Annotated in this window: 46 protein-coding genes and 1 pseudogene (1 of these 47 running past the window's edge); 18 read left to right on the plus strand and 29 right to left on the minus strand. The window is 45.8% G+C overall.

Translation table 11 applies throughout. From position 1 onward, the window contains the following. The 9 genes and pseudogenes from tuf to rpoC form a co-directional block, all read left to right on the plus strand. A pseudogene (gene tuf / locus AB6D58_RS07425) lies at positions 1-369 on the plus strand (elongation factor Tu); the annotation flags it as partial. Positions 370-592: 223 nt separating this feature from the next. Beyond that, the gene (gene secE / locus AB6D58_RS07430) at positions 593-970 is read left to right on the plus strand and encodes a preprotein translocase subunit SecE (protein WP_010435558.1); all 378 of its coding nucleotides are present in this window, start codon (positions 593-595) and stop codon (positions 968-970) included. 13 nt (positions 971-983) lie between these two features. Next, a complete protein-coding gene (nusG, locus tag AB6D58_RS07435) occupies positions 984-1,532 on the plus strand; it encodes a transcription termination/antitermination protein NusG (RefSeq protein ID WP_010435556.1) in 549 nt (182 codons plus the stop codon). Between the two features lie 213 nt (positions 1,533-1,745). Continuing rightward, positions 1,746-2,174, plus strand: a complete 429-nt coding sequence (gene rplK, locus AB6D58_RS07440; protein ID WP_010435555.1) for a 50S ribosomal protein L11 — start codon at positions 1,746-1,748, stop codon at positions 2,172-2,174. A 4-nt stretch (positions 2,175-2,178) separates the two neighbouring features. Next, positions 2,179-2,883, plus strand: a complete 705-nt coding sequence (gene rplA / locus AB6D58_RS07445) for a 50S ribosomal protein L1 (RefSeq protein WP_017060523.1) — start codon at positions 2,179-2,181, stop codon at positions 2,881-2,883. Between the two features lie 250 nt (positions 2,884-3,133). Then, the gene (rplJ, locus tag AB6D58_RS07450) at positions 3,134-3,628 is read left to right on the plus strand and encodes a 50S ribosomal protein L10 (protein ID WP_017060524.1); all 495 of its coding nucleotides are present in this window, start codon (positions 3,134-3,136) and stop codon (positions 3,626-3,628) included. 57 nt (positions 3,629-3,685) lie between these two features. Further along, the gene (gene rplL / locus AB6D58_RS07455) at positions 3,686-4,054 is read left to right on the plus strand and encodes a 50S ribosomal protein L7/L12 (RefSeq protein ID WP_017060525.1); all 369 of its coding nucleotides are present in this window, start codon (positions 3,686-3,688) and stop codon (positions 4,052-4,054) included. Between the two features lie 235 nt (positions 4,055-4,289). Next, positions 4,290-8,318, plus strand: coding sequence for a DNA-directed RNA polymerase subunit beta (gene rpoB / locus AB6D58_RS07460; RefSeq protein ID WP_017060526.1), 4,029 nt, complete (start codon positions 4,290-4,292; stop codon positions 8,316-8,318). Between the two features lie 92 nt (positions 8,319-8,410). Beyond that, complete coding sequence (gene rpoC / locus AB6D58_RS07465) at positions 8,411-12,613, plus strand: DNA-directed RNA polymerase subunit beta' (protein WP_017060527.1); 4,203 nt, start codon at positions 8,411-8,413, stop codon at positions 12,611-12,613. A gap of 330 nt (positions 12,614-12,943) precedes the next feature. Here the strand turns inward: rpoC and AB6D58_RS07470 are convergent, their stop codons facing one another. Beyond that, positions 12,944-13,441: an Rsd/AlgQ family anti-sigma factor gene (locus AB6D58_RS07470; RefSeq protein WP_032546263.1), complete on the minus strand. Its 498-nt coding sequence runs from the start codon at positions 13,439-13,441 to the stop codon at positions 12,944-12,946. Between the two features lie 165 nt (positions 13,442-13,606). Here AB6D58_RS07470 and nudC point away from each other — a divergent pair, with 165 nt between their 5' ends. Together nudC and hemE are read left to right on the plus strand one after the other, a co-directional pair. Beyond that, complete coding sequence (nudC, locus tag AB6D58_RS07475; protein ID WP_372156895.1) at positions 13,607-14,416, plus strand: NAD(+) diphosphatase; 810 nt, start codon at positions 13,607-13,609, stop codon at positions 14,414-14,416. Positions 14,417-14,715: 299 nt separating this feature from the next. Next, positions 14,716-15,783, plus strand: a complete 1,068-nt coding sequence (gene hemE, locus AB6D58_RS07480; RefSeq protein WP_017060530.1) for a uroporphyrinogen decarboxylase — start codon at positions 14,716-14,718, stop codon at positions 15,781-15,783. A gap of 103 nt (positions 15,784-15,886) precedes the next feature. Here the strand turns inward: hemE and AB6D58_RS07485 are convergent, their stop codons facing one another. Continuing rightward, positions 15,887-16,480: a uracil-DNA glycosylase family protein gene (locus tag AB6D58_RS07485; RefSeq protein WP_372103960.1), complete on the minus strand. Its 594-nt coding sequence runs from the start codon at positions 16,478-16,480 to the stop codon at positions 15,887-15,889. Beyond that, positions 16,480-17,406, minus strand: coding sequence for a D-2-hydroxyacid dehydrogenase (locus tag AB6D58_RS07490; RefSeq protein ID WP_372156897.1), 927 nt, complete (start codon positions 17,404-17,406; stop codon positions 16,480-16,482). The genes AB6D58_RS07485 and AB6D58_RS07490 overlap by 1 nt, the downstream gene beginning before the upstream one ends. A 71-nt stretch (positions 17,407-17,477) precedes the next feature. Here AB6D58_RS07490 and AB6D58_RS07495 point away from each other — a divergent pair, with 71 nt between their 5' ends. After that, positions 17,478-18,065, plus strand: coding sequence for a YjaG family protein (locus tag AB6D58_RS07495; protein WP_017062699.1), 588 nt, complete (start codon positions 17,478-17,480; stop codon positions 18,063-18,065). An 80-nt stretch (positions 18,066-18,145) separates the two neighbouring features. On the opposite strand, the gene AB6D58_RS07500 is transcribed toward AB6D58_RS07495, so the two are convergent. After that, entirely contained in the window at positions 18,146-19,312 is a 1,167-nt protein-coding gene (locus tag AB6D58_RS07500) for a CNNM domain-containing protein (protein WP_017068860.1), read from the minus strand. 270 nt (positions 19,313-19,582) lie between these two features. Here AB6D58_RS07500 and hupA point away from each other — a divergent pair, with 270 nt between their 5' ends. Both hupA and AB6D58_RS07510 read left to right on the plus strand, forming a co-directional pair. After that, positions 19,583-19,855: a nucleoid-associated protein HU-alpha gene (hupA, locus tag AB6D58_RS07505; protein WP_004729753.1), complete on the plus strand. Its 273-nt coding sequence runs from the start codon at positions 19,583-19,585 to the stop codon at positions 19,853-19,855. A 47-nt stretch (positions 19,856-19,902) separates the two neighbouring features. After that, positions 19,903-20,601 carry a DUF1481 domain-containing protein gene (locus tag AB6D58_RS07510; RefSeq protein ID WP_372156900.1) on the plus strand — a complete coding sequence of 233 codons (699 nt, stop codon included), beginning with the start codon at positions 19,903-19,905 and terminating at the stop codon, positions 20,599-20,601. Between the two features lie 182 nt (positions 20,602-20,783). Here AB6D58_RS07510 and purD read toward each other — a convergent pair whose 3' ends face one another. Beyond that, on the minus strand, positions 20,784-22,073 hold the full coding sequence (gene purD, locus AB6D58_RS07515; protein WP_372156902.1) for a phosphoribosylamine--glycine ligase: 1,290 nt from the start codon (positions 22,071-22,073) through the stop codon (positions 20,784-20,786). Between the two features lie 133 nt (positions 22,074-22,206). Then, entirely contained in the window at positions 22,207-23,799 is a 1,593-nt protein-coding gene (purH, locus tag AB6D58_RS07520) for a bifunctional phosphoribosylaminoimidazolecarboxamide formyltransferase/IMP cyclohydrolase (protein ID WP_372156904.1), read from the minus strand. Positions 23,800-24,124: 325 nt separating this feature from the next. On the opposite strand from purH, the gene zntR reads away from it, so the two are divergent. Continuing rightward, complete coding sequence (gene zntR, locus AB6D58_RS07525; RefSeq protein WP_017062704.1) at positions 24,125-24,565, plus strand: Zn(2+)-responsive transcriptional regulator; 441 nt, start codon at positions 24,125-24,127, stop codon at positions 24,563-24,565. Between the two features lie 88 nt (positions 24,566-24,653). Here the strand turns inward: zntR and fis are convergent, their stop codons facing one another. The 9 genes from fis to AB6D58_RS07570 form a co-directional block, all read right to left on the minus strand. Continuing rightward, positions 24,654-24,950 carry a DNA-binding transcriptional regulator Fis gene (gene fis / locus AB6D58_RS07530; RefSeq protein WP_004729744.1) on the minus strand — a complete coding sequence of 99 codons (297 nt, stop codon included), beginning with the start codon at positions 24,948-24,950 and terminating at the stop codon, positions 24,654-24,656. A 23-nt stretch (positions 24,951-24,973) separates the two neighbouring features. Continuing rightward, positions 24,974-25,942, minus strand: a complete 969-nt coding sequence (dusB, locus tag AB6D58_RS07535) for a tRNA dihydrouridine synthase DusB (RefSeq protein ID WP_032546269.1) — start codon at positions 25,940-25,942, stop codon at positions 24,974-24,976. A 140-nt stretch (positions 25,943-26,082) separates the two neighbouring features. Continuing rightward, positions 26,083-26,970 carry a 50S ribosomal protein L11 methyltransferase gene (prmA, locus tag AB6D58_RS07540; protein WP_009844690.1) on the minus strand — a complete coding sequence of 296 codons (888 nt, stop codon included), beginning with the start codon at positions 26,968-26,970 and terminating at the stop codon, positions 26,083-26,085. 170 nt (positions 26,971-27,140) lie between these two features. Then, positions 27,141-28,484 carry an acetyl-CoA carboxylase biotin carboxylase subunit gene (gene accC, locus AB6D58_RS07545; RefSeq protein ID WP_017062706.1) on the minus strand — a complete coding sequence of 448 codons (1,344 nt, stop codon included), beginning with the start codon at positions 28,482-28,484 and terminating at the stop codon, positions 27,141-27,143. Between the two features lie 15 nt (positions 28,485-28,499). Beyond that, positions 28,500-28,952, minus strand: a complete 453-nt coding sequence (accB, locus tag AB6D58_RS07550; protein WP_372156906.1) for an acetyl-CoA carboxylase biotin carboxyl carrier protein — start codon at positions 28,950-28,952, stop codon at positions 28,500-28,502. A gap of 74 nt (positions 28,953-29,026) precedes the next feature. Beyond that, positions 29,027-29,476, minus strand: a complete 450-nt coding sequence (aroQ, locus tag AB6D58_RS07555) for a type II 3-dehydroquinate dehydratase (protein WP_010435475.1) — start codon at positions 29,474-29,476, stop codon at positions 29,027-29,029. A gap of 322 nt (positions 29,477-29,798) precedes the next feature. Further along, positions 29,799-31,748, minus strand: coding sequence for an acetate--CoA ligase (acs, locus tag AB6D58_RS07560; protein ID WP_009844693.1), 1,950 nt, complete (start codon positions 31,746-31,748; stop codon positions 29,799-29,801). Between the two features lie 218 nt (positions 31,749-31,966). Then, entirely contained in the window at positions 31,967-32,599 is a 633-nt protein-coding gene (locus AB6D58_RS07565; protein ID WP_017062708.1) for a 3'-5' exonuclease, read from the minus strand. A 10-nt stretch (positions 32,600-32,609) separates the two neighbouring features. After that, on the minus strand, positions 32,610-34,442 hold the full coding sequence (locus AB6D58_RS07570) for a DUF294 nucleotidyltransferase-like domain-containing protein (RefSeq protein ID WP_372156933.1): 1,833 nt from the start codon (positions 34,440-34,442) through the stop codon (positions 32,610-32,612). Between the two features lie 232 nt (positions 34,443-34,674). Between AB6D58_RS07570 and AB6D58_RS07575 the strand changes: the two genes are divergently transcribed. Together AB6D58_RS07575 and AB6D58_RS07580 are read left to right on the plus strand one after the other, a co-directional pair. Continuing rightward, positions 34,675-35,871 carry a 3-phenylpropionate MFS transporter gene (locus AB6D58_RS07575; protein WP_017062710.1) on the plus strand — a complete coding sequence of 399 codons (1,197 nt, stop codon included), beginning with the start codon at positions 34,675-34,677 and terminating at the stop codon, positions 35,869-35,871. Positions 35,872-35,989: 118 nt separating this feature from the next. After that, positions 35,990-39,421 carry a PAS-domain containing protein gene (locus AB6D58_RS07580; protein ID WP_372156908.1) on the plus strand — a complete coding sequence of 1,144 codons (3,432 nt, stop codon included), beginning with the start codon at positions 35,990-35,992 and terminating at the stop codon, positions 39,419-39,421. A 118-nt stretch (positions 39,422-39,539) separates the two neighbouring features. On the opposite strand, the gene AB6D58_RS07585 is transcribed toward AB6D58_RS07580, so the two are convergent. The 4 genes from AB6D58_RS07585 to AB6D58_RS07600 form a co-directional block, all read right to left on the minus strand. Next, entirely contained in the window at positions 39,540-40,925 is a 1,386-nt protein-coding gene (locus AB6D58_RS07585) for a lyase family protein (RefSeq protein WP_017062713.1), read from the minus strand. A gap of 12 nt (positions 40,926-40,937) precedes the next feature. Further along, positions 40,938-41,324 carry a hypothetical protein gene (locus AB6D58_RS07590; protein ID WP_017068852.1) on the minus strand — a complete coding sequence of 129 codons (387 nt, stop codon included), beginning with the start codon at positions 41,322-41,324 and terminating at the stop codon, positions 40,938-40,940. A 200-nt stretch (positions 41,325-41,524) separates the two neighbouring features. After that, complete coding sequence (locus AB6D58_RS07595; protein WP_017062715.1) at positions 41,525-43,228, minus strand: sodium:solute symporter family protein; 1,704 nt, start codon at positions 43,226-43,228, stop codon at positions 41,525-41,527. A 10-nt stretch (positions 43,229-43,238) separates the two neighbouring features. After that, positions 43,239-43,505: a DUF4212 domain-containing protein gene (locus AB6D58_RS07600; RefSeq protein WP_010435433.1), complete on the minus strand. Its 267-nt coding sequence runs from the start codon at positions 43,503-43,505 to the stop codon at positions 43,239-43,241. A 448-nt stretch (positions 43,506-43,953) separates the two neighbouring features. Here AB6D58_RS07600 and AB6D58_RS07605 point away from each other — a divergent pair, with 448 nt between their 5' ends. Continuing rightward, entirely contained in the window at positions 43,954-45,705 is a 1,752-nt protein-coding gene (locus AB6D58_RS07605) for a potassium/proton antiporter (RefSeq protein WP_372156910.1), read from the plus strand. On the opposite strand, the gene AB6D58_RS07610 is transcribed toward AB6D58_RS07605, so the two are convergent. The 10 genes from AB6D58_RS07610 to AB6D58_RS07655 all read right to left on the minus strand — a co-directional run. Further along, a complete protein-coding gene (locus AB6D58_RS07610; RefSeq protein WP_017062717.1) occupies positions 45,702-46,331 on the minus strand; it encodes a response regulator transcription factor in 630 nt (209 codons plus the stop codon). The genes AB6D58_RS07605 and AB6D58_RS07610 overlap by 4 nt on opposite strands. A 212-nt stretch (positions 46,332-46,543) precedes the next feature. After that, positions 46,544-48,394, minus strand: coding sequence for a protein-disulfide reductase DsbD (locus tag AB6D58_RS07615; protein ID WP_017066562.1), 1,851 nt, complete (start codon positions 48,392-48,394; stop codon positions 46,544-46,546). Between the two features lie 175 nt (positions 48,395-48,569). Continuing rightward, complete coding sequence (locus tag AB6D58_RS07620) at positions 48,570-49,058, minus strand: arginine repressor (RefSeq protein WP_017063664.1); 489 nt, start codon at positions 49,056-49,058, stop codon at positions 48,570-48,572. A gap of 327 nt (positions 49,059-49,385) precedes the next feature. Then, positions 49,386-49,850: an aspartate carbamoyltransferase regulatory subunit gene (pyrI, locus tag AB6D58_RS07625; RefSeq protein ID WP_017062720.1), complete on the minus strand. Its 465-nt coding sequence runs from the start codon at positions 49,848-49,850 to the stop codon at positions 49,386-49,388. A 15-nt stretch (positions 49,851-49,865) separates the two neighbouring features. Beyond that, complete coding sequence (gene pyrB / locus AB6D58_RS07630) at positions 49,866-50,795, minus strand: aspartate carbamoyltransferase (RefSeq protein ID WP_372156912.1); 930 nt, start codon at positions 50,793-50,795, stop codon at positions 49,866-49,868. A 489-nt stretch (positions 50,796-51,284) separates the two neighbouring features. Then, positions 51,285-52,295: an ornithine carbamoyltransferase gene (locus AB6D58_RS07635; RefSeq protein WP_004729719.1), complete on the minus strand. Its 1,011-nt coding sequence runs from the start codon at positions 52,293-52,295 to the stop codon at positions 51,285-51,287. Between the two features lie 141 nt (positions 52,296-52,436). Then, positions 52,437-53,348, minus strand: a complete 912-nt coding sequence (arcC, locus tag AB6D58_RS07640) for a carbamate kinase (protein WP_019821541.1) — start codon at positions 53,346-53,348, stop codon at positions 52,437-52,439. A 73-nt stretch (positions 53,349-53,421) separates the two neighbouring features. Next, positions 53,422-54,645: an arginine deiminase gene (gene arcA, locus AB6D58_RS07645; RefSeq protein ID WP_017062724.1), complete on the minus strand. Its 1,224-nt coding sequence runs from the start codon at positions 54,643-54,645 to the stop codon at positions 53,422-53,424. A gap of 805 nt (positions 54,646-55,450) precedes the next feature. Further along, positions 55,451-56,899 carry a YfcC family protein gene (locus AB6D58_RS07650; RefSeq protein ID WP_017068849.1) on the minus strand — a complete coding sequence of 483 codons (1,449 nt, stop codon included), beginning with the start codon at positions 56,897-56,899 and terminating at the stop codon, positions 55,451-55,453. Positions 56,900-57,409: 510 nt separating this feature from the next. Further along, positions 57,410-57,671, minus strand: the final stretch of a protein-coding gene (locus tag AB6D58_RS07655) for an anaerobic C4-dicarboxylate transporter (RefSeq protein ID WP_017061168.1). The gene runs 1,046 nt beyond the window's last position; only the last 262 of its 1,308 coding nucleotides appear in the window; its start codon lies beyond the right edge, outside the window — the gene reads right to left on this strand; it ends in the stop codon at positions 57,410-57,412.

Raw genomic sequence — 57,671 nt, forward strand, 5'->3', positions numbered from 1 at the left:
GAGAACGTTGGTGCACTTCTACGTGGTACTAAGCGTGATGACGTTGAACGTGGTCAAGTACTTTCTGCGAAAGGTTCTATCAACCCACACACTAAGTTTGAGTCTGAAGTATACGTACTTTCTAAAGACGAAGGCGGCCGTCACACTCCTTTCTTCAAAGGTTACCGTCCACAGTTCTACTTCCGTACAACTGACGTAACAGGCGATATCACTCTACCAGAAGGCGTAGAAATGGTAATGCCAGGTGACAACGTTCAAATGACTGTTGAGCTAATCGCTCCAATCGCAATGGACGAAGGTCTACGTTTCGCAATCCGCGAAGGTGGCCGTACAGTTGGTGCTGGTGTTGTAGCTAAAATCTTTGCATAAGATTTGACGAACCACTAGTAAAAAGGGCATCATTTGATGCCCTTTTTCTGCGCTAAAAAAAGAGTTGGATGTTTTGACATCGATTTTTGCTCTTAGCAAAGAATTAAACGGTCTTTTTGACTAAAATGACTGTTAGATGTGTTGTTTTGCAACGCAAAGGAATGTGCCCTGCAACAGCGGGGTTATTGTCGTCTATATTTAAGACTTATCACAGGTTGGTTTTATGAAAGCAAACGCTGAAACTCCTGATAGCTCAGGTGCAGCAGATACAATGAAGTGGATTGTCGCTTTTGTTCTGTTGGCTGCTGCTGTTGTGGGTAATTACCTGTATGGTGAATTGTCTGTTGTAATTCGCGCTGCAGGTGTAGTTGTGCTGATTGCTGCCGCACTAGGCGTTGCAGCAACAACAACTAAAGGTAAAGCTGCGATCGATTTTGCAAAAGAATCTCGTATGGAGATTCGTAAAGTTGTTTGGCCTACTCGCCAAGAAACTATGCAAACTACATTGATCGTTTTAGCTGTATGTATTGTTATGTCTCTAGTGCTTTGGGGAATTGACGGCATTATGGTCCGTCTAGTTTCTCTAGCAACTGGGGTGTAGAGGGTTCTGATTCATGAGTGAAGCTCCAAAAAAACGTTGGTATGTAGTTCAAGCCTTTTCTGGCTTTGAAGGTCGTGTTGCACAGTCGCTACGCGAGCATATTAAAATGCACAACATGGAAGAACTATTTGGCGATGTGCTAGTACCTACTGAAGAAGTAGTGGAAATGCGTGCAGGCCAACGCCGTAAAAGTGAACGTAAATTCTTCCCTGGCTACGTATTAGTTCAAATGATCATGAATGATGAATCATGGCACTTAGTACGCAGCATTCCGCGTGTTATGGGCTTCATTGGTGGTACCTCTGATCGTCCTGCACCAATCACTGATAAAGAAGCTGATGCTATCTTGAACCGTCTAGAGAAAGCGAGCGAGTCTCCACGTCCTAAGACAATGTTCGAAGCGGGTGAAGTGGTTCGTGTGAACGATGGTCCATTTGCTGACTTCAACGGTACTGTTGAAGAAGTAGATTACGAGAAAAGCCGCATTAAGGTATCTGTATCGATCTTTGGTCGTGCAACACCGGTTGAGCTTGAATTTGGTCAGGTTGAAAAACTGGACTAAAACTCTAAGTTTTGAACAAGCTGTGGATAAATACTTCATAAGTTGTTCAAAATAAAAGAGTATAAAAAATCACCTTTTTAGGGTTGTTAAAGGCGCGAATTATGATTATAATTTCGCGCCTTTTTGCTTCTGTGGAAGTGAAAAAGAGTTAATTGAATTTATGGGGAGCTCGCCTTGCGGCTAGCGCATGTACCCAAAATATTAGGAAATATCATGGCTAAGAAAGTTGAAGCTTATATCAAACTGCAAGTTGCAGCTGGTATGGCAAACCCAAGTCCACCGGTTGGTCCTGCTCTAGGTCAACATGGCGTGAACATCATGGAATTCTGTAAAGCGTTCAACGCAAAAACAGAATCTGTTGAGAAAGGTCTACCTACTCCAGTAGTTATTACTGTTTACAACGACCGTTCTTTCACGTTCGTAACTAAGACTCCACCTGCTGCTGTTCTTCTTAAGAAAGCTGCTGGCGTTAAGTCTGGTTCAGGTCGTCCAAACACTGAGAAAGTTGGTACTGTTACTGACGCTCAAGTTCAGGAAATCGCAGAAACTAAAGCTGCTGATATGACTGGTGCTGACATCGAAGCAATGAAACGTTCTATTGCTGGTACTGCTCGTTCAATGGGCCTAGTGGTAGAGGGATAAGATCATGGCTAAACTTACTAAGCGTATGCGCGTAATCCGCGACAAAGTTGACTCAACTAAAGAATACGAAATCAGCGAAGCTGTTGCTCTTCTTAAAGAACTAGCGACTGCTAAATTCGTTGAGTCTGTAGATGTTGCTGTTAACCTAGGCATCGATGCTCGTAAATCTGACCAAAACGTTCGTGGCGCAACAGTGCTACCTCACGGTACTGGCCGTGACATCCGCGTTGCTGTTTTCACTCAAGGTGCAAACGCAGAAGCTGCTAAAGCTGCTGGCGCAGATATCGTTGGTATGGAAGATCTTGCTGAGCAAGTGAAAAAAGGCGAAATGAACTTCGACGTAGTTGTTGCTTCTCCAGATGCAATGCGTGTTGTTGGTCAACTAGGTACAATCCTAGGTCCACGCGGCCTTATGCCAAACCCTAAAGTTGGTACTGTAACTCCTAACGTTGCTGAAGCGGTTAAGAACGCTAAAGCTGGTCAGGTTCGTTACCGTAACGACAAGAACGGCATCATCCACACTACTATCGGTAAAGCATCTTTCGAAGCTAGCCAGCTTCAAGAGAACCTAGAAGCTCTTCTAGTTGCTCTTAAGAAAGCTAAGCCTTCTTCAGCTAAGGGTTCTTACCTGAAGAAAGTAAGCATCTCTACTACGATGGGTGCTGGTGTTGCTGTTGATCAAGCTAGTCTTGACACTCAAGCAAACTAATTTGCTTAGGCGCAGATTTAGTGTATACTTCTGCGCCTAATATTTGTGGTTGGGTGGTTTTAAAGCAATTTGAAATCATCTATCCCAAGACCGTAGGCGCTGTCGATTTTCATTAGATTATTGATAGCTTAATAAAACCTACGTAGGCGATGTTGTGGTTTGAAATGAATTTATTCATTTTTAAATAACATCGTAAACGCTCATTACATTTTGTATTGAGTGCTGTAATCACAACCAGAGGTTAATCCAAATGGCTTTAAATCTTCAAGACAAAAAAGCAATTGTTGCTGAAGTCAACGAAGCTGCCAGTGGTGCACTTTCTGCAGTTGTAGCTGATTCTCGTGGCGTTGAAGTTGGCGCAATGACTTCTCTACGTAAACAAGCTCGCGAAGCGGGTGTTTACATGAAAGTTGTTCGTAACACACTAGCACGCCGTGCGGTTCAGGGTACAGACTACGAGTGTCTAGTAGACACTTTCACTGGTCCAACTCTGATCGCGTTCTCTAACGAGCACCCAGGTGCTGCAGCGCGTCTTTTCAAAGACTTCGCTAAAGAGAACAAAGATTTCGAGATCAAAGCTGCTGCATTTGAAGGCGCAGTTACTGATGCTGAAGTACTAGCGACACTACCAACTTACGACGAAGCTATCGCACGCCTAATGATGTGCATGAAAGAAGCTTCTGCTGGCAAGCTGGTTCGTACTATCGCTGCACTACGTGACCAAAAAGAAGAAGCAGCGGCTTAAGCCTTGCTTTTCACTGGTTGCAAATTAAACTTATTGTTGACTTAAAAGAGAATTGTTATGTCTATTACTAACGAGCAAATCCTAGACGCAGTTGCAGAAATGTCTGTAATGCAAGTTGTTGAGCTTATCGAAGCTATGGAAGAGAAATTCGGCGTTTCAGCTGCAGCTGCAGTTGTAGCTGGTGGCGCAGCTGGCGGCGACGCTGCTGCTGAGCAAACTGAATTCGACGTAATCCTAACTGCTGCTGGCGCTAACAAAGTACAAGTTATCAAAGCTGTACGTGGCGCAACTGGCCTAGGTCTTAAAGAAGCTAAAGGTCTTGTAGACTCAGCTCCTGCAGCGCTTAAAGAAGGCGTTGACAAAGCTGAAGCTGAAGCTCTTAAAGCACAGCTAGAAGAAGCTGGCGCTTCTGTTGAAATCAAGTAATTATTACTTAATTTCATAGCCGCAAGGCTAATGGCTGGTGGTTTATTAACCACCGGCCTTTTTGCGCTGTAGGGCTATGACGAAATTTCCGCTGTTTAACCGTCATAATCCGAGCAAAAAAACAGTCATTTTTTCGAAATGATTGTTCACTACCACTAAACAGCTGTTTGTCACCACCCCCTCTGAAGAGTGTTTTGGGTGGTTTGGGTCACTTATCAGCGAGCTGAGGAACCCCATGGTTTACTCTTATACCGAGAAAAAGCGCATCCGTAAGGATTTTGGTACTCGTCCACAAGTTTTGGACATTCCATACCTGTTATCGATCCAGCTTGATTCTTTCGACAAATTCATCGAACAGGATCCAGAAGGTCAATACGGTCTTGAAGCTGCTTTCCGTTCTGTATTTCCAATTCAGAGCTACAACGGCAATTCTGAGCTGCAATACGTTAGCTACCGTCTTGGTGAGCCAGTTTTTGACGTTAAAGAATGTCAAATCCGCGGTGTTACTTACTCAAAGCCACTACGCGTAAAACTACGTCTAGTTATCTTTGATCGAGATGCACCAGCAGGTACTGTAAAAGACATTAAAGAACAAGAAGTCTACATGGGCGAAATTCCGCTTATGACAGACAATGGTACTTTCGTAATTAATGGTACCGAGAGGGTTATCGTATCCCAGCTGCACCGAAGCCCAGGCGTGTTCTTCGACAGTGATAAGGGTAAGACCCACTCATCAGGTAAAGTTCTTTATAACGCACGTGTAATTCCTTACCGTGGCTCATGGTTAGACTTTGAGTTCGATCCTAAGGATAACTTATTCGTACGTATCGACCGTCGTCGTAAGCTACCAGCATCGATTATTCTTCGTGCACTTGGTAAATCGACTGAAGAGATCCTAGATCTGTTCTTCGACAAGGTGAACTTCGAAGTTAAAGACCAAACTCTTCTTATGGAGTTGGTTCCTGATCGTCTACGTGGTGAAACTGCGTCATTCGACATCGAAGCAAACGGAAAAACTTACGTTGAGACTGGTCGTCGTGTTACTGCTCGTCATATCCGTCAACTTGAAAAAGATGGCGTTGAGCACATCGAAGTACCAGTAGAGTACATCGTTGGTAAAGTTGCATCTAAAGATTACATCAATGAAGCAACTGGCGAGATCATCGTTGGCGCGAACCAAGAGATTAGCCTAGAAGCACTTGCTAACCTGTCTCAAGCAGGTCACAAGGCTCTACAAACTCTGTTCACGAATGACCTAGACCACGGTCCATTCATGTCAGACACTCTACGCGCTGATAGCACAGTAGATCGCATCTCTGCATTGGTAGAAATCTACCGCATGATGCGTCCTGGCGAGCCACCAACAAAAGAAGCTGCAGAGTCTCTATTCGAAAGCCTATTCTTCTCTGAAGAACGTTACGACCTATCAACTGTAGGCCGTATGAAGTTCAACAGCTCTATCGAGCGTGAAGAAGAAGAAGAGCGCGGTACTCTGGATGAATCAGACATCATCGAAGTGATGAAGAAACTGATTGGTATCCGTAACGGTATTGGTGAAGTGGACGATATCGACCACCTTGGCAACCGTCGTATCCGTTCTGTAGGTGAAATGGCAGAAAACCAATTCCGTGTTGGTCTAGTTCGTGTAGAACGTGCCGTTAAAGAGCGCCTAAGCCTTGGTGACCTTGATGCAATCATGCCTCAAGATCTTATCAACGCTAAGCCGATCTCTGCTGCAGTTAAAGAATTCTTTGGCTCTTCACAGCTTTCACAGTTCATGGACCAAAACAACCCATTGTCAGAAGTTACGCACAAACGTCGTATCTCTGCTTTAGGTCCTGGTGGTCTTACTCGTGAGCGCGCAGGCTTCGAAGTACGTGACGTTCACGTAACTCACTACGGTCGTCTATGTCCGATCGAAACGCCTGAAGGTCCAAACATCGGTCTAATTAACTCACTATCTGCGTTTGCACGTTGTAACGATTACGGTTTCCTAGAAACTCCGTACCGTCGTGTAGTAGATGGTGTAGTAACAGAAGAAGTTGATTACCTGTCTGCAATCCAGGAAGGTCAATTCGTAATCGCGCAAGCAAACACCATTCTTACTGAAGAAGGTACGTTTGCAGATGAGCTAATCACAGCTCGTCAAAAAGGTGAATCTGGTCTTCACCCACGCGATCACGTTGACTACATGGACGTTGCGACAAACCAAGTAGTATCTATCGCTGCTTCGCTTATCCCGTTCCTAGAACACGATGATGCGAACCGTGCATTGATGGGTGCCAACATGCAACGTCAAGCTGTACCAACACTTAAGGCTGATAAGCCTCTAGTAGGTACTGGTATCGAACGTAACATCGCAGTTGACTCTGGTGTTACAGCGGTTGCTAAACGTGGTGGTCAAGTTCAGTCTGTAGACGCTTCTCGTATCGTAGTTAAGGTTAACGAAGATGAATTGGTACCTGGCGAAGCTGGTATCGATATCTACAACCTAACTAAGTACACGCGTTCGAACCAAAACACATGTATTAACCAACGTCCAACTGTACTTCCTGGTGAACCAGTTGCACGTGGCGATGTTCTTGCTGATGGTCCTTCAACAGACCTTGGTGAACTAGCTCTTGGCCAAAACATGCGTATCGCATTCATGCCTTGGAACGGTTACAACTTCGAAGACTCGATCTTAGTATCTGAGCGCGTAGTTCAAGAAGACCGTTTCACGACAATCCACATCCAAGAACTATCTTGTGTGGCTCGTGATACTAAGCTGGGTTCTGAAGAGATCACAGCTGATATTCCAAACGTAGGTGAGTCTGCTCTGTCTAAACTAGACGAGTCAGGTATCGTTTACATTGGTGCTGAAGTTAAGGGTGGCGACATCCTAGTTGGTAAAGTAACCCCTAAAGGTGAAACTCAACTGACTCCTGAAGAGAAGCTGCTACGTGCTATCTTCGGTGAGAAAGCATCTGATGTTAAAGATACTTCTCTACGTGTACCAAACTCTGTTTCGGGTACTATCATCGATGTACAAGTCTTCACTCGCGATGGCGTAGAGAAAGACAAGCGTGCACTTGAAATCGAACAGATGCAGCTTAAAGAAGCTAAGAAAGACCTAACTGAAGAGTTCCAAATTCTTGAGGGTGGCCTTCTTAACCGTGTTAAAGCTGTACTTCTGTCTGGTGGTTACTCTGAAGCTAAGCTTGATACTATCGGTCGTAAGCAATGGCTAGAGCAAGTTCTAGAAGACGATGCGCTACAAACACAGCTTGAGCAACTTGCTGAGCAGTGGGATGAGCTAAAAGCAGACTTCGATAAGAAGTTTGAAACTAAGCGTCGTAAAATCACTCAAGGTGATGATCTAGCGCCTGGCGTTCTTAAGATTGTTAAAGTTTACCTAGCGGTTAAACGTCGTATCCAGCCTGGTGATAAGATGGCCGGTCGTCACGGTAACAAAGGTGTAATCTCTAAGATTAACCCTGTTGAAGACATGCCATACGATGAGAAAGGTCAGCCTGTAGACATCGTACTTAACCCGCTGGGTGTACCATCGCGTATGAACATCGGTCAGATCCTAGAAGTTCACTTAGGTTTGGCTGCGAAAGGTATCGGTGACAAGATCAACCAAATGGTTAAGGAACAACAAGAACTGCATAAGTTCCGTGAGTTCCTACAGAAGGTTTACGATCTTGGTGATACTCGTCAGAAAGTTGATATTGCTGAACTGTCTGATGATCAAGTTCGTACACTGATCAAGAACCTACGTGGCGGTCTACCGATTGCTACTCCTGTGTTCGACGGTGCTTCTGAGTCTCTAATCAAAGAACTACTTAAACTGGGTGATCTGCCAGAATCTGGTCAGCTTAAACTGTTTGATGGTCGTACTGGTGATTCGTTTGAGCGTCCTGTAACTGTTGGTTACATGTACATGCTGAAACTGAACCACTTGGTTGATGACAAGATGCATGCTCGTTCAACTGGTTCTTACAGCCTAGTAACTCAGCAACCACTTGGTGGTAAAGCTCAGTTCGGTGGTCAGCGTTTCGGTGAGATGGAAGTATGGGCACTAGAAGCATACGGTGCTGCATATACTCTACAAGAAATGCTAACAGTTAAGTCAGATGACGTTAACGGCCGTACTAAGATGTATAAGAACATCGTAGACGGTAACCATAGCATGGAACCTGGTATGCCTGAGTCGTTCAACGTACTGTTGAAAGAGATTCGCTCGCTAGGTATCAACATCGAGCTAGAAGACGAAGAGTAATCCCTCCTTCTTTTTAAAAGAAGATAGGATTATTTGGTAAAAGGGAGCTTGCTACAGCAGTGAGCTCCTTTAACTCCTTACAGGAGCTGAATGTGAAAGACTTATTAAACTTTCTAAAAGCACAGCATAAGACCGAAGAATTTGATGCAATCAAAATCGGTCTATCTTCACCAGACATGATCCGTTCATGGTCTTTTGGTGAAGTTAAAAAGCCGGAAACAATTAACTATCGTACGTTCAAACCTGAACGTGATGGTCTGTTCTGTGCACGTATTTTTGGTCCAGTTAAAGACTACGAATGTCTTTGTGGCAAATACAAGCGCCTGAAGCACCGTGGTGTTATCTGTGAGAAGTGTGGCGTTGAAGTTACACAAACTAAAGTTCGTCGTGACCGCATGGGCCACATCGAGCTAGCTTCACCAGTTGCTCACATCTGGTTCCTAAAATCACTGCCGTCTCGTATCGGTCTACTAATGGATATCCCTCTACGTGATATCGAACGTGTTCTTTACTTCGAGATGTACGTAGTAACTGAACCAGGTATGACTGATCTAGAAAAATCTCAGATGCTTACTGAAGAAGAGTATCTGGATCGTCTAGAAGAGTGGGGTGACGAATTTACTGCTAAGATGGGTGCTGAAGCGATCAAAGATCTGCTTGCAACAATGGACCTTCATCAAGAAGTGGAAGAAATGCGCGAAGAGTTAGAAACGACTAACTCAGAAACTAAGCGTAAAAAAGTTACTAAGCGCCTGAAGCTAGTTGAAGCGTTCATTGCATCGGGTAACGATCCGCAATGGATGATTCTGACTGTACTTCCGGTTCTGCCGCCAGATCTACGTCCTCTAGTACCACTAGATGGCGGTCGTTTTGCGACTTCAGATCTGAACGACCTTTACCGTCGTGTGATCAACCGTAACAACCGTTTGAAGCGCCTTCTAGAGCTAGCTGCTCCGGACATCATCGTACGTAACGAAAAGCGTATGCTGCAAGAGTCTGTTGATGCACTTCTAGATAACGGTCGTCGTGGTCGTGCTATCACTGGTTCTAACAAGCGTCCTCTGAAATCTCTTGCTGATATGATCAAGGGTAAACAAGGTCGTTTCCGTCAGAACCTTCTAGGTAAACGTGTAGACTACTCTGGCCGTTCTGTAATCACAGTAGGTCCATACCTTCGCCTACATCAGTGTGGTCTTCCTAAGAAGATGGCACTTGAGCTATTTAAGCCGTTCATCTACAGCAAGCTAGAAACTCGTGGCATGGCTACGACAATCAAAGCTGCTAAGAAGATGGTAGAGCGCGAAGAAGCTATCGTTTGGGATATCCTGGACGAAGTAATCCGCGAACACCCAGTACTGCTTAACCGTGCACCTACACTTCACCGTCTAGGTATCCAAGCGTTTGAACCAGTACTAATCGAAGGTAAAGCGATTCAGCTTCACCCACTAGTGTGTGCGGCATACAACGCCGACTTCGATGGTGACCAAATGGCGGTACACGTGCCTCTAACTCTAGAAGCACAGCTTGAAGCACGTACACTGATGATGTCGACGAATAACATTCTGTCGCCAGCGTCAGGTGATCCGATCATCGTACCTTCTCAGGACGTTGTATTGGGTCTTTACTACATGACACGTGACAAGATCAACGTGAAAGGCGAAGGTATGTACCTTGCTGGCCCTGCTGAGGCTGAAAAGGCATACCGTACTAAGACTGCTGAGCTACACGCTCGCGTTAAAGTACGTATCACCGAAACTGTAGTAGACGAAGATGGTAACAGCACTACTGAAACGAAGATGGTTGATACAACTGTCGGCCGTGCAATGCTATGGCAAATCGTTCCAGCTGGCCTACCGTACAGCATCGTTAACCAAAAGTTAGGTAAGAAGCAGATCTCTACTCTTCTTAACGAGTGTTACCGTAAGCTTGGTCTAAAAGATACAGTAGTATTTGCTGACCAAATCATGTACGCAGGTTTTGCATACGCTGCACTTTCTGGTGTTTCTGTAGGTATCGACGATATGGTTGTACCTCAAGCGAAATACGATGAAATTGAATCTGCTGAAGAAGAAGTTCGCGAAATCCAAGAGCAATTCCAATCTGGTCTTGTTACTGCGGGTGAGCGTTACAACAAAGTTATCGATATCTGGGCATCTACGAATGACCGCGTTGCGAAAGCAATGATGGATAACCTATCTTCTGAAACAGTTATCAACCGTGACGGCGAAGAAGAACAGCAAGAATCGTTCAACAGCATCTACATGATGGCCGACTCGGGCGCACGTGGTTCTGCAGCTCAGATTCGTCAGCTAGCAGGTATGCGTGGTCTGATGGCGCGTCCAGATGGTTCAATCATCGAAACGCCGATCACAGCGAACTTTAAAGAAGGTCTAAACGTCCTTCAGTACTTTATCTCAACGCACGGTGCTCGTAAGGGTCTTGCGGATACAGCACTGAAAACAGCAAACTCGGGTTACCTAACTCGTCGTCTAGTAGACGTTGCTCAAGACGTTGTAGTACACGAACATGACTGTGGCACGCATGAAGGTATCGACATGATGCCTCACATCGAAGGTGGTGACGTTAAAGTTGCACTTTCTGAGCTTGCTCTAGGTCGTGTAGTAGCTGAAGACGTTCTTAAGCCTGGTACTGAAGATGTACTGATTCCACGTAATACTCTGATTGATGAGAAGTGGTGTCAAATCATGGAAGACAACTCAGTAGATAGCATGAAAGTGCGCTCTGTTGTTACCTGTGATGCAGACTTCGGTTGTTGTGCACAGTGTTACGGTCGTGACCTAGCACGTGGTCACCTAGTGAACCAAGGTGAAGCAGTTGGTGTTATCGCTGCACAATCTATCGGTGAACCGGGTACACAGCTAACGATGCGTACGTTCCACATCGGTGGTGCGGCATCTACTGCAGCAGCAGAGAACAGCATCCAAGCTAAGACAACTGGTACTGTGAAACTTCACAATGCTAAGTTCGTAGTTAACAAAGATAAGAAACTGGTTATCACTTCTCGTGCATCTGAGATGACGATTATTGATGAATTCGGCCGTACTAAAGAGAAGCACAAACTTCCTTACGGTTCGATGCTAACCAAAGGCGACAACGCAGCAGTTACTGCTGGTGAAGTTGTAGCTAACTGGGAAGCGCATACCATGCCAATCATCACTGAAGTGGCAGGTCGTATCCAATTCGTAGATATGATCGATGGTATTACAGTTTCTCGTCAAACTGACGATCTAACGGGTCTTTCTTCAAGTGAAGTTACAGACGCAGCAGCTCGCCCAGCAGCAGGTAAAGATATGCGTCCAGCTATCAAACTTGTTGATGAGCAAGGTAACGACGTAATGATCCCTGGTACTGATATGCCAGCTCACTACTTCCTACCTGGCAAAGCGATTGTAAACATCGAAGATGGCGCTGAAGTTGGCATCGGTGACACACTATCTCGTATCCCTCAAAAATCGAGCGGAAACAAAGATATCACCGGTGGTCTACCACGCGTAGCTGACCTATTCGAAGCTCGTAAGCCTAAAGAGCCTGCGATCCTTGCTGAGCACACAGGTACTGTGTCTTTCGGTAAAGAAACGAAAGGTAAGCGTCGTCTAGTAATCACTCGTGAAGGCGGTGACGCTTACGAAGAGATGATTCCTAAGCATCGTCAATTGAACGTGTTCGAAGGTGAGAAGATTGAACGTGGTGATGTAATCGCCGACGGTCCTGAAACTCCACACGATATCCTGCGTCTACGTGGTATCCACGCAGTAACTCAGTACATCGCGAACGAAGTTCAAGAAGTTTACCGCTTACAAGGCGTAAAGATTAACGATAAGCACATCGAGACTATCGTTCGTCAAATGCTACGTAAGTGTACAATCACTCATTCTGGTGACTCTCCGTTCCTACCTGGCGAACAAGTTGAGTACCACAATGTTAAGATTGCTAACCGTAAGCTAGAAGCTGAAGGTAAAGAACTAGTACGTTTCGAACGTGATCTACTAGGTATTACTAAAGCATCTCTTGCAACTGAGTCATTCATCTCAGCTGCATCGTTCCAAGAAACGACTCGCGTACTAACAGAAGCTGCGGTTTCTGGTAAGCGTGATGACCTTCGCGGTCTGAAAGAGAACGTAATTGTTGGTCGTCTGATCCCAGCTGGTACTGGTTTCGCATACCACCAAGAGCGTCAAAAACAACGTGAAGAAGAGCAAGAAGGTCCTTCAGCTGAACAAGCTACTGACAATCTAGCAGCACTTCTAAACGCTGGTTTCTCTTCAGAAGAGTAAGCTCTACGAGTAGTCTCTAAGAGATAAGAAAAAGGCACCTTCGGGTGCCTTTTTTGTATCTGGCGTATTGGTATTTAGCTATGACTTATAAAGTGATAGGTGTGCTTATCTAGCTGGTGAGGTTGGATTTATGTCCTGAAGAGTGCTCTTTGAGGCCAGTAAGATAAAGGGTAGAGATGACTAGGCTGATTAGGGCTGTAACCATATGCTTATGGCTAAAGGTCAGGGCGAGCGAGTAAGCTCTGTCTGAAAGGTTCTGGGTAGTTTGGATAACCTTACAGACAAAACAAAAAGCTTGCACAGAGGCAAGCTTATTAAGGATTCGGCTAACTAAGCGCCTGGTGGAATAGCTAAACTGTCTGCAATAAGCTGGATAAGATTATCTTCTACTTCAAAACGTAGTTCGAGTAGTTCACCTACTTTGGACATATCTCCTTCGAAGTTAGGCAACTCATCGTCTGCATTTACTTTAACGTACTTATCATTGAATTCTAGAAGCGGCTCGGTTGTAAGTACGATCTTCGCGTAAGTTGTATCAATCTCGTCATTGGTTTTAAAGCCTGTTGCTTGCCATTTTTTCATGACCATATCGTAGATCTTAAAATGACCCTCTGAGATATAATCGACAACATGATCACAGAATGAGCTTATTTCTTTAGGGGAAGGGAGTTCAACAACGTTTGATTGCCCGTTGCTAGCTGGCTGCAAGGCACCTAGCTTACAATACTCAACGATTAGAGACTGTCGAGTTTCGAGCCAATGATCGATGACCTCATTAGAGCCACCCCATTGTTCTTGTATTTGTTTGAATTTATTTAGCATGACCATGTCCTCATGATCTGATCACAACCTTGTGATCAAGTAATTGCCTAAGCAGGGTCCGTTTTATTGGTAGCTACTAAAAGTAATAGCTTGAAATATTCTCTGCTACAACTCTAGTATGAAATTAGATTGCCAGTAAAATGAACGAACTGCAAGCAATGAGGCATAGGGATGTTAAAAAAAAGTGATAACAAAATGACAGAGCAAGCTTATTGGTGCGTCGTTTCTGGTAGTGATATTTGGGTTAATAATGATCAGTTTCCGTTTGGCTCTGCTGAAGAGCTTGGGCTGAGTGTGGAGCATGCAATCTGTATTGGTCAGCATCAAGGTCGCAAGGTGTATTGGCTCAACGATTGTGATGTGGAGAATGAGCTGAGCATGGTCAGCCTAAGAGAGTTACTGCACTGGCCTGAAGTGAGTTTCTTGACTGCAAGCAAAGCCATCCAATATGGGCATATGACTCAAAGTATGCGTTTTTGCCCTCAGTGTGGTGGTCGAAATCATCTCAACCATAACCAGGTGGCGATGCAGTGTGGAGATTGCCGCACACTTCATTATCCTCGTATCTTCCCGTGCATCATTGTCGCTGTACGAAACGACAACAAGATATTGCTTGCGCAGCACCCAAGACATAAGACAGGTATGTATACCGTGATAGCGGGCTTCCTAGAGGTCGGAGAGACCTTAGAGCAGTGTGTGGCAAGAGAAGTCAAAGAAGAAACGGGTATCGATGTCGATAATATTCGTTATTTTGGCAGCCAGCCATGGGCGTTTCCATCGAGTATGATGATGGGCTTTCTCGCAGATTATGCTGGTGGTACGCTCAAGCCTGACTACAGCGAGCTATCGGATGCTCAATGGTTTGACGTAACAAGCCTGCCTGATGTTGCTCCTGTTGGAACCATTGCGAGACAGTTGATTGAGAAAACCGTTGATGACGTGATTAAAGATGGTGTGACTGAGCAGATACTAGAGCACTAATTTGCCTGTGATAGTATTTGGCCTATGGGTGATCAAAAGCTAAAAAAAACCCTCCACAAGTGGAGGGGGTAAGTAAGATGTCGTTATGAGATGCTGAGTAGTGACTACTCAGATGTTATAATTGTAATTTTCGCTAGCGAACAAATTTTTAACATGCTCCCGTAATTGGGTGCAAATTAAGCATTGATTTAAAAGTTAATAACTTGATCTAGGTTGCAAAGCACAAAGCTTTTACCCTTCAATCAGTGTTAGAATACTTGCCATCAAAACTAGACAAGATTGAATTGGAATTTAACGGAATGACCGAATTAAAAAACGATCGCTATTTACGCGCACTTTTAAAACAGCCTGTTGATTACACACCGGTATGGATGATGCGCCAAGCTGGCCGCTATCTTCCTGAATACAAAGCAACGCGCGCTGAAGCGGGCGATTTCATGTCTTTGTGCAAAAACGCGGAACTGGCATCAGAAGTAACACTTCAACCTTTACGTCGTTTCCCGCTTGATGCGGCAATCTTGTTCTCAGACATCCTAACTATCCCTGATGCAATGGGCTTAGGTTTGTACTTTGAAACAGGTGAAGGCCCTAAATTTGAGCGTCCTATCACGTGTAAAGCTGACGTAGAGAAGATTGGCCTACCAGATCCAGAAGGTGAGCTTCAATACGTAATGAATGCCGTTCGTCAGATCCGTAAAGACCTGAAAGGCGAAGTGCCACTGATTGGTTTCTCTGGTAGCCCATGGACTCTAGCGACATACATGGTTGAAGGTGGAAGCTCTAAAGCATTCACTAAGATCAAGAAGATGATGTACGCAGAACCACAAACGCTGCACCTGCTTCTAGACAAGCTGGCTGACAGTGTTATCGAATACTTGAACGCGCAAATTAAAGCGGGTGCTCAATCGGTAATGGTATTTGATACATGGGGTGGTGTACTGACTCCTCGTGACTACAACCTATTCTCACTGCAATACATGCACAAAATCGTTGATGGCCTAATCCGTGAAAACGAAGGTCGCCGTGTACCGGTTACTCTGTTCACTAAGAACGGCGGCATGTGGCTTGAGTCTATCGCAGCAACAGGTTGTGATGCGGTTGGTCTAGACTGGACAATCAACATCGCAGATGCAAAAGCTCGCATCGGCGACAAAGTTGCTCTGCAAGGTAACATGGATCCTTCAATGCTTTACGCTCAACCTGAACGTATTCGCGAAGAAGTGGGCAGCATCCTTGAAGGCTTCGGTGACGGTGGTACAGGTCATGTATTTAACCTAGGCCACGGTATCCACTTAGATGTACCGCCAGAGAATGCTGGTGTATTCGTTGACGCTGTTCACGAATTGTCTAAGCCTTACCACAAGTAATTCTGAGTAAGATTATTGAAAGCGCTGTTGGGAAACCAACAGCGCTTTTTTATTGTCTGAAATTGGCATTTGATGGCGGTTTAATCTTATTGTGTGCAGTTAATCAGGCATTTGGATCATGGTAGGCCAAATGCTCTGAGATGTGTTTCCTGATATAAGGAATGACTTCATTTTCAAACCAAGGGTTCTTCTTGAGCCAGATATTATTGCGTGGCGAAGGGTGGGGTAATGGCAAAAACTCAGGCGCCCACCTTTGCCAATCACGCACGGTTTCGGTCAATGTGCTGGTGGTTTTGTTTGTTAGGTAATGGTTTTGTGCGTACTGGCCAATCAGCAGTGTCATTTGAACATTGGGTAGAGATTGCAGCACTTTGTTGTGCCAAAGCTCCGCGCACTCTTTGCGTGGTGGGAGATCACCACTTTTCCCTTTCCCCGGATAACAAAACCCCATAGGCACAATCGCGACTTTTTGCTCGTCGTAAAAAGTATCGCTATCTATCCCTAACCATCCTCTTAATCGTTCGCCACTGGCGTCATTCCAAGGGATGGACGACTCATGCACCTTGATACCCGGCGCTTGACCTATGATCAGCAAGCGCGCGTTTGGATGCGCTTGAATCACCGGGTTGGCACCGTGTGATAGGTGAGGCTCACAAGCTCGGCATTGTCGAATCTCTTTAAGTAACGAAGAGGACATCAGTAACCTTTATCAAAATCGATGACATGATTAAGTGTAAAGCCATCTCGCCACTGTTTGTAATTCTCTGCGAAGATCTCGACTACTTGTCTTGGCTCACTGAGTGCAGCGATGTGTGGAGTGATGGTGACTTGCGGTAGTTTCCAGAAAGGATGTTCCTGAGAGAGGGGTTCACTTTCAAACACATCTAAAAATGCGTGTTCTACCCATCTGTTTTTTATGGCGAGCAACAAGGCTTTATTGTCGATACTTTCCCCTCGACCGACATTAAACAGCAACACATTAGAGCAGTAACCTAACGTGGTTTGGTTCAACAGCTGATAGGTTTCAGCGGTTGATGGCAAGGTGTTGACCACAATATCGGCCTGCTTAAGGGCAGCCTCTATCTCATTGATGTGGAAAGTCTCTTTAAAGGTTTCTTGTTTGGATGGGATACCCGTACGGTTGACACCTATGGTATGAATACCAAAAGCCGCCGCGGTTTTTGCCAAATGACTGCCGATTGAACCTGTTCCTAAAATCACCATAGTTTTGTCAGTTAGGCTAGTATAAAGCTGTGGCTGCCAGTTTCGTTGTTGTTGATGCTGGTGGTAATGAGGGAAGTGTCTACAGTGACTGATTGTGTAACCCAATACGTATTCTGCGATAGCCGGGCCAAAGATGCCTTTGACGTTGGTTAGCGTATAGTCCTGACGCAGATCTGGCTGAGTGAGTTTATTGATTCCAGTATAGGTACTCTGTACCCAGTCTAGCTCTTTAAACTCGCTGAGGCGTTCTGCGATTAGAGGTGGTGACGCCAAGACAATCTGTGCTGATTCGGGGTTTTGAGTGATTTCTAGGTCGGGTAAATCCTGGTTTAGAATCAGTTGCGTATAGGTATCGTCATGCTCAGTAAGAATATAGAGCTTATTCGTAAAATTGTTCATCGGCTTACCTTTTCCCCCCAGGGTTTATCAAGTACACTTTCGCTGTCTTTTTCTGCAATTATTGAGTGACTATGCTTCAGAATCCACTGCAGGTTCGTCTTGAAAAGTTAGAACCTTGGCAACAAATTACCTTTATGGCGTGTCTATGTGAGCGTATGTACCCTAACTATGCCATGTTTTGTGAGAATACAGAATTTGCGGAAGCTCGAATCTATCGTGATGTTTTGGATAGCATTTGGGAAATCCTGACGGTTAAAACAGCAAAGGTGAACTTTGAGCGTCAACTTGAGAAGGTTGAAGAGCTATTCCCTAGCGGTGATGATTTTGATTTTTATGGTGTTTACCCAGCAATGGACGCATGCCAAGGCCTAGCAACGCTAATTCATGGTCTGCTTGACCGTGAACATATGTTGGAAGCGGTAATTAAAGTGAGTCAACAATCGGTGAAGACGGTTGCTGAGCTTGAGTTTGCTCAAGGCGCTGAAGAAGTGACGAACGAAAACCAGAAAGAAAACGAAGCGGTATGTGAAGAGTGGGACGTTCAGTGGGCCATTTTCCGACCTTTACGTGAAACGACTGAGCGTGACTTAGAGTTGATCAAAGACCTACGCCACGAACTGCGTGAAGACCCAGTCAGTAACATTGGTGTTGCGCTATAATTCGCAATTGCACCAAGGTACGAATAAAAACAAAGGCTCCCTAGGGAGCCTTTGTGGTATCTGACGGTATCAAATTGAGATTAAGCGTCTTTTTTGTCTTCGTTCTGCACTTTGTCTTTTGATGCGTCGTCGTCATTCGTTGATTTTGCATCTGAAGAGTCGTTGTCTGCTGGAGTTTCTTCCTCTAGCTCGTCCTCGTCATCGCGGTTTTCGATAACACCGTGTGTCTCTTTCCACTTCTCCCAGCGTTGGAACGCCAGTTCTTGCATATCAGTCGTCTTATCCGCTTCATCGACAATCTCTTCGCCCACTAGGTGCTCAAAGATGTCTTCTAGGGTGATGATGCCCTGAATAGTGCCGTATTCGTCCACAACTAAAGACAGTTGCAGGCGGTTTGCCATCATCTGGTCAAAGGCTTTAGCCAAGCCCATGTTGTTCAGCAACACGTGGATAGGGCGCATTACTTCACCCAGAGCTTTCTCACCACAACCGGCTTGCTGCAATCTAAACAGCTCTAAGCGGTGAACAAAACCGATGATGTTGTCACTCTGCTCGCTGTAAACCAGCGGGCGTGAGAATGGCGTGTCTTTATGTTGTTCTAGGAAGGTATTGACACTCATTTCCGCATCAACACGGAATACCACTGGGCGCGGCGTCATTATTTGAGTCACGGGTACATCTTGAATACCCAGTAGGTTGCTCAGGATTTTTGATTCGCCTTCTGCAAACTCGCCGCTCTCTTTTGCCAAAATCGCCATTGCAGATAGCTCATCACGCATTTTTGGTGCTTGGTGGCCACGAGCAAGACGTTTGGTGATCTGTTCTGAGAACCAGACAAACGGTGTTAGGAAGAACACCATCCAGCGCAGCACGCTTGCCGAAGCAGGGGCAAGTTGACGCCAGTAGGTTGCACCAATGGTCTTTGGAACAATCTCAGATAATACCAAGATACCTAGCGTTAGCACGGCAGAGAAGACACCTAACCATTGGCTACCAAAAACGACAGCCGCTTGTGCACCTGCTGTCGCAGCACCGATAGTATGGGCGATGGTGTTGAGCGTTAAAATTGACGCAAGCGGGCGGTCAATATCTGTTTTCAGTTTGTCTAAAGACTCTGCTGCAGGGTGCCCATTTTGTTTTAGTTGAGCAATGTAGCTCGGACTAATACTCAAAAGTACAGCTTCCAAAACAGAACAAATGAAAGAAACTCCAATAGCAATGGAGACGTAAATAGATAGCAGCAGCATGTTTGCCCTTAAATTAAATTGTACGCTTTAGCAGCGATTCAGAGTGGATTATAGTGAAAAAGTAGTGGCTAGGTCATCATTAATTTTGCTCTCAGCCCCTTTTAAACAAGGGCTTGCTTAATAAAATCAGTAACAAATTGTGAGTTATTACTCATATTATGGCTAAAACTACGGCATTAGAGCTAAAGATCGACGACAAACCTTTGCCACATGGGGCATTTATGTTTTAGAGTGAATTGAATTCAAAAATACAAAGAAGGGAAACCTAAAATGAACAAGACTCAATTAATCGACTTTATTGCTGAAAAAGCGGACCTTTCTAAAGCACAAGCTAAAGCTGCTCTAGAAGCGACTCTTGGCGGTGTTACAGATGCTCTTAAAGATGGCGATCAAGTTCAGCTAATTGGTTTTGGTACTTTTAAAGTAAACCACCGTGCAGCTCGCACTGGTCGTAACCCAAAAACTGGTGATGAGATCCAAATCGCTGCTGCAAATGTTCCAGCATTTGTTGCAGGTAAAGCGCTGAAAGATTCAGTGAAATAATCTAAACTGTACCGAGGTAGTCGTATTCCACCTCGGTACAGGTTTTTATGAAAAAAGCATTTCTTCTCGTTTCACTATTATCTACATTTCTTATTGGCTGTTCTTCAACAAGCCCTCGCAAAAACCTAGAGCAATTTGAAACTCATACCGGCGGCCAAGTCATGGGCGACGCGACAAGTTTCTACTGGGTTACAAACAAGCTAACACAACCTCATACTTCAGCTGACTACGTCACTGTCGGCGATTACGGCTGGTACCAAACTGATTATGCTTGGTCAGAAGGCGTGCTTCGAGAATTCATTCGTGAAGGCGAGCAGCGTAACTCTTCGAATGAGCTGGTTCCTTATCGTGTCCATGTGCGTTTCAATAAGTCAGGCGAAGCTGTGTATCAACAGTATCGTATTGATAGCAAAATCTTACCTATCCAAGCTAAGCAACTCGAAAACTACCAGAAAGAAGCTAAGTCGGTTCTAGAGACTACGATGAAGCAGAATGACGAAGGGCTCAGACTGGTTCAGGGTTACTGGGATGGCAGCTCTTTTAAGGCGTGCGCTGGTGGTGAATTTGATCGCATTGAATTTAACCAGACCTTACCAAGCTTCGTGATCGACCGATTGGCATCAGTGGAAAGCTATGCGGCGTTTCTTGGCAGTGACTTACTCGGTAAGATGAGCGTAGAAGAGTTACTGATGCTGGCTGAAGACAGTCATGATTGTGTCGTGAGGCCATCGTTGCTGAAAGAATAGAAAGCAATCAAAGAATTAAGAGTATTTGGCCTACTGTAGGCTAAGTGCCTATTTGTCTGTACAAATACAGATTCTTGTGTAAATGAGATAATAAAAAGGCGCCTATTGAGGCGCCTTTTTCTGTTATTCACTTGCTGTCATTTGCTTACTGTTATTGGAAAGTAAGCGAGCAACAAGATTGTTTACTGCTCTTGTTCGCGCGCAATCGCACGGTAACCAATATCATTGCGGTGGAACATACCATTCCAGCTAACTTGCTTCGTCAACGCGTAAGCGCGCTCTTGAGCCTCAGAAACCGTATTGCCCAGTGCTGTTGCACAAAGTACACGACCGCCGTTTGTCACAACGTCGCCAGCTTCATTATTTGTCGTACCCGCGTGGAAAACCTTTTGGCCTTCAACTTCGCTTGTTGGTAGTGAAATAACGTCACCTTTTGCGTAGTCAGCAGGGTAACCGCCAGCCGCAAGAACAACACCGATAGAAGCGCGTGGATCCCACTTCGATTCTGCTTCGTCGAGCTTCTCGTCGATAGCCATTAGGCAAAGTTCAACAAGGTCTGACTCCATACGCATCATGATAGGTTGCGTTTCAGGGTCGCCAAAGCGGCAGTTGTATTCGATAACTTTAGGTGTGCCGTCAGCATCGATCATTAGGCCAGCGTAAAGGAAACCTGTGTAAGGTGCGCCTTCTGCGTCCATACCACGTACCGTTGGGTAGATAACTTCCTCAAGGATACGGTTGTGGATTTCTGGAGTTACAACCGGCGCAGGAGAGTAAGCACCCATGCCGCCCGTGTTCGGCCCAGTGTCTTTGTCGCCAACACGTTTGTGATCTTGGCTGGTGGCCATAGGAAGAACGCTAGAACCGTCAACCATTACGATGAAGCTTGCTTCTTCGCCTTCAAGGAACTCTTCGATAACCACGCGGCTGCCAGCTTCGCCAAATGCGTTGCCCGCTAGCATATCTTTGATTGCGTCTTCAGCTTCTTCAAGGGTCATCGCAACGATAACGCCTTTACCCGCCGCAAGACCGTCAGCTTTTACTACGATTGGAGCACCTTGCTCACGTACGTAAGCGATAGCTGGCTCAATCTCAGTGAAGTTTGCGTAGTAACCCGTCGGGATGTCATGACGAGCTAGGAAGTCTTTAGTGAATGCTTTTGAACCTTCAAGCTGTGCTGCTGCTTGAGTTGGACCAAAGATAGGAAGACCTACTTCGCGGAATGCGTCAACCACACCAATAACTAATGGTGCTTCAGGGCCAACGATAGTCAGTTCGATTTTTTTCTCTTGAGCAAACGAGACTAAACCAGCGATGTCTTCAACGCCGATGTTTACGTTCTCAAGTTTCGGCTCAAGTGCAGTACCTGCGTTACCTGGAGCAATGAATACTGTTTCAACGTTTGGGTTCTGTGCTGCTTTCCAACCTAGTGCGTGCTCACGACCGCCGGCACCAATAATTAATACATTCATGTTTTAAACCTTCAATCAAAATTGATAGTAGTAGAACTAGAAAATATCTGAGCAACACTAAATGATAGTGTTGCTCATCTCGGAGCGCAGCGTTCTCGTTTCCCGTAGCGAAGCGCTCTCGTATCTTTTCTTTCTAGTGGCGGAAGTGACGCATGCCCGTAAAGATCATCGCCATGCCGTGTTCGTCTGCTGCTGCGATAACTTCGTTATCACGCATAGAGCCGCCCGGTTGGATAACACACTTGATGCCAGCCTCTGCAGCCGCGTCGATACCGTCACGGAATGGGAAGAATGCGTCAGATGCCATTACACAACCTTCAACCTGTAGACCTTCGTCTGCAGCTTTGATGCCTGCGATTTTCGCAGAGTAAACGCGGCTCATTTGGCCAGCGCCTACACCAATAGTCATGTCGCCTTTCGAGTAAACGATAGCGTTAGATTTAACGTATTTCGCTACTTTCCAGCAGAATAGGGCGTCTTTTAGCTCTTCAGCTGTAGGTTGGCGCTTAGAAACCACTTTAAGGTCATCTTCAGATACCATGCCTTGGTCGCGGTCTTGAACTAGCAAACCACCGTTAACGCGTTTCACGTCAAAGCCAGTTGTCTTCGTTGTCCACTCACCACACTCAAGTAGGCGAAGGTTTTTCTTAGCCGCTACGATTTCTACTGCTTCAGCAGAAACTGATGGTGCAATGATAACTTCAACGAATTGACGCTCAGTGATAGCCGTTGCTGTTGCAGCGTCTAGCTCACGGTTGAAAGCAATGATGCCGCCAAATGCAGACGTTGGGTCTGTTTTGAATGCACGGTCGTAAGCTTCTAGGATGTCTTCACCTAGTGCAACACCACATGGGTTAGCGTGCTTAACAATCACACATGCTGGCTGGTCGAACTCTTTCACACACTCAAGTGCTGCGTCAGTGTCAGCGATGTTGTTGTAAGAAAGGGCTTTACCTTGAATCTGGCGAGCAGTAGACACTGACGCTTCTTCAGGGTTTGCTTCAACGTAGAATGCGGCTGCTTGGTGGCTGTTCTCACCGTAGCGCATGTCTTGCTTCTTCTCGAACTGTTGGTTGAACGTGCGAGGGAATTTACTCTCTTCATCGCCTTCCTTGTTCGCGCCGTAGCTAGGAACCATAGTGCCGAAGTAGTTAGCGATCATGCCGTCGTAAGAAGCCGTGTGCTCAAATGCCGCGATAGCGAGATCGAAGCGAGTCTCTAGTGTTAGAGATTGCTCGTTCGCGTCCATTTCAGCGACAACGCGCTCGTAGTCGTGTGCGTTAACAACGATCGTTACGTCTTTGTGGTTTTTCGCTGCAGAGCGAACCATTGTTGGACCACCGATGTCGATGTTCTCAACAGCGTCAGCAAGGGTACAACCTTCTTTAGCAACGGTTTCTGCGAATGGGTATAGGTTTACAACAACCATATCGATAGGGTTGATACCGTGAGTTTCCATCACGTCATCATCTTGACCACGACGGCCTAGAACACCACCATGAACTTTTGGGTGCAGAGTCTTAACACGGCCATCCATCATTTCTGGGAAACCAGTGTAGTCAGATACTTCTGTAACAGAGATGCCTTTTTCAGCAAGCAGGCGAGCAGTGCCACCGGTAGATAGGATATCTACACCACGGTTAGCAAGAGCTTGTGCAAATTCAACGATACCAGTTTTGTCTGATACGCTGATTAGAGCGCGGCGAATTGGACGAGCGTTATTCATGCTTCCATCTTCCTCAAATTCATGGGGTTAAAATAAAGATATTTGCCAAAAAAGAACTTGTTTCTATCTTCTTAGCGTGGATTATCTTAGATACCAGTAAGAGATAAAATATTGGCCAGTTTTGGTAAAGACCTTTTGGGTTAGTCTTATGATTAAGCTATAAGATAACCAACTCCAAATTTGATGGCGCAGATTCTAACTAATTTATTACAAAAAAGCTCGCGCAATCGTTTGGCATCTCAAAATTAATTATGAAAAGTGCCATTTCAGCCTGAAAAGTAACGATAAGGTTAATTGTGGAATGGACGAAACAGTAGGAAAAAACATGTTTCAGATCGGTGAATTAGCGAAGCGATGCGGTGTGACAGCCGATACCTTGCGATTTTATGAAAAGAATAACCTGATCGCGCCAGCCAGTCGCAGTGACTCGGGTTATCGCCTGTATGATGAAAATAACCAGAAACAGGTGACGTTTATTCTCAAATCTAAAGCGTTGGGGCTGAGTTTGGACGAGATTAAAGAATTGCTTGAGATTCGCCTCGAGGCCACACAGCACAGTTGCGCTGAAGTGAAGTCGATTACCTCAGCAAAGCTAGAGATGATTGATGAGAAGATTACCGAGTTAACTAAGATTCGCACCGCACTTAAAAAGATTAATGATGCGTGTTGTGGTCACGTAGACGATGATGCAAGCCATTGTTCGATTCTAGCAGCCTTGGACTCAGCAAACGTCGACAAAGGTCGCTGCTGTCGCACTGGAGAGTAATCAGCGACTATCACGGATCGACAAGCCAAAAAAAAGCCAAACTCAACAATGAGCTTGGCTTTCAATTCAATAAATTACGAAAGAACGATTAGTTCATGCCGTATTTTTTAAGTTTCTTGCGAAGAGTACCGCGGTTAATACCCATCATGGTTGCTGCGCGAGTTTGGTTACCGCGAGTGTACTGCATGATAGTGTCTAGTAGTGGCTGTTCAACTTCAGCTAATACTAATTCGTATAACTCGCTGACTTCTTGACCGTTTAATTGAGCAAGGTAATTTTTCAATGATGCTTTAACTGAGTCACGTAGTGGCTTCTGCGTGATTTGGTCTTGTGATGTAACTGTAGTTACTGTCAATGCTTCTGAAGTCAGATTTTGTTCGAACATATTCGGTCTAGCTCTTCTCGTAATTATGGTGCAACGTTATCAAAAAAACCTTCTAGCGCTTCAAGCTGCAGATCACCTGCTTCGAATGCGTTGAAGGTACGGCGAAACTCACTCGCTTGTTCATGTTCTTTTAGATACCAACCCACATGCTTACGAGCGATGCGAGGGCCTAAAAACTCTCCATAAAATTCATGTAGAGCGTGGACATGACCAAGCATGATGTCTTTCACTTCCGAAATCGGGAGTGGGTCCATCGTGGTGCCGTTTTCCAAATAGTGTAGGATTTCGTTAAAAATCCAAGGACGTCCTTGGGCAGGTCGACCTATCATTAAAGCATCAGCGCCGGTGTACTCCAGCACAAACTTCGCTTTTTCCGGACTATCGATATCACCGTTAGCGATAACCGGAATAGATACTGCTTGTTTCGCTGCTTTAATGTGTTTGTATTCTGCCTCACCTTTGTACATACAAGCGCGAGTTCTTCCATGGAGCGCAAGAGCTTGTATGCCGCAGTCTTCGGCTATTTTCGCGATTTGGACACAGTTTCTATTGTCTGTATCCCAGCCTGTGCGCGTTTTCAACGTTACTGGAACGTCGACAGCATTTACCACTGCTTTCAGAATGTCTTCAATGAGTTCTGGATGCTGCAGTAAAGCTGAGCCCGCAAGCTTCTTATTCACTTTTTTGGCTGGACAACCCATGTTGATATCGATGATTTGCGCACCGTTATCGACATTAAATTGAGCAGCCTCGGCCATAAGCTGTGGATCTGCACCAGCGATTTGTACTGAACGAATGCCCGATTCGCCTTCATGTACCATACGCTGCTGAGACTTTGACGTTTTCCAAACTTTCGGATTGGAGGACATCATTTCACTGACTGCCATCCCCGCACCGTAGCGAAGACACAACTCACGGAATGGTCTATCCGTTACGCCAGCCATAGGAGCGACGATTAGATTGTTCTTAAGTTGATAATTTCCGATTTTCAAAAATGTCATCACAGTTCTGTACCAGCAAGGGCGCGCATTTTACGCATTTTTTCGCTGCGTGAAAAGACTAATATTTGAGCATTTACAATTTGTTTTTGTAATTTGTTTAAATTTCAGTCAATTAGCGCCCAAAGTCTTGTCTAGCCTTGCTTGCGACCTGAGATTCGACACCATTCTTGTTGCTCAATGATCGGATCAATGTGAAGCTCATCACGATAATAAGTCGCAACATCTTCTGCTTGTGTATCTAAAACACCCGACATCGCAAGTACACCATTTGGCTTAACTAGGCCTTTGATGATGCCAGAAAGGTCGCGTAATGGACCCGCAAGAATGTTGGCAACAACAACGTCTGCTAGCAAACCTTCCGGTTGATCTTGTGGTAAGAACACCTCTAGTTGCTCAGCAACGCCATTGCGTTGTGCGTTGTCTTTTGATGCAAGCAGAGCTTGAGGATCAATATCGATCCCGATAACTTTTGCCGCGCCTAGTTTGATCGCAGCGATCGCTAGGATGCCTGAGCCACAACCGAAGTCGATCACGGTTTTGCCTGTCAGGTCTAAGCCCTCAAGCCACTCGAGACACAATGCCGTTGTCGGGTGAGTACCTGTACCAAATGCAAGGCCTGGGTCTAGCATTACGTTAACAGCGTCAGGTTCAGGGATATCGCGCCAGCTAGGGCAGATCCATAAACGCTCACCAAACTTCATTGGGTGGAAGTTATCCATCCATTCACGTTCCCAATCCTTGTCTTCAATTTGCTCTACTTTATGAGCAAAGTCTGCAGGGAACATGTTGCTTGCTTTAATCTGCGCTAGAACGACACCAGTATCAGTCTCAGCGTCGTAAAGCGCGAGAATGTCAGTATCACCCCAAAGGCGAGTTTCACCCGGCAGAGGCTCAAATACAGGGGTATCTTGTGCATCCAGGAAAGTTACAGAAAGAGCACCAGTCTCTTCCATTAACATGTCGCCGATTTGTTCGGCATTTTCATTGGTAGCATTAAGCTTGATTTGAATCCAAGGCATGGCTGCATCTTCTATATGAGAAAAATTGGATGGCGAGTCTAGCAGAAAATATGAGCAAATTCACCAAAACCCCACGTAATATAATGGGGATTAAAGATTGATTTTTTAGGCGGCCCAAAAACAAAAATGCTCACCGAAGTGAGCATTTTGATTGTTCTTAAACGAACGGATTATGACAAACCAAGTTTCTTCTCAAGGTAGTGGATGTTTGCACCACCGTGTTGGAAGTTTTCGTCGTTCATAATAGACAGTTGAAGCTCAGTATTAACGTTAATACCTTCAACAATCATTTCACCCAATGCGTTCTTCATACGAGCGATAGCAACATCACGGTTCTCACCGTAAGTGATCAGCTTACCAATCATTGAATCGTAGTGTGGTGGTACTGTGTAACCCGTGTAGATGTGAGATTCCCAACGTACGCCCATGCCGCCCGGTGCGTGGAAACGTTCAATCTTACCTGGTGAAGGTAGGAAACGAACTGGATCTTCAGCATTGATACGACATTCGATTGAGTGGCCGCGCAGCTTAATATCATCCTGAGTGAATGATAGAGGCTGACCAGCTGCGATACGTAGCTGTTCTTTCACTAGGTCGATACCCGTTACCATTTCAGTAATCGTGTGTTCAACCTGGATACGAGTGTTCATTTCGATGAAGTAGAACTCACCGTTCTCGTATAGGAATTCAAATGTACCTGCACCGCGGTAACCGATCTCAATACATGCACGAGTACAACGTTCGCCAATGTACTTACGCATCTCTTCAGTGATACCTGGAGCTGGCGCTTCTTCCACAACTTTCTGGTGACGACGTTGCATTGAACAGTCACGCTCACCTAGGTGGATAGCATTACCTTGGCCATCTGCAAGCACTTGTACTTCAATGTGACGTGGGTTTTCTAGGAATTTCTCCATGTAAACCATGTCGTTGTTGAAACATGCTTTTGCTTCAGCACGAGTCATCGCGATAGCTTCTGTTAGTTCTGCTTCAGAACGAACAACACGCATACCACGACCGCCGCCGCCGCCAGATGCCTTGATGATAACTGGGAAGCCAATGCGCTTAGCGTGCGCTTTGTTTTTTGCTTCGTCGTCGTCAAGAGGGCCGTCAGAACCTGGTACACAAGGTACGCCAGCTTTTTTCATTGACGTGATAGCTGACACTTTGTCACCCATCATGCGAATGGTTTCAGCTTTAGGGCCAACAAAGATAAAGCCACTGCGCTCTACCTGTTCTGCAAAGTCTGCATTTTCAGATAGGAAGCCGTAGCCAGGGTGAACAGCTACTGCACCTGTCACTTCAGCTGCGCTGATGATACGAGGGATGTTTAGGTAGCTATCGATACCACGAGCTGGACCGATACAAATGGTTTCGTCTGCAAGCAGTACGTGCTTAAGGTCACGGTCAGCAGTTGAGTGAACCGCTACCGTTTTAATGCCAAGCTCTTTACATGCACGCAGAATACGTAGTGCAATCTCACCACGGTTCGCGATTACTAATTTATCTAACATAATGAGTGCTCTCTATTATTCGATAATTACTAGAGCTTGGTCGAATTCTACTGGTTGACCGTCTTCAACTAGGATAGCTGTTACAACACCAGATTTATCAGCTTCGATTTGGTTCATCATTTTCATTGCTTCAACGATACATAGCGTTTCGCCAGCAGTTACAGATTGACCAACTTTAACGAATGGTTTTGCGTCTGGGCTTGGAGCGCCGTAGAAAGTACCAACCATTGGAGAAAGAACTTGGTGACCAGCTGGAACTGCAGGAGCTGCTTCTGCTGCTGCTACAGGTGCCGCCGCAGGAGCTGCTGCCGCTACAGGTGCTGGAGCAGCTGCATATTGAACAGGTGCTACAGGTGCAGTGCTGTTACGACTGATTCGTACTGACTCTTCACCTTCAGAGATTTCTAGCTCAGAAATACCAGACTCTTCAACCAATTCGATTAGCTTTTTGATTTTGCGAATATCCATTGTTTCTTTCTCTTTATCTGTTAATTGAACTTACTCTATGACTGAGTAGGTTAGTAATAGTTCGTTGTTTATGTTTACTTTGAGTTGAGCTTGCTGAGCGCAGCGGTCAAAGCAAATTGATAACCTTGGGCACCTAAGCCACAAATCACACCTTCTGCTTTATCAGATAGGTAAGAGTGGTGACGGAATGGTTCACGCGCGTGAACATTCGATAGATGAACCTCAATAAATGGTATGGCAACGCCAAGTAGTGCATCACGCAGTGCCACACTGGTATGTGTAAAGGCTGCTGGGTTGATAATAATAAAATCAACATTTTGATAAGCACTATGGATAGCTTCAATCAGTTCGTACTCACGATTTGACTGTAAGTGAGATAGCTCAACATCGTGTGCTTTCGCTTGCTCGGTCAGTGAGCTAATAATCTGGTCAAGTGTTTGAGAACCGTAGTGTGCGGGCTCTCTAAGGCCTAACAGGTTAAGGTTTGGGCCATTTAAAACTAGAATGCGAAACTTTGTAGACATCGTGGGGCTATCTTCCTTTATCGTGTTTACGAACGTGAATGTTGCCATTTTATTGAAAATTTGCGGTTAATTTCCAGTGAGAAAAACCCAAATTTAAAAATTAGAACCAGATTATAGCTAATTCAGCGCAAATCGCAGCAATTTACTGGTCTAATCTCCTATTGATACAGCTTGGAATTGTTACCAACTTAACAAAAAAGCGTCTTAGCCTTAATTTGGGGCGGGATATTTGAGATCAAGATCAGCCATAAAAAAACCGCCACATAGGTGACGGTTTAGAAAGTGCTGTTTTAAACAGTGATTAGCTGCTGTGACGGGTTGCTTATGCCAGTTCTGCTTTCTCGGCAATCAGCTTATCAACCACACTTGGGTCGGCCAGTGTCGAGGTATCACCTAGGTTACCTGTATCGCCAGTCGCGATTTTACGCAGGATACGACGCATGATTTTACCCGAACGAGTTTTTGGTAGAGAGTCGGTCCAGTGCAGTACATCTGGCGTTGCAATTGGGCCAATCTCTTTACGTACCCAGTCTTTTACTTCTTTATGAAGCTCTGCGGTTGGGAACTCACCATCATTCAGCGTGATGTAAGCGTAAATCGCTTGGCCTTTAATATCATGAGGGATGCCCACAATCGCGGCTTCTGCAATCTTATCGAACGCGACTAGAGCCGATTCAATCTCAGCAGTACCCATACGGTGACCTGATACGTTAAGTACATCATCGACACGCCCCGTAATCCAGTAGTAACCGTCTTCATCACGACGAGCGCCGTCACTGGTGAAGTACATGCCTTTAAAGGTCGAGAAGTAAGTCTGTTCGAAGCGGTCATGATCGCCATGAACGGTACGCATTTGGCCTGGCCAAGAGTCAAGAATCACTAGGTTGCCGTCTGTTGCACCCTCAATGATGTTACCCATGTTATCAACCAGTGCCGGTTGCACACCGAAGAATGGACGAGTTGCAGAGCCCGGTTTCAGGTCTGTTGCGCCTGGTAGCGGTGCAATCAAGATACCGCCCGTTTCTGTTTGCCACCATGTATCAACAATTGGAGATTGCTCATTACCGATTGTTTTGTAGTACCACTCCCACGCCTCTGGGTTGATAGGTTCACCCACTGAGCCCATGATTCTTAGGCTGTCACGAGAAGTACCTTCAACGGCTTCATTGCCTTTCGCCATCAATGCACGAATAGCCGTTGGCGCCGTATAAAGAATATTAACTTGGTGCTTATCGACCACTTCGCTCATGCGGCTGGTGTTCGGGTAATTTGGCACGCCTTCAAACAGAATCGTTTTTGCGCCATTAGCAAGCGGTCCGTAAACAAGATATGTGTGACCGGTAATCCAACCCACATCGGCTGTACACCAGAAAGTCTCGCCTTCTTGGTAATCGAATACGTATTTGAAGGTCATCGCAGCATAAACAAGGTAGCCACCTGTGGTGTGCATAACGCCTTTAGGTTTACCTGTTGAGCCTGACGTATAAAGGATGAATAGTGGATCTTCTGCGTTCATCTCTTCTGGTGGGCAATCTGCAGATACATTAGCAATAGCATCGTGCCACCACACATCGCGATGTTCGTGCCATGCCACATCACCGCCAGTGCGTTTGAATACAACAACCTTCTCGATGTTTTTCACTTCAGGGTTCGTCAGTGCTTCATCGACATTCTTTTTCAGTGGAACAGCACGGCCGCCACGCACGCCTTCATCGGCAGTGATAACGACTTTAGAATTTGAATCGATAATACGACCAGACAGTGCTTCTGGTGAGAAACCACCAAATACGACTGTGTGAACCGCACCGATACGGGTACACGCCAGCATGGCTACTGCCGCTTCTGGCACCATTGGCATGTATAAACAAACCACATCACCTTTGCGCACGCCTTGCTCTTTTAGAGCATTCGAAAACAGGCACACTTCTTTATGCAGTTCATTAAAAGTTAGAGTTTTATCATCTGCCGGGTCATCGCCTTCCCAGATGATAGCGACTTCATCACCGCGCTCAGCAAGGTGGCGGTCGATACAGTTAGCCGAAACGTTAAGCGTGCCATCTTCAAACCAGCGAATATCAATGTGGCCAGGGTCGAAAGAGGTGTTTTTTACTTGTGTGAAAGGTTTGATCCAATCAACGATTTTTCCGTGTTCACCCCAAAAGCCTTCAGGGTCAGAAACAGATTGCTGGTACATGGCTAGGTAAGTGTCATTATCCGCGTGTGTGGTTGATTTAATATTTTCTTTTACCGGATAAACGTGGGCTTCACTCATTGCATCTCTCCTTGTGCCTACATTCCTAATGAACTGGCAACTTCCTTTGTGTTCAGTTTCTAGGTCTATTACAGAACCGTCTTTGTGTTATCACTCTCGGCTAGGACGGCGATTTCCACAATTAGACTTTAGGATGAGACGCTGCTTTTCACTTACAAAATAGCGAGTTAAGTTCAATTTTGAGATGTTGCTCTCTATGTGAAGCGCCAGTGGTTGAATTAAGAATAAGAAGAGTTGAAACGGGGAAGGTCACCATGTTTCAGGCGCACAAAGATCAGCGCAGCGGAGATAGCGTCTTGTAATGCATCATGTTTATTGACCGGGATAGGTAAATCGAGTTGGCGACAGATGGCGTCCATACTGAGATCAAAATAGGCATTGGGCAGCTGTCTTTCGAGTTTGTCTTGATAGAGTTGGCTCACTTCGACTAATCGGTTAGGCAGTGGAAATCCAAGCTGTTTTAAACAGGCGCGGTCGAGAATTTTTTTATCATAGCGGATGTGATAGCCGACTAAAGGACGATTTCCAATGAAGTTCAGTAGCTCGATTAAAGCCTGTTTTTCTTCGATGCCGTGCTTTAGATCTTGATGACGGATACGGTGGATTTTTATTGAATTGCAATCGAGCGATTGGGGGGCGCGCAACCGGACTTCAAAAGGTTGGCTGGTAATGATTCGGTTACCGATGATCTTGGTCGCGGCAATGGTAACTAATTCTGCCTGATTGGGATCTAGGCTGGTGGTTTCACAATCGAGCGATACATATTCATGATCAATAGGCGCAGTAAACAGAGGCTGATAGAGGGAGCCTTTGAGCTTGTGATGCCAGTAATAGCGAACCAACCTATTCATCGTTCAATGCCTAATCCCGTATCTGATAGTGGTAGCCGAGCCATTGCTTGAATTTCTTCACCACGTGCAGGCTATGACGAAGCAGATCCCTGTCTGCTCGTTCCATCAGTTTGACGTTAATCTTGTTGCTGCTGTGCTGCTGAGAAAGCCTTTGGGCTAAGCGCCACTTAAAGAATTGCTTGAGCGCTTCACTGAGATTATCGGCGGTACTTTGCTCTAATACTTTCTTGCTGACCAACTGCTCAATGCGTTCGAAGGTGTTGTTTACGGTAACACCATGCTCAAGACAAAGTGCTCTCACACCATGCACGATAGGGAAAATACCGCCTTGTTTGATATCGAGCCCTGACTTGGATTGCTTCACATTGCCAAATAGGGTGAGGGGAACCGAGAAGTTCAGCGCTGGGCGGCAGAACTCCGTCAGAATCAATTCTTGTCCGAGCATTAAATCACTGAGGTGCTGCTTTACAGGTTTTAATAGCTCTCTATTCCCCGCCACAGCGTGTGCATCTGCCATGATCGCAATATCCATCACGGTGTCTGGCGTGGCTTTTTTTACCCAATGGGTGAGGGTTTGTTTCCACTCTTGTTCTGAATGCACCCATTTCGGATTGTTGACCATCACGTTGCCCGGGCACAGTGGGTAACCCAATTGTTGAAGGGTATGGGTGAGGTCGTTCATGGCACTTTGGCATTGATGCCACTCCAAACCATCTTGAATTATTAGCGCGTTGTCTTGATCGGTTTTGAGAATTTGTTCCCCGCGACCTTCGGACCCCAACACGATTAGGCAGCAATGATTATGCAGTGCCGGTGGGATCACCAACTCAAAAGCCTTCTCTATGATCTGTTCGTTGACCGCAGAAATCAGCTCCATGATAAAGCGTGTGCGAATCCCATTACTGAGCAAGCTCTCGACCAGTTGACGTTGTTTGTTAGAGGCCATTGCCAATTCTTCAACGCTGGTGGCGCGCGCAATACGCAAAGTAAGAACGTGGGAGTGTGTGGAGAATGCGCTGAGGATCTGTGTCATATCCACCATGCCGACCGCATTTTTACCATCACAAACCATCAACCTTTTTACTCGATTTCTGGTCATGGTAATCATGGCGTTAAATAAGAAATCGCCTTGGTTCACGTGCATCACCGGAAACGTTGCGATCTCACCGACAGGGACATCCAGTGGGAAATTATCGAGCATCACAGCATGCAATAAATTGGTTCGAGTGACGATTCCATACGGCAAGGAACATGATGATCCAAAAGCTTTTGGTTCATCATGTTCCAAATGAACTAGGGCCGAGTCTAACCCTTGTTCTTTAAGGGTTTGAGTGACTTGGTTGATCGGTTGGTTTGGTTCAAGTATCAGTGGTGGGTGATAGATAGAGTCATCCACTTTGGTCAATATAAACTCGGCAAGATTCTGTTGCTGCTGGGCGGCTTCTATCAAAGCTTTTCGTGTTGATAGGTTGCTATCAAAGTAGGCAGCGAATTGGCCATTGGCGTGGTAAAGCTCAAGAAAAATATCGGTGGGCAGCAGATAACTTAATGTATCTTCGAGTGCGATATATTGGTGTTTGGTGTGAGGTTCAAACTGGCTGCGGACATCAAAAATATCGTCATTGGCATAGTGTGCGTAAATCTCACCATCATTGCTCGCGCGCTCTTCAATTGCCCCTTTGATCAAAATGTGCAGGTGTCGACTCGGCCTTTCAGCTTCCAGTATCACTTCTTGAGAGCGGTAATACACCACGTCTAATGAAGAGCGAAGCTTCAACTGTTCGGCGTCGGACAGGCTATCGAAAGGTGGGTGCTGCATATTAAATTTGTCAGGCATAAGCATCACAAGAAGAAATGGGAGTCTTTAATCAGTCTGACAAAATACCAGAGAAGCTCCAGACGACTTTAGTCTAAATGCGAGTATGGGTATTAATGAGCGTGAAATCTCTTATTGAAATGCGATATCCAGACCCATTGAATATGGGAATGCTATCCCAGTAATAATTCCCTTTTTCATCGTATGCGAGATAGGCATAATTGGTGCTGCCTTTTTCCGTACACTTTATAGGTCATTTATGTTTAGCCCTTCACCCTATGGCTGGATCTCTCAGTATTTTCTTGGTTTCTTTTTTGCGTATGGCGTGTATTTGCCATTTTGGGCGTTGTGGTTTGAAGACCAAGGCGTGTCTGCTGGTGATATTGGCGTATTGATTGGTATCGGCTTTGCGACTCGTTGTGTGGCTAACCTAGTGATTACGCCGCGAATCCATAAAGTGGAACACTTGATGCCAGCGCTACGCTGTTTGAGTTTCGCTGCGTTGCTGTTTGTCGGTTTCCACTTCTTCACCGGTGGCAGCTTTATACTGATGTTGTTGGCAACGGTACTGTTTAACCTCTGTTGTGGGCCGATCATTCCTCTTTCTGATGCGATGGCTAACCATTACAGTCGTTTGAAAATGCTCGACTACGGCCGAACTCGCCTTTGGGGTTCAATTGCCTTTATCGCAGGTTCAACGGTGGTTGGCTATTTGGTGGCACAATTTGGCACCGACATGATTTTGTATACTGCACTTGCGGGCGTGTTGTTGTCATTGATTCTGGCGATGAGAAATCCTAACGTGATGCCAGTAACGCAATCTGAGCAACAAGCGGCGCGACCAAAACTAGGTGAACTGCTGCGTGAGTCGTCAGTGGTAAAATTTTTAGCCTTGATGGCGTTGCTGCAAGGTAGTCATGCGGCTTACTACAGTTTTAGTGCGATTTATTGGAAAGAAGCGGGTCACTCAGAAGCTATCATCGGTTATTTGTGGAGTTTAGGTGTTGTTGCTGAAGTGGCCGTATTTGCTTTGAGTAAGCGATTATTCTCAGGCTGGTCACTGCGTACTTTGTTTGTCGTCGCGGCTATTGGGGTGATGGCGCGTTGGGGTATTACCGCATCAACCACGGCGATTTTTGCACTGGTGATGGTGCAGTTGCTGCACGGTGTGACATTTGCCATGGCACACATCGCCGCGATTCAATACATCCAATCTGAAGAACAAAACAAGATGGTTGCGCTACAAGCCCTGTATAACGCGATTCCATTAGGTGCCTTTATTGCACTGATGACCACCTTAAGTGGTTGGGGTTATGAGCTTTGGGGCGCAAATATCTTCTGGGGCATGGCTGCAATGGGTGCACTTGCTCTGTTCATTAAGTTGGATGAAAGAAGTTCAGTGGTTGAGATTAATCAATCAGATTCGGAACAGTCAGAATCTCACAGCAAATGCTGATAATTAGAGTCTAAAGCACAGAATTTAAGCGATGCGATTGAGTTAATCACCCATCCTTAGTTAAATGAAACCTCTCCCTTATGGAGAGGTTTTTTTATGGATGAAAAAAGGGTTTTCAATGCAAGGATGGATAGTAATTCCAGTCTCTTTAGCCTACTTGGGCGTGTTATTTCTGATCGCTTGGTATGGAGACAGGCAGGTTCGTTGGCTATCGCGTTGGCGCCCGTGGATCTATAGCCTTTCGATTGCCGTGTATTGTACCTCTTGGACCTTCTATGGAACGGTCGGGCAGGCGAGTAACAACCCTTGGTCTTTTTTACCCATTTACCTCGCCCCGATTCTAGTCTTTACACTAGGCTGGCGGATCTTGGCGCGGCTGATCCTGATTGCGAAGCGGGAACATATCACCTCCATTGCCGACTTTATCGCGGCTCGTTATGGAAAATCTCAGGGCTTAGCGGTGGCGGTGACGGTTATCGCCGTGGTTGGTATCCTTCCTTATATTGCTCTGCAACTGCGTGGTATTACCATGGGGTTGGATATTGTTGCACCCAACCTAGCGGCTGACTTCGGCTATCAGGATTATCACGTCTCTTGGTTCGTGGTCGGTGCTTTGGCTATTTTTACCATGCTGTTTGGTACAAGACACATTGATAACACGGAACATCACCGTGGCATGATGATGGCGGTGGCGTTTGAATCCATCGTTAAGCTCGCGGCATTCCTGATCGTTGGCCTGTTCATCATGTATCTGGCGATGAGCAGCGACAAAATCGACCTGCTTGATGTGGCGGCTTCCACCTACGAATCACCCAATATTCCGACCTTAATTATTCATACCGTTTTGACCATGTTGGCGATTGTCTGTTTGCCACGCCAGTTCCATACCATGGTGGTAGAGAACGAACGTCCTCAAGACCTGCATACCGCTCGCTGGTTGTTTCCGCTTTACCTGATTTTGATGGGACTGTTCGTGCTGCCAATTGCTTGGGCAGGACAAGGACTACTTACTGGTATGCCAGCGGATACCTATGTGATCAGTGTGCCAATGTCAGAAGGCGCTAATCACATTGCCTTGCTGGCTTTCCTTGGTGGTACGTCTGCGGCAAGTGGCATGGTGATAGTGTCGACCATCGCCTTGGCGATCATGGTGTCGAATGATTTAGTGATGCCACTGTTACTGCGCCGTATGCGCCTAACCCAAAGAACCCATCGACACTTTTCTGGTCTGTTATTGGTGATTCGCCGCGGGCTAATTTTACTGCTGTTACTGGGTGCTTGGCTGTTTTATCAGGCGCTCGATACCATTCATTCACTATCAGCGATTGGCTTTCTTTCTTTTGCTGCGATTGCTCAATTCGCGCCCGCACTTATCGGTGGTTTGTACTGGCGCCCGGGTAACCGCAAGGGCGTGTATGTCGGCTTAATGGTCGGTTCAGTGATTTGGCTGATTACCTTGATGAGCCAAACCAGCATGTTAGCGGGCGATAGTGAAAGTAACCTTTTGCTGTGGATTATTACGCCACCAGAGTTACTCAGCAGTTGGGATATCAGCAGCTCAAACTGGGGAATTGTGCTGAGTATTGTGCTCAATACCTTGTGCTATGCCGTGGTTTCGATGACAACCCGCCCAAGCCTAAGTGAGCGCTTACAATCGGCGGCATTTGTTGGCACACCACTGCCTGAGAACGAGAATATCAGCCTCTACCAGAACCGTGTGACAGTCGCTGAGTTAGAGATGCTGGCGTCGCGTTTTGTGGGTCGCAAGCGAGCAAAAAGTGCCTTACACAGCTATTGGCAACAACACGGTCAGCCGCTGCTTCCTAATCAACAAGCACCTGCAAGTTTGATTCGACACGCAGAGCGCGTGCTCGCCGGTGTATTCGGTGCTTCGTCTGCTAAGTTAGTACTTACTTCCGCTTTACAGGGAAGAAACATGCAGCTTGAAGAAGTGGCGACCATCGTGGATGAAGCTTCGGAACTGTACGACTTCAGCCGTGGTTTACTGCAAGGAGCGATTGAACATATTGGCCAAGGCATCGCAGTAATAGATAAACAAATGAGGCTGGTGGCGTGGAATCAACGTTACTTAGAGCTGTTTGAATTTCCTGCGGGTTTGATTCAGGTTGGGCGACCCATTTCCGATGTGATTCGCCATAATGCCGAACAGGGTTTGTGTGGTCCGGGTGACCCAGAAGATCACGTTCGTCGCCGTGTTTATCACCTTGAGCAAGGCACTCGACACACCTCTTCTCGTATTCGTCCTGATGGCCGAGTAATTGAGGTGCAAGGTAACCCAATGCCAAGTGGTGGTTTTGTGATGAGCTTTACCGACATCACGGTATTCCGACAAGCAGAGCAAGCGCTAAAAGATGCTAACGAAAGCTTGGAATCGAGAGTGCATGAACGAACTCAAGAACTCGAGAAGCTTAACCATCGCTTGGTAAAGGCGACGCAAATCTCTGATCAAGAATCACAATCCAAGAGTCGTTTTCTTGCGGCTGTGAGTCACGATTTGATGCAGCCATTAAATGCTGCTCGCTTGTTTGCTTCTTCTCTATCTGAGGTAGCCAAAGAACAAGAGGTCAAACAGCTTTCTTCTCATATCGAAAGTGCGTTGGGTGCGGCTGAAGATCTGATTGGTGATTTATTGGATATCTCGCGCTTGGAATCCGGCAAGTTAGAAACCAACATTCATGCGATTGCCGTGCATGATGTACTAACCAATTTGAATGCGGAATTTAGCGCTTTAGCGATACAACAAAAAATCCAGTTTCAAATGATCCCATCGTCATTGTTCATTCATTCTGACCCTAAATTATTAAGACGAGTGATTCAGAACTTTTTGACCAATGCGTTTCGTTACAACCCGGAAGGGAAAGTAGTACTGGGTGCGAGACGAGTGAATGGACAGGTTCGAATTGATGTGTGGGATAATGGAACCGGTATCGATGAAGACAAGCAACAAGAAATCTTTGAAGAGTTTACTCGTGGCAGCCAAGTACGAGCCGATCAAGGATTGGGGTTAGGGCTGGCTATCTCGAAAGGTATTGCTCATGTGCTTGGCCATCAAATTTCGATGCGCTCATGGCCGGGGCAAGGCAGTGTTTTTTCCATCACCTTAGCTAGAGCGGAAAAAGTGGCTCCAGTTGTGCAAGCTTCGACGCCAATGGCGACCAGCGACATCGAACATCTCAAGATATTGTGTGTCGATAATGAACGAGAAATCTTAGTCGGTATGGAAAACCTGATCGGACGTTGGGGCTGTGAGGTTAAGACGGCGGTTGATTTGGTCGAAAGCTTGCAGTGCCTAGATGAGGGTTGGCTACCTGATGTGATTTTCTCTGATTACCGTTTAGATAATGGCAGAACGGGTCTCGAAGTCCTGCAGCAGTGTCGCTTGCGCCTCGGAGACTCTTTTGAAGGGGTCATCATTAGTGCCGATAGAACCGATGACATGTTGGCAGCGATAAAGGCCAACAGCTTTCGCTTTATTGCCAAGCCAGTGAAGCCACTTAAGTTAAGAGCGGTCTTGAATCGAGTGAGCTAGTTTGGGTTAACAGGCTCGGATTAGTACGTTCGTGAGCGGATAGTGAAAAGGCCTCAGATGAGGCCTTTTTTGTCTCTGTTTTTTTTTGCGAACGCCGATTCGCTTGTTAATTCAATAACTAACCAGCAATGCCACCTTGTGTCAGTGTGGTTGGATCAAGCAGTTTACTGAGCTCTTCTCGGCTAAGATCGGTTTCTCTTTCTGCGACATCCAGAATTGGTAAGCCTTCTTTGTAAGCTTTCTTGGCAATATCAGCCGCCTTCAAGTAGCCAATCACAGGGTTAAGTGCGGTCACTAGGATTGGGTTCTTTGACAGTGCCAAATCGAGATTGTCTTGGCGTACCGTGAAGGTCGCGATGGCTTTGTCCGCTAAAGCGACTGAGCTGTTTGCCAATAACTCAATACTTTCCAACACGTTATGAGCAATCACTGGCAGCATCACATTAAGTTGGAAGTTACCTGATTGTCCGGCTACGGTAATGGTGGTGTCGTTGCCAATGACTTGCGCCGCCGCCATAGCTGCAGCTTCTGGAATCACAGGATTTACCTTGCCAGGCATGATCGATGAGCCTGGTTGTAGAGCCTGTAATTCAATTTCCCCTAAGCCAGCCAACGGCCCAGAGTTCATCCAGCGAAGATCGTTTGAGATCTTCATGATCGCAACTGCTGCCGTTTTGAGCTGACCTGACAGCGCAACGATCGCGTCTTGACTGCTGAGGCTAAAAAAGAAGTTTTCACTCGAGCTAAAACTGATCTTTGTCGATTGAGACAGGTTACTCGCAAACTTATCGGCAAAGCGTGGGTCAGCATTGATCCCTGTTCCAACCGCAGTACCACCTTGTGCTAAAGCCTTGATAGCGGGCAGGGTGTTCTCTATTGCTTGCTTAGCGTGTTCTATCTGAAATTTCCAACCACCTAGCTCTTGAGCAAAGGTCATTGGCATCGCATCCATTAGATGAGTGCGGCCGGTCTTCACGACCTCTGCAAGTTCCTGTTGTTTGATGGTGAGTGCTTCAGAAAGGTGAGTTAATGCAGGTAATAGCTTATTTTCAGCCATCAAAGCAACGCTCACTTGAATTGCGGTTGGCACCACATCGTTACTGCTTTGGCCCATGTTGACGTGATCATTGGGGTTCACGTCGCCTTGCAAGCTTCTTGAGGCAAGCGTAGCAATCACTTCATTGGCATTCATGTTGGAACTGGTACCTGAACCGGTTTGGTAGACATCGATAGGGAATTGATCGAGGTGTTTACCCTCAATGATCTCTTGGCTGGCTTCGGCTATCGCGTTGGCAATATCACCTTCCAGTAGACCTAACTGAGCATTGGTATCTGCCGCTGCCTGTTTAATTAACGCCAGTGCTTGAATAAAACTGGTCGGCATCTTGTGAGAGCTAAACGCGAAGTTATCCGCTGCACGCTGAGTTTGTGCTTGGTATAGCGCATCGGCAGGGACTTTCACTTCGCCCATGCTGTCTTTTTCAATCCGAAATTGTAGGGTCATGTTCTATCCTTGTTAGCCAAGTGGGGCTTGGACTTGTTTTAGTGTTTGGCTGAGATTCAAAAAACGCGCTTGGCCTTGAGGTTGCTGGCAGTAGTGGCGCTTCAAATAAAATAGTGGTGAGTGAATAGAGTCTAGGCAGATATGACGAAAGGCGAAACTGCGCTGAGGAGACTCAATCGCTTCAATCAAATGAAAGAAAACTTGGCGTAGATACAGCTCGCACAACAAGATGTTTTCTTGAGCGGCATGCTTTTCATAGTAAGCCGAAAGCGTCAGTGCACACTCGATATACTCTCGAATTACAAACGGCTCATGGCCTTGAACTTGTTCTAATGAAGCAAAGCGATCCTGTGCTTTGTAAAATCTCGAATAGAGAACCTGCTGCTCTTTCATCATCATCTGCATCTCTTTATTGGATGTTAATGATAATTATTATCAAATAAAATTTTAAAAACAACCCTTTGTTTATCTTTTTATAAAGTGAGCAGAAAAAGAAAAAGCCGATACACGAAGTATCGGCTTTCTGGAGTCAGTACCTAATCCCTACAATGTAAGTACTGATTCATTTTTTGCTAAACATCTTTGTTTAATGGTCGTGCTTAGTGGTCGTGAGCTTCACCTGCACCTTTCGGGTAACGGATGTTCTCAACCATATCTTGTACATCTTGTGGTACTTCAGCAGTTACTTTGTTTACAGCAATCGATACTACGAAGTTTAGACACATACCTAGCGTACCGATGCCTTCTGGGCTGATACCAAACCACCAGTTTTCAGGTGTGCTTGCTGCTGGGTTAATGAACTTGAAGTAGATGATGTAGCTTGCTGTGAAGGCAATACCTGACAACATACCTGCAATTGCGCCTTCCTTGTTCATCTTCTTGTAGAAGATACCTAGGATAATCGCTGGGAAGAAGGATGCTGCGGCTAAGCCGAAGGCAAACGCTACTACCTGTGCTACAAAGCCTGGTGGGTTAATACCTAAGTAACCGGCACCGACAATCGCGACCATGGCTGCCAGACGAGCGGCTAACAGCTCCTGCTTGTCGGTCATGTTTGGTCTGAAGCCTTTCTTCAACAAGTCATGTGAAATCGACGTTGAGATGACCAATAGTAGACCCGCGGCTGTTGATAGTGCGGCTGCTAGGCCACCGGCTGCAAGCAGTGCTACAACCCAGTTTGGTAGTTTCGCTAGCTCTGGAGAAGCCAGTACGATGATGTCACGGTTAATCTTCATCTCGTTGCGCTCATCGCCCGAGTAGAACATTTTGCCATCGCCGTTCTTATCTTCCCAACCTACTAGGCCAGTGCTTTCCCAGTTTTTGTACCAGCTTGGTGCGTCCGCTGCAGCGACACCTTGCATGTCAGGGCCGTTGATTGTTTCGATCATGTTTACACGAGCGAATGCTGCAACGCCTGGTGCTGTTGTGTATAGCAATGAGATGAACAGTAGTGCCCAACCCGCTGAGATACGAGCATCACGTACTTTTGGTACCGTGAAGAAACGAATGATTACGTGTGGAAGACCCGCAGTACCGACCATTAGAGCCGCACAGATGAAGAATACATCTACCATGCTCTTGTTACCTTCGGTATAGGCGGTAAATCCGAGTTCTTCGGTCAGTCCATCCAGTTTATCAAGAAGGTAAACATCTGTGCCTGATAGCGTAGAGCCCATACCAACTTGTGGAAGTGGGTTACCTGTCATCATGATTGAGGTAAAGATTGCTGGAACAAGGAAGGCGAAAATGAGGACACAGAATTGAGCTACCTGCGTATAAGTGATGCCTTTCATGCCACCTAGTACTGCGTAGAAGAACACAATACCCATACCAATGATGATGCCTAGGTTAATATCAACTTCTAGGAAACGAGAGAATACAACGCCCACACCACGCATCTGGCCTGCAACGTACGTAAACGATACGAAGATTGCACAGAATACCGCTACCATACGTGCCGTTTTCGAGTAGTAACGCTCACCGATGAAATCAGGAACCGTAAACTGACCGAACTTACGTAGGTAAGGTGCTAAACATAGCGCAAGTAGTACATAACCACCTGTCCAACCCATTAGGTAAACCGCACCGTCGTAACCAACGAATGAGATGATACCTGCCATTGAGATGAATGATGCTGCCGACATCCAGTCAGCGGCGGTCGCCATGCCGTTTGCTACTGGGTGTACACCACCGCCAGCAACGTAGAACTCACTAGTAGACCCTGCACGAGCCCAGATTGCGATGCCGATATATACCGCGAAAGTAATACCGACGAGAATAAACGTCCAAGTTTGAATATCCATGTTCTAGCCTCTAGTCTTCCTGTACGTTGTATTTTTTGTCGAGCGCATTCATGCGGACAACGTAAATAAATATCAGCGCCACGAAGGTGTATATCGAACCTTGCTGAGCGAACCAAAATCCTAGCTTGAACCCGCCAAACTGAACGGTATTGAGGGCATCCACAAATAAGATGCCAGCGCCGTAAGACACCGCAAACCAGACCGCGAGCAGTGTTCCCATAATTCCCAAGTTTTCCTTCCAGTAGGCTTGAGCATGTTCCGTAGATTCGAACGCCATTGCCTTCTCCTTTATTCCGTTTTCGTAGAAACTGTTTTTGTGAAACCGTTTTGTAAAATAGCGTGTTAACGTAATGTTACGATTTAGAATGTAGCAAGGATAAGTCAAGGGATCTGTGCAACTTTAGTCGGGATGGTATTAGCGCTAATGTACTGAAATATGGGAGCTAGGAGACATAACCATAGAAAAATGTGATGTTACAATGTTGTTAAATTAGCCAAAGGTCTAACAAAAAGGGATGAATTAGACTGCGAGTCATAAAATTTAACAACTAAATGACCGAGAAACGGTATTTAGCCCTGCTTATGACACGAAGCGAAACATAAGTTTGTTATAGTAACAACGGCACTTTCACCGACCGTGCCTTGCTAAACGGCAGAAGATCAACAAGCTAGTGGCAAAAGATCAACAGGCTTAAAGCTCGGATTTTATTCTTTGGGGGAACGAATTGGACGCAATAACCATTAACCACTTATTCTTGACTGGTGCCGTACTCATCGCCATCAGCGTGCTTTTCTCACAAGTGTCCTCTCGATTGGGCGTTCCTATTCTTTTGATCTTTTTGTTCGTTGGTATGTTAGCGGGTGAAGATGGACCCGGTAATATTCATTTCGATGATTACTCACTGACCTACTTGGTGAGTAACCTTGCGCTTGCCGTGATTCTGTTGGATGGCGGTATGCGAACCAAGGTGGCGAGCTTCAAGGTCGCTTTCTGGCCTTCGCTCTCGCTGGCGACGATAGGTGTCGCATGTACAGCAACCTTAACCGGATTAATGGCGGCTTGGCTGTTTGACTTGTCATTAATGCAGGGCATCTTGGTCGGGGCGATTGTTGGTTCAACCGATGCGGCAGCGGTATTCTCTTTGCTGAAAGGACAGAGTCTCAATGAGCGTGTTGGCTCAACCCTAGAGATCGAATCGGGCACTAACGACCCAATGGCGGTCTTCCTGACGGTGACCTTAATTGCGCTGTTAGGTAACCCTGACGCTGAGATGGGAATGAACTTCCTACTGCAAAGTTTTGCGATGCAGTTTGGTATCGGTACTCTTGTTGGTATTGGCGGCGGCTGGGTTCTATGGAGCTTAATCAATCGAGTACAATTGGCTGATGGCCTTTATTCCATTCTGGTACTCAGTGGGGGCGTGGCTCTGTTTGCGTTCTCTAACATGCTTGGCGGCAGCGGCATCTTATCGATTTACCTAGTGGGCTTGTTCATTGGTAATCGTCCGACGCGCTCGCGACACTCGATTCTTAATGTTCTTGATGGCATGACGTGGCTAAGCCAGATCGTGATGTTCTTGGTATTGGGTTTATTGGTGACGCCATCAACGTTGATGGACATTGCTCTGCCTGCGCTGGCACTGGCCTTCGGTATGATTTTGTTTGCTCGTCCGCTGTCGGTTTGGTTGGGTTTGCTGCCGTTCAGAAGCTTTACCACCAAGGAACGTTGGTTTGTTTCTTGGGTCGGTCTACGCGGCGCGGTACCGATCATTCTGGCGGTGTTCCCGATGATGGCTGGCCTGCCTAATGCTCAGCTTTACTTCAACATCTCGTTCTTCGTGGTTATGGTGTCGCTGATTGTTCAAGGCGGCAGCTTGATGAAAGTCGCGAGATTGGCTCAAGTGACGCTACCTCCAACGCCGACACCGATTTCTCGTACTGGCATTGAAATTTACCCTGCTAGTGAGTGGGAGATGTTTGTCTACAAGCTGAAAGAAGAGAAGTGGTGTGTGGGCGAACCACTAAAGCGTTTGTCTATGCCGGAAGGAACGCGAATTACTGCACTGTTTAGAAAGGATGCCTTGCTTCACCCATCAGGCAGCACCGTGTTAGAGGCGAACGATATCTTATGTGTGCTTGGTCAAGACAAAGATTTGGACAGCTTAAGTTCGTTGTTCAGTGAGGCGCCTCTAGCAGAAGAGGCGGCACGATTCTTTGGTGACTTCTTCTTGGATGTTGAGCTATCAGTTGCGGCAGTGAGTGATTGTTATGGTATTGAACTTGGCTCGGAGGAAGAGCGAGAAATGACGCTAAAACAATTGGTTGCTCAAGAGCTTGGCGCACACTCTGTATTGGGTGATAGCTTTGAGTGGCATGACATCACTTGGGTGGTTGCAGAGATAGATGATCATAAAGTCGTCAGGTTGGGTTTATGTTTACCTAAGACGACTTTAGAAGAGGATATCAGTGAAGCTTAATTGTGGACTTCTTGTAGCAAGATAACCGCTTGAGTACGATTTTTCACATCCAGTTTACGGAAGATGGCCGTCATATGTGCTTTGATGGTCGCTTCCGAAACATTCAATTCATACGCGATTTGCTTGTTAAGCAAGCCGTCAGAAAGCATCCCTAATACCTTGTATTGCTGAGGCGTCAGTGTGGAAATCTTTTCTGCAAGGTCGCTACACGCTGCATTATTGGTGATAAGCCCTTCAGGGAAGAACGGGTCGCCATTCAGCACTTGATTCAGTGCACTCACCAACTCACGCATATCACTCGACTTAGGAATAAAGCCAAACGCACCGTGGCTCTTCACCTGAGTGACCACGCTGGCATCTTCACTGGCAGAAACCACCACAATCGGTAGATCTGGGTATTCAGCGCGCAGTTGAATTAAGCCTGACATGCCATTGGCGCCCGGCATTTTCAGATCGAGCAGTAATAGATCCGGCTCGCCTTCTTTCTTTAGCAGAGTCAGTAAGGCATCGAGAGAATCGGCCTCAAGCAGGTTCGCACCACTGATCGCCATATGAACTGACTGAAACAGGGCGTTGCGAAAGAGAGGGTGGTCATCAGCAATGATGATGGTATAGGTCGAGTCCATGACGTTCATACTTTTAACAATTTAGTTAATATTTATTATCATCCTGATTGAGTATGTGGACAATATCTATGCATTAAAAGTCTGAACCATATCGACTTTTATCCCCGGAATAAGAAAGCGTTACTCTGAATAGCAAAAAAGCCGCACTGCCATCTCGTTACGGAGGGGCGGTGCGGCTTTCGATTCGGCTTATATTTTAGTGAATATTGCCGTTATAGCTGGTGGTTTTGCATGTGTTTTAAGAATACATCGGCAGGCATAAAACCGGTTACACGAGCATTTGGAACATGGTTACCCTCGCCATCCCAGAACTCAATCGTCGGTAAGCCAAGTACCTGTAATTGTTTAAGCAGTTCAATGTCTTGAGGCATGTTTCTCGTTACATCGGCTTGTAGCAGTACAAAGTCAGAAAGCTTGTTTTCCACATCAGCTTGATGGAAGGTGTACTTCTCGAACTCTTTACACGCCACACACCAATCGGCGTAGAAGTCGAGCATCACAGGCTTACCGAGTTTCTTCGCTTCGATGAGCTGGATTTCTAGCTCTTCAACCGTGTTGATGCGTGCAAATTGGATGTGCTGTTGTTCTACCGTTACGCTCTTCTCCGCAAACCAATAGTTCAATGCAGGCTGTGCCGAAGCAAACAAGCCAAGCATCGCGATGATGCCTACCGCACTCTGCTTCCAGCCGCCGAATGGCAGTGCATTCTTGCTATGGTACAGCCAACCAAAGGCGATGAAGCCAAGGCCAGACCAAAGCACGGTTGCCCACAATTCAGGAATGATGCGCTCTAGCAGGAAGATAGGTGCTGCCAGCAAGATAAAGCCGAATACGATCTTCACCTTGTCCATCCAGCTGCCCGCTTTAGGCAATAGCTTATTACCAAATACCGCAACTAAAATCAGCGGAATACCCATACCCATGGCTAATGCATACAGAGCAATCGCACCGGTAAATAGGTCGCCACTCTGAGCCACATACAGCAGCGCGCCTGACAATGGCGCCGTGGTACAAGGTGAACACACCAAGCCAGAGATAGCGCCCATTGCGAATACGCCCAAGGTATTGCCACCTTGCTGCTTATTGCTTTGATTGTTGAGCCAAGTTTGAATGCTGCTTGGCAGTTGCAGGTTATAAACGCCAAACATCGACATTGCCAACGCCACGAACAGAACACTCAGCGCGATCAGCACGTAAGGGTGCTGCATAGCGGCTTGGAACTGCATGCCTGCTGAAGCAACCACTAAACCTAATAAGGTGTAGGTTAACGCCATGCCTTGCACGTAAATAAAGGACAGCATCAGCGCGCGACCTTGGCTGAGTTTGCCACCACCTAAAACGATACCCGTTAGAATCGGATACATAGGCAGCACACACGGCGTAAAGGCTAAACCAACACCGAGTGCTAAGAATAATAGAGGGGTCCACCAACTGTCACCGAGCTTATCGGCTAAGCCTGCTTCTTTTGAAACAGGGGCATTTGGCTGTTGAGTCGTGTTACTTACAACGTCTGCTTTCGGAGATGTTGGTTGCGTAGAAACATCGGTTTCGTTGCCAGCAGAAGATGAAGCTTGTGAGTCACTACCTTGCGAATTAGCAGAACCTGTTGCTGTGAAAGGTTCAATGTCGATGATACGAGTCTCTGGTGGGTAGCAGAACCCTGCGTCCGCACAGCCTTGATACTTAACGATCAGCTGTGAGCCATCTTGGTAACTCTGCAGAGGAACTTGCACGAATAACGGCTGAGTATAAATGCTCACCTCACCGAAGAATTCATCTTGGTGCGGCTTACCATCTTCTAATTCAACATTACCGATAGCGAGATTTTGCCCGGTGAACGAGAGGCTATGTTGATAGAGGTAGTAGCCCTCTTTTACTTGCCAGTCGAGAAGGACTTTGTCGTCTTGCTGGTAGTAATTGAAAGGGAAAGCTTGGTCTACAGGGACAAAACCATTGTTATTGCCTCCGAAGCTTGGCTCGGCGTTGTCGTTCCCAAATAGCGCCCACGCAGGCTGGGTGAATAGGGAAACACAAACAAAAAGTAATGTGGCAAGTCGTCGCATACTATTTAGTCATCAAAATGGAGTTGAAGGTATCTTAACTCAATCAGACCGTAATAGTTTGCTATTAGTTTCATCGGCAAACAAATATCCCCTAAGGCGGGATAGCGATTTTATTGGGTAATCGAGTGGGGAGCTGCAATTCAACTTGAGTGACTTGCCTTTGTAAAAGAGACATTTAAGCTACACCCAAGCGTGCTTTTACTACTTGTTCGCAAGCATCAATATTCATCGTATCTTTTGGAATAATAAGCACGGTATCATTACCGCCAACGGTGCCGATAATCTCAGTATGTGGGTCGATATCGACTAATCTTGCGACTAATTGAGCACAACCTGGATGAGTTTTTACGATGACCATCGCTTGGTTATGAGTGATGAATTCGATTTGCGATGAGATGGATGCATCGACACGAACCGGTGCACTTTCAACCGTGATGCAGTAAACCTTTTTACCGCAAGCATTCTGAATTTTGACAACACCAAGCTGTGACAAAATACGAGATACGGTCGATTGGCTGATACCGGTATAGCCAATATCGACGAGTTTCTCTCGCAGTTGATTTTGGGTCGAGAAGCTTTGTTGTTGTAGTAAGCGTTTGCACGCTGCAGTCAGTGTTTTATCTTCAGCTGAATACAAGCAACCGTGCTCAGTGATTGGGTTCATGAACAACTCCTTAAGGTCAACATGTGGTTATCGCTTGTCCATAGCGCCGAGCGTACTCCCAAAGCCGTAGAGTACGATTGTTAAATAGGGCTTACCGATGAATCCCGAAATAAAGAGGGAAGGTATGCGTGATGTATGATCGTCTACCCATTGAGTCTACCACTAAAGGATAGTTGTCTTTTTGAAGGGGATCACCAAATAAAATTCTAGTTAATTGCTTTTATTTTGGAGTTTTATTCTTTTGTTAAATGGATATTTATTCCAAGTTTGGCATAAATATCCATCGGTATTAGGGTGCTTTGGAGACCGTGATAATGGCGCTAAGGGTTAGCGAATTTCACTCATGATCTCGCGAGAGAATACTTTTTCACAGTAGTGACATTTTAGCTGCACGTTTTCCTGTTTTAGCTGCACTTTAAAGCTGCTTTCGACAGGTTCACCGTGCGAAATACAGTTGCTATTCGGGCAAGAGTAGACACTGTGGATTTGCTCTGGCAGCACAAGGGTTAGCTTATTAACCACTTTATACTCTTCAATCTGATTGACCGTTGCCTGCGGAGCATAAAGAGCCAATTGGTTGGCTTGTTCCTTGGTCAGGAAGATGTTCTCAATCTTGATTAGATCTTTATGGCCAAGTGCCGATGATGGCAGGTTTAAGCCCATAGTGATGCGCTGTTCTGTCTTGTGTAGCTTAAACAGTTTAAGGATTTTGATACCAAGGTGAGCAGGGATGTGGTCAATCACGCTGCCGTTACGGATCGCTTCTACTTGTAGCTGAGTTTGTTTAACCATGACTGTTTCTCCTGCTTATAAAGTGTCGTTAAGAACTAGGGCCAATAGGGCTTCGCGAGCGTATACACCGTTTTCAGCTTGTTCGAAGTAGTAAGCGTGTGGCGTTTTATCAACGTCGGTGGTGATTTCGTCGACGCGTGGCAGCGGGTGAAGTACCTTCATGTTTTGACGAGCGTCTTTCAATGTATCGGCGGTGAGGATGTAAGCCGATTTCATGTGTGCGTATTCCGACGCATCAAAGCGCTCTTTCTGCACGCGAGTCATGTACAGAACATCCAGTTCCGGCACGACTTCTTCAATGCTGCTGTGAGTGCTGTATTGGATGCCCATCTCTTCCAATTCTTCACAGATGTAATCTGGCATCTCTAAGACTTCTGGCGCGATAAAGAAGAAACGCACGTTATTGAATTTCGATAGTGCTTGGGTCAATGAGTGCACGGTACGGCCATATTTTAGGTCGCCGACGAACGCCACATTGAGGTTATCGAGCGTGCCTTGTGTTTCGTAAATCGAGAACAGGTCCAGCAAGGTTTGCGTCGGGTGCTGGTTAGCACCGTCGCCGCCGTTTACTACCGGCACACCGTTAGAAAATTCAGACGCTAAACGTGCTGCCCCTTCTTGTGGGTGACGCATTACAAAGGCATCGACGTAGGATGAAATAACCTGCACTGAATCGGCAAGTGTTTCGCCTTTCTTCGCCAGTGAGGTGTTACCGCCATTATCAAAGCCAATGACCGTGCCACCAAGGCGCTGGACGGCGGTCTCAAATGAAAGGCGAGTTCGAGTTGAAGGCTCAAAGAAGCAGCTCGCAACGACTTTATTTTTCAGCAACTCTGGGTTTGGCTCGGCCTTGAGTCTTGCTGCTGTGTCGACGATAAGCTCCAGTTCATTACAAGTGAGCTCAGGTATGGAGATGATGTGCTTGTTAAATAACGAATGCGCCATAACGGGTCTTCCTTCTATGCATACAGTCAAATTGCGGACAAAAAAAAGCCCCCTAAAAATAGGAGGCTTCGAAACGATCAATAGAGCAAAATAAAAATGACACCACCGCCACTCTTTGGCGTGTAGTTTGACAATCATGTGCGACAGAATTGCAGTTCATTTTTTGCTCTCTTAAGACAAATTGCGGAGGATTATACTCAGATAAAAACGGCATGCAATACTTTCTGTAAAGTATTCATTTAATGGATTTTTATGCGAAATAACCTCTACATTTTGCTTTGATTTAAGCCTTTGTTGAAACAGAAAATCTCAGGTTTTTTGGGGCGATAATGCCCTCAAGTACATGAAAAAAAATGCGGGCTTTATCCAAGGGCTAAATCCCAAGTTCGCCGCCCGCATTTCCCTGTCATTACACTTAACTTGTCAATGTCTCGCGAACAAGTGAGTGCTTAACTTCTTAGTTGTTTCGATTCTTAGCTGTTTAGGTAATTAACTGCCTAGTGTTGCAACCATTACTGCTTTGATGGTGTGCATGCGGTTTTCAGCTTCATCGAACACGATAGAGTATTCAGACTCGACCACTTCATCTGTAACTTCTACGCCATCTTTAAGCTGCGGATATTCAGCAGCAAGCTGTTTGCCTACTGTGGTATCTTCGCCGTGGAAAGCAGGTAGGCAGTGCATGAATTTCACATGTGGGTTGCCTGTTGCCTTGATCATGTCCATGTTGACTTGGTAAGGCATCATTAGGTTAATACGCTCAGCCCACGCTTCTTTTGCTTCGCCCATTGATACCCAAACATCGGTGTATAGGAAATCACAACCTTGCACGCCTTCTTGAACATCTTCGGTTAGCGTGATTTTGCCACCAGTGTGTTCTGCGATTTCACGACATTGAGCCAATAGCTCTTCTTGTGGCCAGAATTGTTTTGGAGCAACAAGGCGAATGTCCATGCCCATTTTCGCAGCGCCAACCATCAGAGAGTTACCCATGTTGTTGCGAGCATCACCTAGATAAGCAAAGCTGATTTCATGCAGTTGTTTACCACGACCGTATTCCGTCATAGTTAGGAAGTCAGCAAGGATCTGTGTTGGGTGGAATTCGTCAGTCAGACCATTCCATACCGGTACACCTGCGTAAGCGCCTAGCTCTTCAACGATTTCTTGACCGAAGCCGCGGTATTCAATGCCATCGTACATACGGCCTAGAACGCGAGCGGTATCTTTCATTGATTCTTTGTGGCCAATTTGAGAGCCAGATGGGCCTAAGTAAGACACTCGAGCACCTTGGTCGAATGCGGCTACTTCGAATGCACAGCGAGTACGAGTTGAGGTTTTCTCAAAGATAAGCGCAATGTTTTTGCCAGTTAGTGTTGGCTGTTCGTAACCGTTGTACTTCGCTTTTTTTAGCTCCATAGAAAGATCTAATAAGTGTTGAATTTCGCGTGGAGTGAAATCTAGTAGTTTTAGGAAGTTACGATTGCGTAGGTTAAAAGCCATGATGTATTCCTTCTTAGATTTAGGCGCTTTCTTGTTACAGGGAAAGAAAATTCAAGAAAGCGCGATTCAATTTTTGTGTATTAATTTCAGTTCAAACGGTGATTCAGTTTTCTCGCAAGGTTTGAAAAGCTCGCGAGTAGATTAATCTTTGGTGATGTTGGTGCCCGCCAAGCCTTGCAGGATTTGCAAACCATCTTCGAGTGCACCAATACCGACGACTTTGCCGCCTTGCTGAATGAATTCGCACGATGCTTCAATTTTTGGCCCCATTGAGCCTGCATCAAATTCGAATTGCGCCAGTTCACTTGGTGTGGTGCTGCGCAGTGCGTGTTGAGTCGGTTTGCCCCAATCCAGGTACACAGCGTCTGCATCGGTCAGAATCAGTAGCGCATCCGCATCCAGTTGTTTCGCTAAGAAAGCCGCAGACATGTCTTTGTCGATAACAGCTTCCACACCGACTAATTTGCCGTTCTCTTTTTTCACTGGGATGCCGCCGCCGCCAGTACAGATCACTAGGTGGCCTGCATCGATAAGCTGAGTGATCGCTTCGTGTTCAACAATGCCGGTAGGGCGTGGGCTTGGTACTACACGGCGGAAATGTTGGCCATCGGGTTTTACGATCCAGTGGAATTTCTCCGCCAATTCACGCGCTTCCGCTTCTTCGTAGATCGGGCCAATCGGCTTCGTTGGATCCGCAAACGCAGGATCATTTGGATCAACCGTCATTTGGGTCAACATGCACGAGATGTTGCGGTTAGGCAGGTAGTTCTTGAACTCTTGCATCAACATGTAGCCGATCATGCCTTGAGTCTCACTGCCCAACACATCCAGCGGGTATGGATTGACTTTCTTGTATTCCAAACCTTGCAGAGCAAGTAAGCCAACTTGTGGGCCATTACCGTGTACTAACACCACGTTGTACACTTTTGCGATTTCAGAGATGGTTTTCACCGCCGTTTCAATATTGCGGCGTTGAACATCGGCTTCTAACGGCTCACCGCGACGAAGTAAGGCATTACCGCCGAGTGCAACAACAACAGTTTGCTTAGTCATAATTGTGTTCTCTCATTTTGGCCAAGCTGAGATTATTTAAGATCATTCAACTTGGCCGTTTTCGTCTTAGTGATTAGATACCATCACGCTCAATTGGGCAGCTCATGCAGCGTGCGCCACCGCGACCGCGGCCAAGTTCATCTCCAGGGATAGGAAGAACTGTGATGCCTGCTTTATCGTATTTTTCATTGGTGTAGGTGTTGCCTTCGTAGCCAATCACAACGCCAGGTTTAACCGTTAGAACGTTGTTTGCATCGTTCCACTGCTCACGTTCTGCATGGAAGTTGTCACCACCGGTCGTGATTAGGTTTAGCTTGTCTACGCCAAGTGCTTTTTCGATAGCTGTTACGAAGTAGCCTTCTTCTTTCACTTTCACTGCGCCAGACTCATCACCAGTTAGGTTCCAGCACTGTACGTCTTTACTCACCACTTCAGGGTAAACAGAGAACGTATCTTCGTTCATGTGCGTCATAACGGTGTCTAAGTGCATGCAAGAGCGGTGTTTTGGTAGCTGCATTGCGATAACTTGTTTCGCTTGACCGTGTTTGAATAGGCTAGATGCTAAGTGCTCAACACCTTGTGCTGTTGTACGCTCAGACATACCGATAAGAACCGTACCGCGACCGATTACAAGAACGTCACCGCCTTCAATGGTTGAGTTGTCGTAGCTGATGTTTTCTTCATCGCCGAAGTACTTAATGAAGTCTTGGCCAGCAAATGTTGGGTGCCAGCGGTAAATAGCGCGAACGTGGTTGGTTTCACGTTGACGAGCAGGTTTCGCCATCGGGTTGATGGATACGCCACCGTATACCCAGCAAGATGTGTCACGAGTAAATAGGTGGTTTGGTAGCGGTTCGATAATGAAGTCGGTTGGTGCGTGCATGCCTTGCATCATTGAAGATGATTTCATTGGCATCTCAGCGTAAGACAGACCACCCGTTAGGATTTTTGCTAGTTCTAGGTTTGGTAAGTCGCCCAAGTAGCAGCGCACATCGTTAGCAAAGGTTTTGCCTAAGCGGTAATCAGAAACTTGATGATTCAAAAGCCAATCTTTCGCTTCTGGCACTGCTAGCGTGTCTGCTAGTAGGTCAGTAAGAAGAAGAACTTCAACACCTTGATCACGCAGCGTTTGAGTAAATGCGTCATGCTCTTTACCAGCACGTTCAACAGCCAGTACGTCATCAAATAGTAAATCGTGACAGTTAGAGGGTGTTAGGTGAGTCAGTGCGCGTCTTGGACGGTGAACTAGAACGCGGCGTAATTGACCTATTTCAGAACCTACATAGAACTTACTCATGATCGTCTCTCTCTTATATATTTGAATTACTTTTATCGCTAAGAGTAATTATTTATTTTCAGTTGAGAAGAATGAATTATTTATTCATATCTCTTGTCTGGAATTAATATTACGCCTGCTAGTCAGGTATTCTTAGAGATCTATCACAAATCGTTTTTTATCCCGCAGCCCTTTAAAATTAAGGGTTTTAACAAACTTTATGCACTTTCAGTTATGAATAATACATTCTAAATAGTTAGCAGTTAGGGAACTTTATGCACGCTTTTTTGACGAAACTTACTAGAATCTAATTTACGAGGGATTATATGCAGAATAGTTTTATTGATAAGAGTGTACTTAGCTTGGAAGTATGCAGTGTTTTTATTTAGATATTTAATTTTGGATGTGGAATTAATTGTTTATTAACAAAGTAAATGCGAATAAAGCTGTTGCGATCACATTTTAAAATCGGCTGTTTAAGTGTGTTTTTTGATAGAAAAGGGCATTAATCCTCGTCTGTTTATTAGGCTATTAATTACTTTAAATATAATTAACGCTAATAAGTGACTAACTATTTGTTTAAACATCATGGTTGAAAATAGAGTGTTATTTCATCAAGAAAATTAGATGTTTAAAAGTAGGATTGATTCTTCTATTGCGAGTGCTTTGAGTTTGGTTGAGCTTGGCTACGAACAGAAGAACCTTGAATATCGCGTGTATGGCTTTGAGGAGCTGTTTCAGTGGCAGAGGGTTACATTGAGAGGGAACAATAAAAAAGCCGCTGTGAGAAGCGGCTTTGGATGAGAAAGGAGTGAAGTGCTGTTAGTTAGATCAGCGCACCAATACTCAGTACAACAATGCAGAACACCATCAATATACCGACTAGTGGCATCACCCATTTAACCCAGCGCACGTAAGGGACACGAGCAATCGCCAAACCACCCATCACCACCGCGGAGGTTGGGGTGATTAGGTTCACCAAGCCAGATGCAGATTGGTACGCAGTGATAACCAAGTCACGACCTACGCCAGCAAAGTCGGCCAGTGGTGCCATGATTGGCATGGTCAGTACCGCTAAGCCAGAGGTCGATGGCACTAAGAACGACAGTAGAATCTCTAAGAAGAACATCACGTTAATGAAGATAACCGAAGAAAGCCCCGTTACCATCTGTTCTGCTGAGAAGAGAATGGTATCGGTGATCATACCGCGGTCCATCACCACTACGATACCACGTGCAATACCTATGATGAGCGCAACGCCAAGTAGGTCGCGGGCACCATCAATGAAGCTGGTGGTAAACTCTTCTTCGCTCATGCGAGCCACAATACCAACGATGATGGTTGCTGCTAAGAACATCGCTGAGATCTCAGCCATCCACCATCCAGCAACGGATACACCATAAATCATTACAGCGAACGAGCCACCAAAAATGGTCAGAATCAGTTTGCGAGTCGCGGTGAATTCAAGTTTTTCGCCGCTCGCATTACCTAAGAAGTGCGCTTTGTTCTCTTCGTATTTGTCGTAGACAATTGATGTTGTTGGATCGGCTTGAACCATTCTTGCGTAACGCATTACGTAGACAACACAAATACCCCAACCAATAATCAACATCGCAATGCGCAACACGATACCGTCTGTAAATGGAATACCAGAGGCGTTGGCAGCGATCACGGTTGCGAATGGGTTAATCGTTGAACCCAGCACCCCAATACCTGCACCAAGCAGTACGGTCGCAGCGGCAACAAGAGGGTCAAAGCGAGCTGCCATCATTACCGGCACTAGCAATGTATAGAAGGGCAGTGATTCTTCCGCCATGCCGTAGACGGTACCACCTGCGGCAAATAGCGCCATCAGTATTGGTATCATCAACTCTTCTCGCCCTTCTAAGCGGGCGGTGACGCGCTCGATACCGGCATCAATGGCACCCGTTTTGGTTACTAGCCCTAAGAAGCCACCAATGATTAAGATGAACAGCGAAACGTCGATAGCCGCCGCTTCATAGCTATTGTGGTCATAGAAGCCGTCAATAGGCGCGAGCAGTACATCAATCACGCCTTGAGGGTTACCTTCTACCGCTTGATAGGTTCCGGTTACGGGTACTTCTCGGCCTAGCTCTTCATTCATTGCACGGTCGTATTGGCCTGCTGGAACAATCCAGGTAAGCAGTGCGACGAACGCAATCAGAATAAATAGAATGGTGTAGGCAGAAGGGAATTTAAAGTTGGCAAAGAAGCCGCCCTTTTTTTTCTCGCTTGGTATCGTTTGAGTTGTCATGGCTATCTCCTTACATCATCTTAAATAGAAGTGATGTGAATTAGCGACTAATGATTTATAGATTGTAAATACACGGACACTTATAAAGCACTCAACGATATAAAGTTGCTGACTTTAAATTAAGGTTGTTTTTATATTTACTAATCCAAATGAAGTTAGATTTAATTTAGCTGCGGTTATTTTATTCCTTACTCCGGTATTTAAGTTTGGTGCTGTTCACAAAAATAATGGCTAATAAAAGGGCTAAAAAATGGCAGAAAATCGTCAAGGTTTTTTGGTTAGTTAGCTTGGATTAATATTCGTTGTGGATTAACTGGAAGTGGAAGGAGATTGATTTGGTAGGTGTTGTTTATGATTAGGCAGAATAATCTTGGAATTTTATTCAAACTTTATTTTTAGGCGGTTTTTAAAGTTTATAATGGTTATTTGATGCGTATCAAATAACACATTGAGCAGAAAACAAAAAAGGAAGCCGAAGCTTCCTTTTAAATGTTCAATCACCAGCGAATGTTAGATAAACAGACCGCCGAATGCGAAGCCGAGTGCTACCGCAGTACTGATTGTTACCACACCTGGAATGAAGAATGGGTGGTTGAATACGTAGTTACCGATACGCGTTGAGCCTGTGTCATCCATCTCAACCGCTGCTAGTAGCGTAGGGTAAGTTGGAAGTACGAACAGCGCACTTACCGCAGCAAAAGAAGCAACGGCTGTTAGTGGTGCTACGCCAATCGCTAGTGCTGCAGGCATCAGTGCAACTGTTGTTGCTCCT

The sequence above is a fragment of the Vibrio sp. 10N.239.312.D08 genome (assembly GCF_041466145.1).
In the GTDB taxonomy this organism is placed as follows: domain Bacteria; phylum Pseudomonadota; class Gammaproteobacteria; order Enterobacterales; family Vibrionaceae; genus Vibrio; species Vibrio crassostreae_C.

What these genes read in the sequence shown, in the direction of transcription:
- secE (WP_010435558.1), top strand. Translation starts at nt 593, where the DNA reads ATGAAAGCAAACGCTGAAACTCCTGATAGCTCAGGTGCAGCAGATACA.
- nusG (WP_010435556.1), top strand. Translation starts at nt 984, where the DNA reads ATGAGTGAAGCTCCAAAAAAACGTTGGTATGTAGTTCAAGCCTTTTCT.
- rplK (WP_010435555.1), top strand. Translation starts at nt 1,746, where the DNA reads ATGGCTAAGAAAGTTGAAGCTTATATCAAACTGCAAGTTGCAGCTGGT.
- rplA (WP_017060523.1), top strand. Translation starts at nt 2,179, where the DNA reads ATGGCTAAACTTACTAAGCGTATGCGCGTAATCCGCGACAAAGTTGAC.
- rplJ (WP_017060524.1), top strand. Translation starts at nt 3,134, where the DNA reads ATGGCTTTAAATCTTCAAGACAAAAAAGCAATTGTTGCTGAAGTCAAC.
- rplL (WP_017060525.1), top strand. Translation starts at nt 3,686, where the DNA reads ATGTCTATTACTAACGAGCAAATCCTAGACGCAGTTGCAGAAATGTCT.
- rpoB (WP_017060526.1), top strand. Translation starts at nt 4,290, where the DNA reads ATGGTTTACTCTTATACCGAGAAAAAGCGCATCCGTAAGGATTTTGGT.
- AB6D58_RS07470 (WP_032546263.1), bottom strand. Translation starts at nt 13,441, where the DNA reads ATGGTCATGCTAAATAAATTCAAACAAATACAAGAACAATGGGGTGGC.
- nudC (WP_372156895.1), top strand. Translation starts at nt 13,607, where the DNA reads ATGTTAAAAAAAAGTGATAACAAAATGACAGAGCAAGCTTATTGGTGC.
- hemE (WP_017060530.1), top strand. Translation starts at nt 14,716, where the DNA reads ATGACCGAATTAAAAAACGATCGCTATTTACGCGCACTTTTAAAACAG.
- AB6D58_RS07485 (WP_372103960.1), bottom strand. Translation starts at nt 16,480, where the DNA reads ATGTCCTCTTCGTTACTTAAAGAGATTCGACAATGCCGAGCTTGTGAG.
- AB6D58_RS07490 (WP_372156897.1), bottom strand. Translation starts at nt 17,406, where the DNA reads ATGAACAATTTTACGAATAAGCTCTATATTCTTACTGAGCATGACGAT.
- AB6D58_RS07495 (WP_017062699.1), top strand. Translation starts at nt 17,478, where the DNA reads ATGCTTCAGAATCCACTGCAGGTTCGTCTTGAAAAGTTAGAACCTTGG.
- AB6D58_RS07500 (WP_017068860.1), bottom strand. Translation starts at nt 19,312, where the DNA reads ATGCTGCTGCTATCTATTTACGTCTCCATTGCTATTGGAGTTTCTTTC.
- hupA (WP_004729753.1), top strand. Translation starts at nt 19,583, where the DNA reads ATGAACAAGACTCAATTAATCGACTTTATTGCTGAAAAAGCGGACCTT.
- AB6D58_RS07510 (WP_372156900.1), top strand. Translation starts at nt 19,903, where the DNA reads ATGAAAAAAGCATTTCTTCTCGTTTCACTATTATCTACATTTCTTATT.
- purD (WP_372156902.1), bottom strand. Translation starts at nt 22,073, where the DNA reads ATGAATGTATTAATTATTGGTGCCGGCGGTCGTGAGCACGCACTAGGT.
- purH (WP_372156904.1), bottom strand. Translation starts at nt 23,799, where the DNA reads ATGAATAACGCTCGTCCAATTCGCCGCGCTCTAATCAGCGTATCAGAC.
- zntR (WP_017062704.1), top strand. Translation starts at nt 24,125, where the DNA reads ATGTTTCAGATCGGTGAATTAGCGAAGCGATGCGGTGTGACAGCCGAT.
- fis (WP_004729744.1), bottom strand. Translation starts at nt 24,950, where the DNA reads ATGTTCGAACAAAATCTGACTTCAGAAGCATTGACAGTAACTACAGTT.
- prmA (WP_009844690.1), bottom strand. Translation starts at nt 26,970, where the DNA reads ATGCCTTGGATTCAAATCAAGCTTAATGCTACCAATGAAAATGCCGAA.
- accC (WP_017062706.1), bottom strand. Translation starts at nt 28,484, where the DNA reads ATGTTAGATAAATTAGTAATCGCGAACCGTGGTGAGATTGCACTACGT.
- accB (WP_372156906.1), bottom strand. Translation starts at nt 28,952, where the DNA reads ATGGATATTCGCAAAATCAAAAAGCTAATCGAATTGGTTGAAGAGTCT.
- aroQ (WP_010435475.1), bottom strand. Translation starts at nt 29,476, where the DNA reads ATGTCTACAAAGTTTCGCATTCTAGTTTTAAATGGCCCAAACCTTAAC.
- acs (WP_009844693.1), bottom strand. Translation starts at nt 31,748, where the DNA reads ATGAGTGAAGCCCACGTTTATCCGGTAAAAGAAAATATTAAATCAACC.
- AB6D58_RS07565 (WP_017062708.1), bottom strand. Translation starts at nt 32,599, where the DNA reads ATGAATAGGTTGGTTCGCTATTACTGGCATCACAAGCTCAAAGGCTCC.
- AB6D58_RS07570 (WP_372156933.1), bottom strand. Translation starts at nt 34,442, where the DNA reads ATGCTTATGCCTGACAAATTTAATATGCAGCACCCACCTTTCGATAGC.
- AB6D58_RS07575 (WP_017062710.1), top strand. Translation starts at nt 34,675, where the DNA reads ATGTTTAGCCCTTCACCCTATGGCTGGATCTCTCAGTATTTTCTTGGT.
- AB6D58_RS07580 (WP_372156908.1), top strand. Translation starts at nt 35,990, where the DNA reads ATGCAAGGATGGATAGTAATTCCAGTCTCTTTAGCCTACTTGGGCGTG.
- AB6D58_RS07585 (WP_017062713.1), bottom strand. Translation starts at nt 40,925, where the DNA reads ATGACCCTACAATTTCGGATTGAAAAAGACAGCATGGGCGAAGTGAAA.
- AB6D58_RS07590 (WP_017068852.1), bottom strand. Translation starts at nt 41,324, where the DNA reads ATGATGATGAAAGAGCAGCAGGTTCTCTATTCGAGATTTTACAAAGCA.
- AB6D58_RS07595 (WP_017062715.1), bottom strand. Translation starts at nt 43,228, where the DNA reads ATGGATATTCAAACTTGGACGTTTATTCTCGTCGGTATTACTTTCGCG.
- AB6D58_RS07600 (WP_010435433.1), bottom strand. Translation starts at nt 43,505, where the DNA reads ATGGCGTTCGAATCTACGGAACATGCTCAAGCCTACTGGAAGGAAAAC.
- AB6D58_RS07610 (WP_017062717.1), bottom strand. Translation starts at nt 46,331, where the DNA reads ATGGACTCGACCTATACCATCATCATTGCTGATGACCACCCTCTCTTT.
- AB6D58_RS07615 (WP_017066562.1), bottom strand. Translation starts at nt 48,394, where the DNA reads ATGCGACGACTTGCCACATTACTTTTTGTTTGTGTTTCCCTATTCACC.
- AB6D58_RS07620 (WP_017063664.1), bottom strand. Translation starts at nt 49,058, where the DNA reads ATGAACCCAATCACTGAGCACGGTTGCTTGTATTCAGCTGAAGATAAA.
- pyrI (WP_017062720.1), bottom strand. Translation starts at nt 49,850, where the DNA reads ATGGTTAAACAAACTCAGCTACAAGTAGAAGCGATCCGTAACGGCAGC.
- pyrB (WP_372156912.1), bottom strand. Translation starts at nt 50,795, where the DNA reads ATGGCGCATTCGTTATTTAACAAGCACATCATCTCCATACCTGAGCTC.
- AB6D58_RS07635 (WP_004729719.1), bottom strand. Translation starts at nt 52,295, where the DNA reads ATGGCTTTTAACCTACGCAATCGTAACTTCCTAAAACTACTAGATTTC.
- arcC (WP_019821541.1), bottom strand. Translation starts at nt 53,348, where the DNA reads ATGACTAAGCAAACTGTTGTTGTTGCACTCGGCGGTAATGCCTTACTT.
- arcA (WP_017062724.1), bottom strand. Translation starts at nt 54,645, where the DNA reads ATGAGTAAGTTCTATGTAGGTTCTGAAATAGGTCAATTACGCCGCGTT.
- AB6D58_RS07650 (WP_017068849.1), bottom strand. Translation starts at nt 56,899, where the DNA reads ATGACAACTCAAACGATACCAAGCGAGAAAAAAAAGGGCGGCTTCTTT.